44 protein-coding genes (2 of these 44 only partly in view) are annotated in these 57,671 nt (G+C 42.8%); 26 read left to right on the top strand and 18 right to left on the bottom strand.

Annotated elements, in window-relative coordinates; translation table 11 throughout:
* The 5 genes from ACEZ3G_RS08025 to ACEZ3G_RS08045 all read left to right on the top strand — a co-directional run.
* Nucleotides 1–95, top strand: the 3' end of a protein-coding gene (locus ACEZ3G_RS08025) for a response regulator transcription factor (RefSeq protein WP_432424920.1). Its footprint begins 592 nt before the window's first position; only the last 95 of its 687 coding nucleotides appear in the window; its start codon lies off the left edge, out of view; its stop codon occupies nucleotides 93–95.
* A gap of 253 nt (nucleotides 96–348) precedes the next feature.
* Nucleotides 349–1,305, top strand: a complete 957-nt coding sequence (locus ACEZ3G_RS08030) for a sensor histidine kinase (protein WP_432424921.1) — start codon at nucleotides 349–351, stop codon at nucleotides 1,303–1,305.
* Nucleotides 1,306–1,362: 57 nt separating this feature from the next.
* Nucleotides 1,363–2,034, top strand: coding sequence for a tRNA (guanosine(46)-N7)-methyltransferase TrmB (trmB, locus tag ACEZ3G_RS08035; protein WP_432424922.1), 672 nt, complete (start codon nucleotides 1,363–1,365; stop codon nucleotides 2,032–2,034).
* 3 nt (nucleotides 2,035–2,037) lie between these two features.
* Entirely contained in the window at nucleotides 2,038–2,667 is a 630-nt protein-coding gene (locus ACEZ3G_RS08040) for a LysE family transporter (protein WP_432424923.1), read from the top strand.
* The gene (locus ACEZ3G_RS08045) at nucleotides 2,664–3,002 is read left to right on the top strand and encodes an MGMT family protein (protein ID WP_432424924.1); all 339 of its coding nucleotides are present in this window, start codon (nucleotides 2,664–2,666) and stop codon (nucleotides 3,000–3,002) included. Before ACEZ3G_RS08040 ends, ACEZ3G_RS08045 begins: the two co-directional genes overlap by 4 nt.
* Nucleotides 3,003–3,038: 36 nt before the next feature.
* Here the strand turns inward: ACEZ3G_RS08045 and ACEZ3G_RS08050 are convergent, their stop codons facing one another.
* On the bottom strand, nucleotides 3,039–4,385 hold the full coding sequence (locus ACEZ3G_RS08050) for a sensor histidine kinase (RefSeq protein WP_432424925.1): 1,347 nt from the start codon (nucleotides 4,383–4,385) through the stop codon (nucleotides 3,039–3,041).
* A 90-nt stretch (nucleotides 4,386–4,475) separates the two neighbouring features.
* Complete coding sequence (locus tag ACEZ3G_RS08055; RefSeq protein ID WP_432424926.1) at nucleotides 4,476–5,840, bottom strand: sigma-54-dependent transcriptional regulator; 1,365 nt, start codon at nucleotides 5,838–5,840, stop codon at nucleotides 4,476–4,478.
* Between the two features lie 283 nt (nucleotides 5,841–6,123).
* Between ACEZ3G_RS08055 and ACEZ3G_RS08060 the strand changes: the two genes are divergently transcribed.
* From ACEZ3G_RS08060 to ACEZ3G_RS08135, 16 genes are all read left to right on the top strand, one after another.
* The gene (locus ACEZ3G_RS08060; RefSeq protein ID WP_432424927.1) at nucleotides 6,124–7,470 is read left to right on the top strand and encodes a TolC family protein; all 1,347 of its coding nucleotides are present in this window, start codon (nucleotides 6,124–6,126) and stop codon (nucleotides 7,468–7,470) included.
* A 52-nt stretch (nucleotides 7,471–7,522) separates the two neighbouring features.
* Nucleotides 7,523–8,773: an efflux RND transporter periplasmic adaptor subunit gene (locus ACEZ3G_RS08065; protein WP_432424928.1), complete on the top strand. Its 1,251-nt coding sequence runs from the start codon at nucleotides 7,523–7,525 to the stop codon at nucleotides 8,771–8,773.
* A gap of 66 nt (nucleotides 8,774–8,839) precedes the next feature.
* The gene (locus ACEZ3G_RS08070) at nucleotides 8,840–9,535 is read left to right on the top strand and encodes an ABC transporter ATP-binding protein (protein ID WP_432424929.1); all 696 of its coding nucleotides are present in this window, start codon (nucleotides 8,840–8,842) and stop codon (nucleotides 9,533–9,535) included.
* A gap of 48 nt (nucleotides 9,536–9,583) precedes the next feature.
* The gene (locus ACEZ3G_RS08075) at nucleotides 9,584–12,016 is read left to right on the top strand and encodes an ABC transporter permease (protein ID WP_432424930.1); all 2,433 of its coding nucleotides are present in this window, start codon (nucleotides 9,584–9,586) and stop codon (nucleotides 12,014–12,016) included.
* 68 nt (nucleotides 12,017–12,084) lie between these two features.
* Nucleotides 12,085–14,484, top strand: a complete 2,400-nt coding sequence (locus ACEZ3G_RS08080; RefSeq protein ID WP_432424931.1) for an ABC transporter permease — start codon at nucleotides 12,085–12,087, stop codon at nucleotides 14,482–14,484.
* Nucleotides 14,485–14,885: 401 nt separating this feature from the next.
* On the top strand, nucleotides 14,886–17,288 hold the full coding sequence (locus tag ACEZ3G_RS08085; RefSeq protein WP_432424932.1) for an ABC transporter permease: 2,403 nt from the start codon (nucleotides 14,886–14,888) through the stop codon (nucleotides 17,286–17,288).
* Between the two features lie 21 nt (nucleotides 17,289–17,309).
* The gene (locus tag ACEZ3G_RS08090; protein ID WP_432424933.1) at nucleotides 17,310–19,700 is read left to right on the top strand and encodes an ABC transporter permease; all 2,391 of its coding nucleotides are present in this window, start codon (nucleotides 17,310–17,312) and stop codon (nucleotides 19,698–19,700) included.
* Between the two features lie 265 nt (nucleotides 19,701–19,965).
* Entirely contained in the window at nucleotides 19,966–22,398 is a 2,433-nt protein-coding gene (locus ACEZ3G_RS08095) for an FtsX-like permease family protein (RefSeq protein WP_432424934.1), read from the top strand.
* A 179-nt stretch (nucleotides 22,399–22,577) separates the two neighbouring features.
* Entirely contained in the window at nucleotides 22,578–24,980 is a 2,403-nt protein-coding gene (locus ACEZ3G_RS08100) for an ABC transporter permease (protein ID WP_432424935.1), read from the top strand.
* Nucleotides 24,981–25,125: 145 nt separating this feature from the next.
* Nucleotides 25,126–27,534 carry an ABC transporter permease gene (locus ACEZ3G_RS08105; RefSeq protein ID WP_432424936.1) on the top strand — a complete coding sequence of 803 codons (2,409 nt, stop codon included), beginning with the start codon at nucleotides 25,126–25,128 and terminating at the stop codon, nucleotides 27,532–27,534.
* A 52-nt stretch (nucleotides 27,535–27,586) separates the two neighbouring features.
* A complete protein-coding gene (locus tag ACEZ3G_RS08110) occupies nucleotides 27,587–28,249 on the top strand; it encodes an ABC transporter ATP-binding protein (RefSeq protein ID WP_432424937.1) in 663 nt (220 codons plus the stop codon).
* 152 nt (nucleotides 28,250–28,401) lie between these two features.
* A complete protein-coding gene (locus ACEZ3G_RS08115) occupies nucleotides 28,402–29,541 on the top strand; it encodes an Mrp/NBP35 family ATP-binding protein (protein WP_432424938.1) in 1,140 nt (379 codons plus the stop codon).
* Between the two features lies 1 nt (nucleotide 29,542).
* Nucleotides 29,543–29,782: a NifU family protein gene (locus ACEZ3G_RS08120; protein ID WP_432424939.1), complete on the top strand. Its 240-nt coding sequence runs from the start codon at nucleotides 29,543–29,545 to the stop codon at nucleotides 29,780–29,782.
* A gap of 73 nt (nucleotides 29,783–29,855) precedes the next feature.
* A complete protein-coding gene (locus ACEZ3G_RS08125) occupies nucleotides 29,856–30,917 on the top strand; it encodes an NAD(P)/FAD-dependent oxidoreductase (RefSeq protein WP_432424940.1) in 1,062 nt (353 codons plus the stop codon).
* A 38-nt stretch (nucleotides 30,918–30,955) separates the two neighbouring features.
* Entirely contained in the window at nucleotides 30,956–31,303 is a 348-nt protein-coding gene (locus tag ACEZ3G_RS08130; RefSeq protein ID WP_432424941.1) for a four helix bundle protein, read from the top strand.
* Nucleotides 31,304–31,342: 39 nt separating this feature from the next.
* On the top strand, nucleotides 31,343–31,669 hold the full coding sequence (locus ACEZ3G_RS08135; RefSeq protein WP_432424942.1) for a 2Fe-2S iron-sulfur cluster-binding protein: 327 nt from the start codon (nucleotides 31,343–31,345) through the stop codon (nucleotides 31,667–31,669).
* A gap of 17 nt (nucleotides 31,670–31,686) precedes the next feature.
* Here ACEZ3G_RS08135 and ACEZ3G_RS08140 read toward each other — a convergent pair whose 3' ends face one another.
* From ACEZ3G_RS08140 to ACEZ3G_RS08155, 4 genes are read right to left on the bottom strand one after another with little or no spacing between them, the layout of a single operon-like run.
* Nucleotides 31,687–32,073: a hypothetical protein gene (locus tag ACEZ3G_RS08140; RefSeq protein WP_432424943.1), complete on the bottom strand. Its 387-nt coding sequence runs from the start codon at nucleotides 32,071–32,073 to the stop codon at nucleotides 31,687–31,689.
* Nucleotides 32,051–32,560: a hypothetical protein gene (locus ACEZ3G_RS08145; protein ID WP_432424944.1), complete on the bottom strand. Its 510-nt coding sequence runs from the start codon at nucleotides 32,558–32,560 to the stop codon at nucleotides 32,051–32,053. The genes ACEZ3G_RS08140 and ACEZ3G_RS08145 overlap by 23 nt, the downstream gene beginning before the upstream one ends.
* Complete coding sequence (locus ACEZ3G_RS08150) at nucleotides 32,544–32,948, bottom strand: hypothetical protein (RefSeq protein WP_432424945.1); 405 nt, start codon at nucleotides 32,946–32,948, stop codon at nucleotides 32,544–32,546. The genes ACEZ3G_RS08145 and ACEZ3G_RS08150 overlap by 17 nt, the downstream gene beginning before the upstream one ends.
* Nucleotides 32,949–32,966: 18 nt before the next feature.
* Nucleotides 32,967–34,706 carry an ABC transporter ATP-binding protein gene (locus ACEZ3G_RS08155; protein ID WP_432424946.1) on the bottom strand — a complete coding sequence of 580 codons (1,740 nt, stop codon included), beginning with the start codon at nucleotides 34,704–34,706 and terminating at the stop codon, nucleotides 32,967–32,969.
* Between the two features lie 118 nt (nucleotides 34,707–34,824).
* On the opposite strand from ACEZ3G_RS08155, the gene ACEZ3G_RS08160 reads away from it, so the two are divergent.
* Nucleotides 34,825–37,011: an acylase gene (locus ACEZ3G_RS08160; protein ID WP_432424947.1), complete on the top strand. Its 2,187-nt coding sequence runs from the start codon at nucleotides 34,825–34,827 to the stop codon at nucleotides 37,009–37,011.
* A 31-nt stretch (nucleotides 37,012–37,042) separates the two neighbouring features.
* Here ACEZ3G_RS08160 and ACEZ3G_RS08165 read toward each other — a convergent pair whose 3' ends face one another.
* From ACEZ3G_RS08165 to aqpZ, 7 genes are all read right to left on the bottom strand, one after another.
* Entirely contained in the window at nucleotides 37,043–37,696 is a 654-nt protein-coding gene (locus ACEZ3G_RS08165) for a hypothetical protein (RefSeq protein ID WP_432424948.1), read from the bottom strand.
* A 74-nt stretch (nucleotides 37,697–37,770) separates the two neighbouring features.
* Nucleotides 37,771–38,523, bottom strand: coding sequence for a GDSL-type esterase/lipase family protein (locus ACEZ3G_RS08170; RefSeq protein WP_432424949.1), 753 nt, complete (start codon nucleotides 38,521–38,523; stop codon nucleotides 37,771–37,773).
* Nucleotides 38,520–39,584 (bottom strand): dipeptidase, encoded by a 1,065-nt coding sequence (locus ACEZ3G_RS08175; RefSeq protein ID WP_432424950.1) that lies wholly within the window; start codon nucleotides 39,582–39,584, stop codon nucleotides 38,520–38,522. Before ACEZ3G_RS08175 ends, ACEZ3G_RS08170 begins: the two co-directional genes overlap by 4 nt.
* Entirely contained in the window at nucleotides 39,584–40,699 is a 1,116-nt protein-coding gene (locus tag ACEZ3G_RS08180; RefSeq protein WP_432424951.1) for a D-TA family PLP-dependent enzyme, read from the bottom strand. The genes ACEZ3G_RS08175 and ACEZ3G_RS08180 overlap by 1 nt, the downstream gene beginning before the upstream one ends.
* Before the next feature lie 10 nt (nucleotides 40,700–40,709).
* Nucleotides 40,710–41,177: a RidA family protein gene (locus ACEZ3G_RS08185; protein WP_432424952.1), complete on the bottom strand. Its 468-nt coding sequence runs from the start codon at nucleotides 41,175–41,177 to the stop codon at nucleotides 40,710–40,712.
* 10 nt (nucleotides 41,178–41,187) lie between these two features.
* Nucleotides 41,188–42,504 (bottom strand): gluconate:H+ symporter, encoded by a 1,317-nt coding sequence (locus ACEZ3G_RS08190; RefSeq protein WP_432424953.1) that lies wholly within the window; start codon nucleotides 42,502–42,504, stop codon nucleotides 41,188–41,190.
* Nucleotides 42,505–42,610: 106 nt separating this feature from the next.
* Complete coding sequence (aqpZ, locus tag ACEZ3G_RS08195; protein ID WP_432424954.1) at nucleotides 42,611–43,303, bottom strand: aquaporin Z; 693 nt, start codon at nucleotides 43,301–43,303, stop codon at nucleotides 42,611–42,613.
* Nucleotides 43,304–43,468: 165 nt separating this feature from the next.
* Here aqpZ and ACEZ3G_RS08200 point away from each other — a divergent pair, with 165 nt between their 5' ends.
* On the top strand, nucleotides 43,469–44,731 hold the full coding sequence (locus ACEZ3G_RS08200; protein WP_432424955.1) for an aminotransferase class V-fold PLP-dependent enzyme: 1,263 nt from the start codon (nucleotides 43,469–43,471) through the stop codon (nucleotides 44,729–44,731).
* Between the two features lie 59 nt (nucleotides 44,732–44,790).
* Here ACEZ3G_RS08200 and ACEZ3G_RS08205 read toward each other — a convergent pair whose 3' ends face one another.
* On the bottom strand, nucleotides 44,791–46,227 hold the full coding sequence (locus ACEZ3G_RS08205) for a PQQ-dependent sugar dehydrogenase (protein WP_432424956.1): 1,437 nt from the start codon (nucleotides 46,225–46,227) through the stop codon (nucleotides 44,791–44,793).
* 263 nt (nucleotides 46,228–46,490) lie between these two features.
* Between ACEZ3G_RS08205 and ACEZ3G_RS08210 the strand changes: the two genes are divergently transcribed.
* Nucleotides 46,491–47,213 carry an energy transducer TonB gene (locus tag ACEZ3G_RS08210; RefSeq protein ID WP_432424957.1) on the top strand — a complete coding sequence of 241 codons (723 nt, stop codon included), beginning with the start codon at nucleotides 46,491–46,493 and terminating at the stop codon, nucleotides 47,211–47,213.
* Between the two features lie 55 nt (nucleotides 47,214–47,268).
* Here ACEZ3G_RS08210 and ACEZ3G_RS08215 read toward each other — a convergent pair whose 3' ends face one another.
* Nucleotides 47,269–48,168: a metallophosphoesterase gene (locus ACEZ3G_RS08215; protein WP_432424958.1), complete on the bottom strand. Its 900-nt coding sequence runs from the start codon at nucleotides 48,166–48,168 to the stop codon at nucleotides 47,269–47,271.
* 197 nt (nucleotides 48,169–48,365) lie between these two features.
* Between ACEZ3G_RS08215 and ACEZ3G_RS08220 the strand changes: the two genes are divergently transcribed.
* Nucleotides 48,366–50,741 (top strand): GAF domain-containing protein, encoded by a 2,376-nt coding sequence (locus ACEZ3G_RS08220; RefSeq protein WP_432424959.1) that lies wholly within the window; start codon nucleotides 48,366–48,368, stop codon nucleotides 50,739–50,741.
* On the opposite strand, the gene ACEZ3G_RS08225 is transcribed toward ACEZ3G_RS08220, so the two are convergent.
* Complete coding sequence (locus tag ACEZ3G_RS08225; RefSeq protein ID WP_432424960.1) at nucleotides 50,738–51,940, bottom strand: Pycsar system effector family protein; 1,203 nt, start codon at nucleotides 51,938–51,940, stop codon at nucleotides 50,738–50,740. The genes ACEZ3G_RS08220 and ACEZ3G_RS08225 overlap by 4 nt on opposite strands.
* A 39-nt stretch (nucleotides 51,941–51,979) precedes the next feature.
* Between ACEZ3G_RS08225 and ACEZ3G_RS08230 the strand changes: the two genes are divergently transcribed.
* Entirely contained in the window at nucleotides 51,980–55,702 is a 3,723-nt protein-coding gene (locus ACEZ3G_RS08230) for a metallophosphoesterase (RefSeq protein WP_432424961.1), read from the top strand.
* A gap of 31 nt (nucleotides 55,703–55,733) precedes the next feature.
* On the opposite strand, the gene ACEZ3G_RS08235 is transcribed toward ACEZ3G_RS08230, so the two are convergent.
* A complete protein-coding gene (locus ACEZ3G_RS08235) occupies nucleotides 55,734–56,600 on the bottom strand; it encodes a hypothetical protein (RefSeq protein WP_432424962.1) in 867 nt (288 codons plus the stop codon).
* Between the two features lie 3 nt (nucleotides 56,601–56,603).
* A protein-coding gene (locus tag ACEZ3G_RS08240) for a vanadium-dependent haloperoxidase (protein WP_432424963.1) crosses the window boundary here: on the bottom strand, nucleotides 56,604–57,671 show its 3' portion. 288 nt of this gene lie beyond the right edge of the window; 1,068 of the gene's 1,356 nt are visible here — the last part of the coding sequence; its start codon lies off the right edge, out of view; its stop codon occupies nucleotides 56,604–56,606.

The following is a 57,671-nucleotide window of genomic DNA, read 5'->3' on the forward strand; positions in this document are numbered from 1 at the left end:
GAACCATAGATGTGCATATTCGAAAATTGCGTGAAAAGATCGGCGACGAGCACTTTAAGACTGTCAAGGGGGTGGGTTATAAATTTGTTTTATGATGCTTTCAATTTTTTGAATTGAACCCTAAATCATTACGCCTATGTCTGGATACCGTTTTTTAAGGGTGGCCATGAACCCTGTTCCCTTTCTTTAGTGGCCAAAAAATCAAAATGATTAACTTTCGCCAAAATGCGGTTAAGTTAAGATAAGCCAATGCCTTCGCGCCATAAAAAATCATATCGATTCGCTTTTCGCTCTGCGATTTTTATAACCCTGATTCTTTCGCTTTTAGTGTTTGCCGTAGCTTACCATATGGGCAATATCGATACGTATTGGATTGCGATAGTGCTGTTCGCCGTTGCAGTTTTCATAGTGTCCTTTATTGTTTTGCAGATTAGGGTAGAGAAGTTTATTTATAAAAGGATTAAAAAAATATATGATGACGTAACCCTTCTTGAATCCACTTCGCTGACATCGGGCCCGATTACTACCGATATGAAGACCCTTACCGAGGAAATAGAAAAATTTGCGAAAGACAAAAAGATAGAAATAGATACACTCAAGATCCGCGAAGAATATCGAAAAGATTTTCTTGGCAATGTTTCCCATGAACTGAAGACCCCGCTTTTTACCGTTCAAGGATATATAGAAACACTCTTGAACGGAGCAATGGAAGACAAGGCCATTCGAAAAAAATATTTGCAGAGGGCGGCCAAGGGGGTAGATCGGTTAATTTATATTATCAAGGATCTAGATTTGATAACAAAACTTGAAGTTGGCGACCTGAATCTCGAAAAAGAAAATTTCGATATCGTTGAATTGATAGAAAATGTCTTTGACCTATTAGAGATGAAGGCCTCGAAGAAGAAGATATCGCTCACTTTTGATATGGCCTATCCGAACCCTATATATGTCAGGGCAGATAAGGAAAAAATACAGCAAGTGTTGACTAACCTTATCGTAAACTCCATAAAATATGGGCATAAAAATGGTACAACCGAGGTAAGTGTCGAAAATTTGATACATAACAAAGTGATCGTCAGGGTTACCGACAATGGTGAGGGCATTCCTGAACAACATATTCCGCGACTTTTCGAACGGTTCTACAGGGTCGACAAAAGTGGTAGTAGAAGTGAGGGCGGGTCTGGTCTGGGCCTGGCCATTGTAAAGCACATTATTGAAAGACATAATGAAAAAATCTATGTTGAAAGTGAACTGGGCATAGGGTCTGAATTTTCTTTTACAATGGAGAAATCAAAAAACAGGTAGAACTGAACAAGGCCGCCCGCAAACAAGATTTCCTTAGCTTTGTACCAAAATTTTTTTGTGGGAAGCAAGAACAAGCTAAAACGGTTCAAAGAGAACGAATCTTTTCAAAATGTTATACAGCCCAGACGGTCAGATATCGAATCTGGTGCGTCGGGCCTGAAGGGAAATTGGGCAAAGTATTTTAAGAACGATAAGCCTATCGTTCTTGAATTGGGCTGTGGCAAAGGCGAATACACCATCGGATTGGCAAGATCAAACCCTTACAGAAATTATATTGGGGTCGATATTAAGGGGGCACGGCTATGGCGGGGCGCGAAAACTGCGCATGAAGAAAAACTTGCCAATGTTGCCTTTCTTCGAACGCAGATAGAACTGATCGACCAACTTTTCGATAAAAATGAGGTTTCTGAAATCTGGATAACCTTTCCCGACCCCCAGATCAAATACAAGAGAACCAAACATCGAATGACCAATGCCGGTTTTTTGGAAAAATACCGAAAAATCTTAAAACCCAACGGACTCATACATCTGAAGACCGATAGTGAATTCATGCACGGATATACTTTGGGATTACTCCATGGGCTTGGACTCGAAGTGGTCTATGCGAATCATGACGTCTACAAAAATGAAGGAAGCCCCAAAGAAGTGCTCGACATACAGACATTCTACGAAAAACAGTATCTTGAAAAGGGAAAACCCATTACATACATCCAATTCAGGATTAACTGATATATGGAACATTTATTGATCCTATTCTTTGCCACTTTTTCGGCGGCCTTTATGGCTACGGTCCCACCGGGGTTGTTGAACATGAACGCGGCCAAGATCAGTGTGGATAAAGGAAAACTGAACGGTGTCGTTTTCAGTCTTGGGGTTTCGTCGATGATCATGATCCAATCGACCATAGCGGTCTACATCTCAAAATTCTTGTACAAAAATCCGGAGGTAATCGATTGGCTGTTGAAGATTGCTCTGGGCGTGTTCGCTTTCTTTGCGATATACTTTTTTGTGGCCGCGAAAAAGAACAGGGTCAAATCGCCCAAAAAAGTAGCGGTAAGCAAAAGGAACAGTTTTTACAAAGGGTTTCTGTTGGCGGCGGTAAACTTATTGACAATTCCTTATTACAGTGGGTTGAACGCCATGTGGAACGCTTCCGGGTGGATTAAGTTCGAGGCCACCGATATTCTTACCTTTATTCTGGCGGCTGGCCTGGGAACCTTTTCGGTGCTTTATCTTTACGTGTTTTATTTCAATAAATTGGAAACCAAAACGAATCGTTTTTCAAAGAACAGTAATTATATTTTAAGTGCTTTGATGGTGCTGCTGCTTGTCATTACCATTATTCGAATATTTTACAAATGAAAAACACCGATAACAAAAACTTTTTTGAAAAAGTATACAATGTGGCAAAATTGATTCCCTATGGTCGGGTTACTTCGTACGGGGCCATCGCCAAATATTTGGGAACCGCCCGAAGCGCCAGAATGGTGGGTTGGGCAATGAACGGTGCCGGTAATATGGAAGAGATACCTGCCCATCGTGTTGTCAATAGAGTTGGCCTTTTGACGGGCAAACACCATTTTGACGGTTCTAATTTGATGCAACAATTATTGGAGAGTGAGGGTTTAAAGGTCGTTGACAATCAAATAGTCGATTTTGAAAAATACTTTTGGGATCCCTTTAAAGAGCTTGGCTAAAATCGATTTTAAACTTTTAAAACCTGCGGGGTTCTTTTATTCAAAACTAAGAGTGAAAACAGTATACTCATTTGAGCTTACCTGTATTGTGCCTCCGTGCAAATGCATGATCTGCTTTGAAAGACTTAGGCCGATTCCCGTGCCTGTGTCCTTGGTGGTAAAAAAAGGAACGAAGATTTCTTCGATTACATCCGCCGGTATTCCGGGGCCATTGTCGATAACTTGAATGTATTTTGTGCCGTTTGCAGTGCTTCCAGCTGCCATTTTGATCTTTCCATTTTCTTGACCCTGTAAAGATTGCAGCGCATTTTTGCAGAGGTTGATCAATATCTGTGAAACCTGTTTCTCGTCCAAATAGAGTTCAAGTTCCTCGGGATCCGATACTACTGAGAATTCAACATGTTGCTGGTCATTTTCTTGGCTCATCAGCACCTTCACCTTTTCTAATAACCGTTGGGCGTTGATAAGGCTTTTATCGGGTTTGGGCAAACTTAAGAAGCTCCTGTACGACTGTACGAAATCCATGAGATTTCCCCCTTGTTCTTTTATAACTTCTAGTCCTTTGACCGTATTTGAAATGTGATTTTCGTTAAAATCCTTTAATGGTACAAGCCCCTGATTGGTCTTGTAATATTTAAGTATGGATTCTGAAATCGAGGTTATCGGGGTAATCGTATTCATAATTTCATGGGTGAGAACACGGATCAGTTTTACCCATGAATCGGTTTCCTTTTCGTCAAGTTCTTTGTGTATATCTTGCACAACGACCAATAATAGTTCCCTTCCTTCTGAAGAGATCGAAGTCGATTTGAGCGCCAATTGTTTTTTTTCCCTTTCATTGATGAGCTGTACCAATTTTCGTTCGAATGGTTTTAGCTCTTCGAAAAGTTCATACAGTTTTTGGTCAACTTGAGAAAGTTGTTTGATATGGTTCAGAGGGGTATAGTCAAATAGTTTTTCAATGGTGGGGTTGGCAAAGAGAATATGGCCTTTCTCGTTTATCGTTAAAATACCGATATCGGCCTGTTTTATTATTTCTTGATAATATTGTTCTTGGGCTTGTTTTTTTAAATGGATTTCCTGTATCATCTCATTGAGCATATTGAGACTGTGATTGAGCTCTTCCAGAGATTTTACCGTGAGTTTTTCAGGAAATCGTAAGGTAAAATCCTCGTTTTTTATGGCATCGAAAAAATAGGCGATCTTTCGATTGGTCTGATTTACATAATGGATCAACAAAGAAGTCAAGAGGATCAATACGAACAAGGCCAGCCCGGCAAGTATATATTGTTCTCTAAAAAAGAAATAGCCTACGCCAAGTGCCGCCAGTGCAATGAATATGATGCGAAATACAAGTTGTAGATAAATATGTCTACTTACCATATTTTTAAAGTTCTACCTAAAAGAATGTTTTTATGAATTTTGGTTTTTGAAAGGGGGCCAAATAAAGAAAATACTTTTTTGAACATTCGACTATTTCCCCTTTTTTTTGATTTTATTGTATAAGGTCTGCCTTGAAATACCTAGCTGTTCCGCTGCGGCACTATAGTTTCCGTCATTTTGGTCAAGGGCGTTCGAGATCATCTGCGCTTCCATTTCTTCCAAGGTTATCATATTTTTTTCCGCCGATGGCATGTATTTAGTGTTCAACATAAAGTCGGTCGATTTCAGAACGTTCCCCTCAGAAAGAATTACCGCTCTTTCAATAGTATGTAGGAGCTCACGAACGTTTCCCGGCCACTGATAGGCCATTAGTTTTTCTTGTGCGGCCTGATTGATTTTTAGTCCTGGTTTACCGTATTTGTGGCTAAACTTGTTCAAATAGAAATCGGCCAAAACGAGAATATCGTTTTCTCTTTCCCGTAATGGGGGTACCTCTACCGAAATGGTATTGATACGGTACAAGAGATCTTCCCTAAAAAGTCCGTCAGTAACCATTTTATCCAAATTTTCGTTGGTAGCGCAGATCAAACGAATATCGACCGGAATCGACTTGTTCGAACCTACCCGTACTACGGCCTTGTTCTGTATGGCCGATAATAGCTTGGCCTGTGTTTGTAGTGATAGATTGCCAATTTCATCTAAAAACAAGGTGCCGCCGTTGGCCGCTTCGAATTTGCCGGCCCTATCTTCTTTGGCATCTGTAAATGCCCCTTTTAAATGACCGAACAATTCGCTCTCGAAAAGATTCTCAGAGATCGAGCCCATATCAACGGCAATAAACACTTCGTTCTTTCGAACTGAGAGCCCGTGCAATTCTCTTGCGATCAGTTCTTTTCCCGTTCCGTTTTCACCCGTGACCAATACGTTGACATCGGTTTTGGCCACTTTGCCTACCAATTTGAGCACGGCATCGAGTGCTTTTGAATTTCCTATGATATGGTTTTTGCCCTGATTGATTACCTGCTTTAGGTTATTTTCTTTTTGTTTAAGGGTGTTTATTTCTTTGCGCGATTTACGTAGTTCATAGGCCGATTTCACGGTCGCCAATAATTTGTCATTGTTCCATGGTTTCAGCACAAAATCGGCCGCCCCTTCTTTCAAGGCCTTTACGGCAAGATCTACCGCTCCATACGCGGTCATCATGACTACAGAGGTTTGAGGAGACTTTTTTTGGATTTCCCTCAGCCAAAAAAGGCCTTCGTTACCTGTATTGACACCTGCAGAAAAGTTCATGTCAAGCATTACGATATCGAAATCGACCAAATTGGGAAAAGAAGTGATTTGGTTCGGATTGAATATTGTCTTGACCGTTTTGTATTCGAATTGTAATAAGATTTCCAAAGCACTAAGTACACTCTTATTATCATCTATGACAAGAATTTTTGCATCTACCATACCAGCGTATTGTTGTCTATAGCTTCACCAAAAAACATTCCATTCGACTCCAGATTTTTTTGATTGAATGTCAATGGCCCAATTCGTGGGGTTTTAAAAGCTTTTAAAGCTACGATTTGAAAATGACAAAATTTTGAAAGTGTCAATATTTTTGACAGCGTGTGTATAACTATTTTACAGTATATTCTTTATTGTTTATTGCTTATTTATATAAAAAACTGATAATCAGATATATGCATTTATGGCACAAGACTGGTTATGTATGTGGCATACTATTTAGAATATGAACTTTAAATCTTCATTACGGCTTTTTTTATTTCTCTTGATAGGGGCAAGCACCTTTGCTCAAGAGAAGTGGACTTTAGATGAGTGCGTGGCCTACGCACTTGGGCATAATTTGCAACTAAATGATTTGAGATATAGTGCAGATTCGAGCAAAGAAACTTACAAACAGTCAATACGAAATCTACTGCCGGGTGTAGAGGCCTCATCAAGTTATACGATTAATTACGGAAGAAGTACAGACCCCTTTACCAATGATGTCGTTACGACCGACTTCTTTTCGAACAATTATTCATTGAACTCCTCTATCGATTTGTTCCAGGGTTTTCAAAAGATAAATTCGATAAAGGCCTCCAAATTTTTGTATAAAGCGGCCCAGAACGAGACCTTGCACGAAAAGTATCTTTTGGCGTTTCGTGTTATGCAGGCTTTTTATGATATCGAGTTTTATAAAGGATTGGTCGCCATTTCAAGGGAGCAGCTCAATGTCTCACAGACGAACTACGACTTGGTCGATAAGCAAATCGAACTAGGGCTCAAGGCCGGAGCCGATTTATTCGAAGCAGAATCATTGTTGTTGACCGATAAATTGAATGTTACGCAGAGCGAGAACCAGTTGATGGCGGCAAAATTACAGCTCATTCAAGAAATGAACCTGGAGAATACGAGCGATATCGATATTCAAACACGTATCGATTCGAAATTGACCGAAGAAGCTGCTCCAGAAATACATTCCGATTCGATCTATTCTACCGCAAGGGAGTTTATTCCACTGATAAAGGCCCATGAATTGCGCGCACGGGCCGCCAAGAAACAAGTAGCAATAGCCCGGGGAAGGCTTTATCCATCACTTTCACTTTTTGCGGGAATAGGAACGGGCTATTTTGAAACCACCCGTGACTCTTTGGCCAATACCCTGCCCTTTCGCGAGCAGTTCAGAGACAATACGTCACGTTATGTCGGGGTCAATTTGAACATACCCATAAGCTATGGTTGGTCTTTGCGAAGTCGTGTAAAACAGGCAAAAATAGAACGCTCAAGGGCCGAAAACAATTTGAAGATTCAAGAGCAAGAGCTTTTTCAGACAATCGAACAGTTGGTGCAAGCCTACAATGCACTTGGGGTTGAGTATAATCAGAGCACAAAAAAAATGGAATCGCAGCGTATGGCTTTTTCCATTGCCCAAAAACGATATGAAAAGGGAATGATCAATGCCATAGAATTGTTCACGGCAAAGAATCTTTTTGCAAGTGCCCAAAACGAGAATTTACAGGTAAGGTTAAGATTGGAGATCAACAAAAGCACCTTGGATTTTTACAGCGGCCTTCCGGTATTTAATATAAACTAGACAGAATAGAATGATTGCCGCTTTCGCGGAAATGACAACAAAAGAATTAAAAATGGACATACAATTAGAAAAGAAAAAAGGTTTAAGGCCCAAGCATTACGGTTACATTGCTCTCGGCCTATTGTTGCTGTTCTTGGCATATCAATTACTTTTCGTGACTTCGGTTTCCACTTTTCGAACAGAAAAGGATAAGCTATCCATAGCACAGGTCACACAGGGCAAGTTTGACGATTATATTACCATCAATGGCAATGTTGCGCCTATTGCAACGATATATATGGATGCCTACGAAGGCGGTAGGGTGAGCGAGAAATTGATCGAAGAGGGGGCCACCGTAAAAAAGGGAGATATTATTTTGAAGCTTGAAAACATGAATTTGTACGAGCAGATCTTGGCCAGCGAAAGTAATCTTGCCCTAAAGCAAAATGACCTCCGTTCGACAAAATTGACGTTCGATCAGCGTCAAGTAGAGGGTAGAAAGTCTTTGGCGACCGCTAGTACCGACTTGCAGCGTTTGAAACGAAATTTCGAACAGAATCAGGCGCTTTATGACGATGAACTTATTTCAAAAGAAGAATACCTGAAATCAAAAGAAGATTATGAGCTTTCCCAAAAGCAATATGATATCATAAAACTGCAAACGGAAAACGATGACGAGCTTCGCAAGACCTCGTTGACGGGCTTGGATGCCGACCTTGCCCGCATGCAGAAAACCTTGGGCATGGTTTACCAACGCCTCGATCATTTGAACGTTAGGGCGCCGGCTGATGGTCAATTGGGCTTCTTGGACGCCGAAATAGGCCAAAGTATTTCCCAGGGTGAACGCATAGGTCAGATCAATGTGCTCACCGACTATAAGATAGAAGCAAGTATCGACGAACATTATATCGATCGGGTACAGCGTGATCTAACGGCCGTACTTGAGCGTAACGGAAATGAATTTCCATTGCGCTTACGTAAGGTTTATCCTGAGGTAAGAAACGGAAAGTTCAAGGTCGATTTGGTCTTTACCGAAGAGAAACCAGAGACCATTCGTACAGGTCAGAGCTATAACATCAAATTACAACTGGGCGAATCGAGCGAAGCCCTTTTATTGCCAAAAGGTAGTTTCTTTCAGAGTACTGGCGGCCAATGGATTTTCGTAGTTGGTCCCGATGGGAGTGAGGCGTTAAGGAGAAATATCCGGATAGGAAAGCAGAACTCCAGATATTATGAGGTACTAGAGGGACTGCAAGCGGGCGAAAATGTGATAACCAGTAATTACGATAGCTTCGGCGAGTCAGAGAAAATAGTGTTAAAATAGAATATAACTGTCACCAAAACAGAATAGTGCAGTCTTTAATTATAACATGTTAAAAACAATCAAGAAATGATACATATCCAAAATTTGAAAAAAAGTTTTAGAACGGAGGAGGTCGAGACCTTGGCATTGAACAATGTCAACCTAAAGGTCGAGGACGGAGAATTTGCCGCCATTATGGGCCCTTCGGGTTGTGGTAAATCTACCCTTCTCAACATCATCGGTATGCTCGATAATCCGACCGAGGGCAGCTACAAGTTTGCGGGCCATGAGGTCGGAGGGCTAAAAGAACGCCAGCGCACAGAGTTGCGTAAGGGAAACTTAGGTTTCGTCTTTCAAAGTTTTAACCTCATCGATGAACTTACCGTTTTTGAAAATGTCGAGCTTCCGTTGATCTATCTCAAGGAAAGTAAAAGCAGCCGTCGTGAAAAAGTCATGAAGGTTTTGGAACGGATGAAGATTGCGCATCGCGAAAAACATTTTCCCCACCAACTTTCCGGAGGTCAGCAACAGCGTGTAGCGATTGCCAGGGCGGTGGTTACCAATCCGAAACTGATCCTTGCCGATGAGCCGACAGGTAATCTGGACTCGAAAAACGGAATCGAGGTCATGAACCTGTTGACCGAATTGAACCAAGAAGGTACCACCATAGTAATGGTAACGCACTCTGATCGTGATTCACACTATGCGCATAGGGTCATCAACCTGTTCGATGGTCAGATAGTAACGGAAAGCCAGAATAGGGCTGTTGGGGCAATGATGTAACAACATCGGGTTTATTCATCAATCATCAATCATCAAAAAGCGGGGACCATGTTTAAAAACTATATTAAAATCGCTTGGCGAAGTCTCAAAAAACAGCCTTTTTTTACCTCCCTAAATATCTTCGGCCTAGCCATTGGTATTGCCGGGGGTTTGCTTATTTCATTGTATATCTATGATGAGCTGAGTTATGACACCATGTTCGCCGATGCAGATAGAATATATAGAGTGAACGCCGATATCAAGTTCGGAGGTCCGGCCCGTGATTTTGCGGTTCAGTCCGCACCGATGGCCGCTACCTTAAAAAATGACTACCCCGAGGTAGAATTGGCGACCCGTTTCAGAACGACGGGCAGCATGTTGATCAAAGAAAGTGGTACCGAGACCAATGTAAAAGAAGAACAGACAACTTATGTAGATGCGACGTTTTTTGAAATGTTCGGAGTTTCCCTTTTAATAGGTGATACGGCGACGGCACTCAAAGAACCCAATACGCTGATCCTTACCAAGACCGCTGCCGAAAAACATTTTAACGTGAACGAGGCATTGGGCCAGCACTTGGTGTTGAATAATGGTGATACTTATACGGTTACCGGGGTAATCGAAGATTTGCCTCGAAACTCTTTTCTTAGGGATCATAGTGTCTTTATGGCGATGGAAGGTTATGAAGATTCGCGTAATACCGAATGGGGCAGCCATAATTACCAAACCTATGTCAAGCTGATACCCGGTGCCGATGCCAAAGGTTTTGAAACTTCCCTCAAAAACATATTGAAGGATTATGTAATGCCTTGGGCGCAGCAAATCTATCCTGGCGTTTCCCTTGAACAATTTGAGCAATCGGGCAATTATATCAGATATAGTATTATTGGTTTGACCGACATTCATTTGCATTCCGACCGTGTAGCTGAGATCAGCCCCAACAATAGAATCGAGAACATTTACATTTTATCGTTCATTGCCGTATTTCTCATCGTTTTGGCTAGTGTGAACTTTATGAACTTATCGACCGCGCATTCATTAAAACGGGCCAAAGAGGTCGGTATTCGTAAGACCTTAGGCTCTGGGAGAGCCGCCCTTGTTCGTCAATTTTTGATCGAATCGACGTTGATTGTACTTTTCTCGCTAATAATGGCACTGATACTCTCGGCTTTGGCTTTGCCCCTCTTTAACTCCCTGTCCGGTAAGGAAATTTCACTTCCTTTGTTAAATCCTGTTTTTTGGTTGGTTCTATTGGCTGCCACCGCGATATTGGCCCTTTTGTCAGGCAGTTACCCATCTTTGTTTATGTCGCGTTTCATTCCCGTGAAAGTACTCAAGGGAAGTGGCGAGAACAGTTTGGGGGGCAGTAAGATCCGCAATGCTCTGGTCATTTTTCAATTTGCCATATCCGTTTTTCTTATAGTGGCGACCCTTGTGGTCTACCAGCAATTGCGGTTCATACAGAACAAGGAACTTGGTTTTAATAAAGATCAAGTTTTGGTGGTGAACGATGTATTTGCGATCGGGCAACGCGCAAACTCCCTAAAGGATCAGGTCCAAGGTTTAGGATTTGTCGAAAGTGCCACGTTGAGCAGCTACCTTCCGACCCCATCGAGTCGAAGCGACAGCTCCTTTTTTAAGGAAGGATCCACCGAGCAGGAAAATGCCATTAATATGCAGGCTTGGGGCGTTGACCATGAGTATATGTCCACATTGGGACTCAAGATTGTCGCAGGTCGTAATTTTGACCGTCAGTTCGGCACGGACTCCTTGGGTATAATCGTCAATGAATCGGCTTTGAACATTTTGGGGTTGCAACCTGAGGAGGCCTTGGGATTAAGGCTTTCGCGAGACCTTGGTCAAGAGAATCCTGAGTTTTATAAAGTCATAGGTGTGGTCGAAAATTTTCACTTCGATTCGATGCGTAGTGATATTGGTGCACTCAGCCTTACTTTGGCCGACAATGGTGGAAGCATGGCCGTCAAGCTTAAGGCCGGCGATTTTTCGAATGTCGTGGCTCAGGTCGAAGCCGTCTGGAATAAAGTGGCCCCGGACCAACCTTTCAACTATTATTTTATGGATGAATCGTTCAATACCACCTACGAAGCCGAACAACGTTTAGGTCGAATCTTTATGATTTTTTCCATACTCTCGATCATCATTGCCTGTCTCGGTCTTTTCGGGTTGGCCGCCTTCAACGCCGAAAAACGTACCAAGGAAATCGGGGTACGCAAGGTGCTTGGCGCCAGTGTCGGGCAGGTCGCCTACCAGCTTACCGTCGACTTTTTAAAACTAGTTGGTATCGGAATACTTATTTCACTGCCGATTGGGTGGTTTGCCATGAACAAATGGCTCGAAGACTTTTCGTACCGTATTGAAATAGGTGCATGGGTATTTGTTTTGGCCGCTTTATTGGCCATCGCAGTTTCCATAATAACGGTAAGCTATCAGAGCATAAAGGCAGCGATCGTAAACCCTGTAAAAAGTTTACGTACCGAGTGAAACACTTTCTAAATTAATGAGTCTTTTTATATAACGAACCTAATACATCAATCATAAATCGAACGGTCATGTTTAAGAACTATTTGAAAATCGCTTGGCGAAACCTAATAAAGAGTAAGGGCTATTCGGCCATCAATATTGGCGGGCTGGCCCTTGGTATGGCCGTGACCCTTTTAATAGGCCTTTGGGTGGTCGACGAGCTTTCGTATAATAGCTATTTCAAGCACAAGGATAAAATAGCCCAGGTCTATCAATCGCAGACCTTTAATGGAAATACCGGCACAGGCCCGGCAATACCAAGACCTTTGGAGAAAGCCTTGCGTGATGGCTATGGTGACAACTTCAAACACCTTATCATGGCATCATGGACGAACGACCTGTATCTAAAATACAATGAGACCAATCTCTCTAGATCGGGTAATTATATGCAACGCGAGGGTCCCGAACTTTTGGAGCTGGAAATTATCAAGGGCGAAAAAGACGGCTTGCGCGAAGTGAATTCGATCATGCTTTCCAAATCGACTGCCGATGCCCTTTTTGGAGGTGATGACCCTATAGGCAAAACCGTTAGGGTGAGCAACGAACATGACCTGATGGTTACCGCGGTCTATGAAGACATTCCCGTGAACAATACGTTCAACGACACCGATTACATTATTCCTTGGGAACAGTATCTGGCCTCACGGGAATGGGTAAGAAATGCAGAGGATCAGTGGGGCAACAACTCGTTCCAGATATTCGTCAAACTGGCCGACAACGCGAATATGGAAACGGTCAGTCAGAAGATTCGCAATGTCAAAAAAGATTTGAACGAAGATACGGCCGAGTTCAATCCGCAGATATTTCTTTTTCCGATGAACGAGTGGTACCTGCACGGTAATTTTGAAAACGGCAAACAGGTCGGTGGAAGGATCAAATACGTATGGCTCTTCGGTATCATTGGGGCTTTCGTGCTCCTCTTGGCATGTATCAATTTCATGAATCTGAGTACGGCCAGATCTGAAAAGAGGGCCAAAGAAGTAGGTATTCGAAAATCCATAGGATCTCAAAGAAGACAATTGATCAATCAATTTTTGAGCGAATCGTTCTTGGTCGTGGTATTTGCCTTTATAATTGCCTCCTTAATCGTGCTGTTATCGTTGAACGGCTTCAACGAATTGTCGAGAAAGGAAATTTCATTTCCGTGGAATAGCGGTATCTTTTGGCTAAGTTCCTTGATTTTCATTCTTATTACCGCACTGGTGGCCGGTAGCTATCCGGCATTATACTTATCCTCGTTTCGACCTGTGGATGTTTTGAAAGGAACCTTCAAAGCGGGCAAATATGCGGGGCTTCCGAGAAAAATATTAGTGGTATTGCAGTTTACGGTTTCCGTGGCCTTTATCATCGGCACCGTCATCGTGATGCAACAGATAAACCATGCCAAGAACCGTCCGGTCGGATATGATAAGGAAGGCCTGATCCAAGTGCCGACATTCAGTCAAGATTTTACGGGCAAATACGATTTGATGCGCAGCGAGTTCTTGAATTCGAACGCGGTGGTCGAAATGTCTTCATCCAGTAGTCCGACCACCCGAATTTGGTCAAATCGGGGCGGATTTACCTGGGAGGGGAAACCGGAAGGCTTTCAGGAAGACCTGGCATGGACAGAGGTATCGGCGGAATATGCCAAATCATTGAATCTAAAAATTGTTGAGGGAAGGGATTTTTCAAGGGATTTCGCATCCGATTCCCTGGCCGTTCTTATCAACCAAACGGCCAAAAAGTATCTCGGCATGGAAAATCCGATCGGCAAACTTTTGAAAGACGACGACGAAGAAGACCCCAATCCTCCTTTAAAAATCATTGGCGTCGTAGAAGACATGATCACGCAGTCGCCCTACGAGCCTGTAAAACAGGGGGTCTATGTTTTCGACAGGTTCGACAACTCAAGTTATTATAACCTTAGGCTGAACCCCAACCAAAGTGCAAGTCAGAATATTGCGATAGTGGAAAGGGTTTTCAAAGAACACTTTCCTGATATTCCTTTCAACTATGATTTTGTCGATAGCGAGTATGGCGAAAAATTCGCCGCCGAAGAACGTATCGGGACCCTATCGGGGATTTTCACTGCCCTTGCCATTTTGATCAGCTGCCTCGGGTTATTCGGTCTTACGTCTTTCGTGGCCGAGCAACGCACTAAGGAAATCGGGGTCAGAAAAGTATTGGGAGCTACTACTTTCAACGTCTGGAACATGCTCTCCAAAGACTTTTTGAAGTTGGTCATTATCTCTTGTTTTATTGCCATTCCGATTTCCTACTACATCATGAACGGTTGGTTGCAAGACTATCCATATCGGGTGATTATGGAATGGTGGATTTTTGTTCTTGCCGTTGTCGGGGCATTGGCAATAACCATCTTGACGGTCAGTTTTCAAGCCATCAAGGCCGCGAACGCCAACCCTGTTAACAGTTTGCGAACGGAGTAGGCCCCCTCTGTCCTGTGGACATCTCCCCCGAAGGGGGAGAAAAAAAGGAATTAAAAAAGTGAAATATGAGATGTTAGAAGTGAGATATGGGATTAGAAATTGTCATTTCGAACTGAGCGAACTGAGCGTTAGAAATCTAAAACATGCCGAGATTCCCTTTCTACCTCAGGCAGGCTCGTCGTTGTGCTCCGACGGAATGACAAGGATAAATGTTTTGGATTTGCGCCAAAAACCACCAACCACCAAGCATTTACTACCGTGTCAATATATTGTACAGAAGGTGTAAAATAATTTTACGATCAAAGCCTTGTTTTTTAACATTATATTTTATAAACAATTGATTATTAAAAGTTTAAGAATGTGGCACGAATATCGTTCTAGTCATTCAAAACCTATCGGCAATGTTCAAGAACTACCTAATTATTGCTTGGAGAAATGTTCTAAAGAATAAGGGATTATTCTCTATCAATCTTGTCGGACTTGCTTTGGGCATTGCTTCTTGTCTGATTATGATGCTCTTCGTAGTCGATGAACTTAGCTACGATAGCTACAATAAGAAGGCCGATCAAATAGTCACGGTAGTCTTTAGGGCAAAGGTAAGCGGTGAGGAAATAAAGGAAAGCTCGATAATGGCACCCGTAGGTGAGACCTTGAAAAAAGAGTTTCCGGAAATATTGGATGCCACTCGGATAAGAAACTACCACACCCCAAAGATTATTGTTGACAATCAATCCTTTCGCAAGGACAAATTCGCGTTTGTCGATGCAAATTTTTTCGATGTTTTTACCCTTCCTATTATCGAAGGCGACGATCAAAATCCGCTAAAAGAACCCAACACGGCCGTAATTACAAAAGCAGAGGCCAAGAAGCTTTTTGGTGCTTCAAGCGCGATTGGCAAATCCTTCCGTCTAGACGGAAAAGAACAACCCTTTCGGGTAACAGGAATAATTGAGGAGGTACCGAGAAACTCGCATTTTCATTTTGACATTTTTGCCTCGATGGAAGGTCTTGAAGAGGCCAAGAGCAACTCTTGGTTCGAAGGAAGTTTCTATACCTACCTTCTGCTGAGAAAAGATACCGATTATAGGAATCTGGAAACTAAGTTTCCCCACATCATAGAGAAGTATATGGGTGCCAATATGCAGCATGTAATGGGCATGCCCTATGAAGAGTTCATGAAGGAAAATCAATTGGGTTTCAAAATATTTCCGCTTACCGATATTCACCTACGTGCCGACAATGCCGTTAATGACCAATTGGAGCAAGGGGGTGACATTAAATACGTCTATATTTTTAGCGCGATCGCTCTTTTCATGCTGTTGATTGCCTGTATCAATTTTATGAACCTATCAACGGCAACGGCCTCAAAAAGAGCCAAGGAAGTGGGTATACGAAAGGTCTTGGGATCTAATAAAAATCAATTGTTGTATCAATTTTTGTCTGAGTCCTTTATCGCCACATTGTTCGCGATGTTCTTGGCGGCCATTTTGGTGATAATATCGTTACCCTACTACAACGAACTTTCGGGCAAGGAACTTGAGGTCGATTACCTTGGCCGCCCCTTTGTCTTGATATCTCTTTTTCTCTTGACACTTTTGGTCAGCCTATTGGCGGGCAGTTATCCGGCCCTCTTTTTATCATCCTTTAAGCCAATGACCGCTCTTAAGAATAAATTCTTGACAGGTAATCAAAACAATGGTGTACGAAGTGGTTTGGTCGTATTTCAGTTTGTCATTTCTGCCGGATTGATTTTGGCGACCCTCGTCGTAAACCAACAAATGCAATACATTCAAGATAAGGACATAGGCTATGAAAGAGATCAGCTGCTTGTTATTCGCGAAGCACATCTCTTGGGTAAGGATCAAGAGGTTTTCAAGAACGAGATGCTGAAAAACCCTAAGGTGGCATCTATTTCTCAATCGGCCTTTGCACCGGCAGGCGATTCAGACGATAGCCAGACCATGATCTCCAATGATGGCCAATTTGTCAGAAGAATGCCCGTGTACAATATTGATGAGCATTATATATCGACAATGGGCATGGAGCTTGTGGCAGGGAGAAATTTTTCGAGGGAATTCGGGGCCGATTCGACCAATGTGATCATTAACGAAACCGCTGCGAAAATCTTGGGCCTTGGTAACGAACCATTGGGTAAAAGAATAACAGAAGGCAATAATACTGACCGGACCGTAATCGGAGTGGTCAAAGACTTTCACTTTAAGTCATTGCACCAGCCCATTGATCCCTTATTCATGTTGTACGCACCTTATGGCGGGCTTATAATCAAGGCCAAATCTGCCGATATTTCTGAGTTGATTAAAGACGCCAATGCATTGTGGAACAGTTTCGGTACCGATGAGGTCTTTGGATACTCGTTGATGGACGAGTCTTATAAACAGACCTATGTTGTAGAGCGAAAAATGGGTATAGTTTTGAACATCTTTGCCATGCTGACCATTCTGGTCGCTTGTTTAGGGTTGTTCGGACTGGTCACCTACACTTCAGAGCAACGATTTAAAGAAATCGGTATCAGAAAAGTTTTGGGCTCATCGGTATTTGAGATTGTGGCCATGCTTTCGAGAGATTTTATAAAGCTGGTTATGATTTCCTTCTTCATTGCCTTTCCCCTGGGATATTATTTAATGGACAAATGGCTCGAAGGTTTTGCCTACCGCATAGAGATAAGAGGATGGATTTTTGCCTTAACGGCATTGGCGACATTATTGGTTGCTTTTGGAACCATCGGATGGAAAAGCTTTCGTGCGGCGACCATGAACCCGGTCGAGGCGCTGAAAGAAGAATAAACGAAAAAACGGATGATAATCATGATAAAAAATCACTTAAAAATTGCCTGGAGAAGCTTAAAGGCGAACAGGCTGTTGTCACTCATCAATATTTTTGGGCTTTCAATTGGATTGACAATCGCCATTGTACTTTTTCTTTTCATCACTTATGAACGCAGTTATGACAAAATGTATGCGAGTGCCGAAAGCATATACAGGGTTTTGGTCAATACCGATGAAAGTTATGACAATCAAGTGCTGACAACCGCTCCTGCTGCATTGTCCCCAGCGCTAAAGAGCGATGTGCCTGACATTGAATATGCGGCCAGAATGCTCAAACATGGTTTTGGCGAGACAGCTTTTATAAAGGTGGATGAAGATAATTTCTTGGAAAAAGAACTTTACTGGTGCGATCCTGAATTGTTCGAGATTTTCGATATCCAATTTGTAAAGGGGAATCCGGCCGATGCGATTCGAAGACCGAATACCGTGGTGCTCTCCGAAAGTACTGCCGAAAAATATTTTGGAGCGGCCGATCCGATGGGCAAGACCATAACCGTTGATAATGACCAACAGTTGGAAGTTACGGGTATTTATGAGGATTTTCCAGCGAACAGCACCATGCATTGTAATGCCATTGCGTCGTTCAGCTCGACTTTTGCCGCGAAAAACCCGAGTTGGGGCAACTCCAGTTTTGAGACTTACATAAAGCTAAAGGAAAATGTCTCGCAAGAAACAACCGAAATACAGTTGCAATCGGTACTCGATAAAAATGTGGACGCCGAAGGGCAATGGTTCACTTTTTCATTGCAACCCTTAAAGAAAATCCATCTCTATTCGGCTGATTTTGTCAATAGCTATTCTTCGCGCATCGGTGATATCGAAGAAATCAAAAATCTTTCTTTTTTGGCGCTGTTGATACTATTGATCGCCTGTGTCAATTATATGAACCTGATGACGGCTAAGTCTGAAAAACGTTCCAAAGATGTCGGTATCAATAAGACCCTTGGTGCGTCGTCGAAGAATTTGACGTTTCGATTTTATGCCGAGACCGGATTGATAACATTTATTTCACTGGCGATAGGTATCGTGTTATCGATGGTGGCCATCCCATTTTTTAACAAGGTGACAGGGCAAAACCTAAATTCATCATTACTGTTCAGTGCTGAACTTCTGATTCCGCTTGCCGTCTTTTGGATCTTTACGACTTTGGTAGCGGGTTCTTACCCAGCCTTTTACCTTTCAAGGTTTTCGCCGAAAGCAGCCTTGGCTTCTTCGTTAAAAACAGGCGGTAAGGTGATTAATATCAGAAAAGGACTGGTCGTTTTACAATTTGCGGCTTCTGTAATATTGATCGTGGCCGTTGTGGTCATTTACCAACAGCTGCAGTTCATTCAAAACCAAAAATTGGGATACGACCCTGAGAATACGGTCGCTATTTCAACCATGGGAATTAGCGGAAATGAAAAGAAAGATGCCTTGGTGCAAGAACTAAAATCGTTGGTCAACGTATCTGAAGTGGCCATGGCACAGGGTTTTCCAGGGATTTCCGTAAGCGGTAGAATGGTTTTTAAGAACGAAAATGATGAAGGGGGTATGCAGATACGTACCAATCGTGCCGATGCTGAAGTACTCGATTTACTTCAGTTGAACTTACTTGCCGGAAAGACGCTTCCAAAAGTAAAACAAGAAGGCGACACTTTGGTCAATGTGGTACTCAATAAAAAGGCGATAGATTATTTGGGCTACAGTCCCGAGGAGGCTATCGGAAAAAAGGCTTTGATAGGTGGTTTTGGTAACAATGCCTACATAGCGGGTGTTGTCGACGACTTTAATTTTGAGTCGTTGCACAGGCCCATAGGCGGTTATGCCTTTCACAATGCGAAAACCGAATCAAAATCGTTTGCTTTGGTCCGTTTCAATAACGCTTCATTACCCGATATGATGCAACGACTCGAAACCGTCTTTACGAATGTCGTGCCCGATAGTGCCTTTGAATATGTCTTTTTAGATAAGAACTTAGAACAATTGTATGCCCAAGAACGCAAAACCGCCCTTATAGGGGTGATCTTCTGTGGGCTGGCCATTTTGGTCGCCTGTTTGGGTCTTTTTGGCCTTGCCGCATTTACCGCCGAACGGCGAAAAAAGGAAATCGGGGTGCGCAAGGTTCTCGGGGCAACGGTGCTGGGTATTACGCAGATGCTTTCCAAAGACTTTGTCAAACTCGTGCTATTGGCGTTGGTAATTGCTTTCCCGATCGCATTTTGGTTGATGAACGATTGGTTGCAAGATTTTGCCTACCGAATTGAAATCGGTTGGGAGGTTTTCATCTTGGCAGGAATAGCGGCTTTGGCCATTGCTCTATTGACAGTTAGCTTTCAGGCCGTTAAGGCTGCATTGGCCAACCCTGTAAAAAGTTTGAGAACGGAGTAGGCCCCCTCTGTCCTGTGGACATCTCCCCCGAAGGGGGAGAAAAGAAAGGAATTAGAAAAATTGAATGTGGGGTTTGAGAAATAAAAAGTTAAATATAAAGGGGAAATAAATAAAAGAATGGTGAGCCCCGACAGGTTTAAAAAACCTGTCGGGGCTGAAGAAAAAACAAGAAAAATAAAACAACCACGCCGTTCGCTCCCCTCCGCCTGTGCTGAGCGCAGTCGAAGTATTGGAGGGGCTGGGGGAGGCCGACAAACAAAAAACAATGTTCAAAAACTACGTAAAAATCGCATGGAGAAGTCTAAAAAAGCAACTCTTTTTTACGTTTCTCAACACTTTCGGACTTGCCGTCGGTATGGCAGGAGGTTTGTTGATTTCATTATATATCCATGACGAACTGAGCTTTGACAAAATGTTCGCCGATGCAAATCGCATTTATCGAATTGATACGGATGTCAGGTTTGGTGGTACCGAAGGTCGATCGGCTGAGTCGGCTGCGCCTATGGCTGCTACAATGTTGCGCGATTTTTCCCAGATTGAGACAACGGTCAGGTTTCGAAATCAAGGAAGCATGCTTATACGCAAAAATGGTACCGAGACCAATACAAAAGAATCGAATGTCACTTTTGTTGACTCTACTTTTTTTAGCATGTTCGGTATCGATTTGCTGGTCGGCGACACAAAAACGGCCTTGACCCAACCGAATACCTTGGTCATGACGAAAAGTGCGGCAGAAAAACATTTTGGGATAAAAAATGCCGTTGGTCAAAGACTGCTTTTGAACAATACAGATCTTTATGAGGTTACCGGGGTTGTCGAAGACCTGCCCCAAAATTCTTTTCTCAGGGAACATTCTGTTTTTATGGCTATGGCCGGTTATGCAGATTCGCGAGAGAACAATTGGGGTAGCACCAATTACTTCACTTTCATTAAATTGATACCAAGTGCGAATATTGCCGATTTGAAAAGTCCCCTGCAGGCAATGTTTGGTAGATATTTGATACCATGGGTGCAAAACATTTATCCGGGCATGACTGAAGAATCCTTCAAGGCGGCAGGCAACTATATTCGATACCATACCATGCCCTTGACAGATATTCATCTCTATTCCAACAAAGACACCGAGCTAAGTGCGAATAGCAGTATTCAAAATGTATACATTCTTTCTTTTATAGGGTTGTTCCTGATTGTCTTGGCCAGCGTGAATTTTATGAACCTTTCGACCGCCCACTCCCTGAAAAGGGCCAAAGAGGTTGGGGTACGTAAAACTTTGGGTTCCAATAAGCGGGATTTGGTACGGCAATTTTTGACCGAATCTGGCGTGATTTCCTTCATATCGCTTCTCTTGGCACTGATCGTTACCGTTGTTGCCCTTCCTTTTTTCAATGAACTTTCGGGCAAATCGGTTTCCTTCCCTTATGCAAGTCCGGTTTTTTGGTTGATTTTGATCGGAGCTACTCTTCTGTTAGGGCTATTTTCGGGAAGTTACCCTGCTTTTTTCATGTCACGTTTCATGCCCGTTACGGTACTCAAAGGAGCGGGGCAAAGTAAAACGGGCGGGGGCAAGATTCGCAATTCCCTAGTGGTCTTCCAATTTGCGATTTCCGTTTTTTTAATCGTAAGTACGTTGGTCGTTTTTCAGCAATTGAAATATATTCAGGGCAAAGACCTTGGCTTTGCCAAAGATCAGGTACTCATGATAAACGATGCCTATGCCGCTGGAAACCAAGTACAAGCCCTCAAGGAAGAAATCGGTCAATTGGGGCAAGTACAAAGCATTACTTTGAGTGGATATTTACCTACCCCTTCGGGGCGGGGAAACTCTTCATTTTTTAGGGAAGGAGCCACCGACCAGGAAAATGCGATTTTGATGCAAAATTGGGTAGTTGATCACGATTATTTGCCTACCCTAAATATGCGGCTTGTCGCTGGACGAGATTTTGATGGTAAAATTACCACAGATTCGACGGCGGTAATAATAAATGAAGCCACCGTTGAAATAATGGGCATGGAACCTGAAGAAGCACTTGGTGTTCGTATTTCAGAAGACCTAGGTGAGGAAAATCCGCAGTTTTATGAAATAATAGGGGTGGTCAAAAACTTCCACTTTGAATCGATGCGAGAAAATATCGGGGCCTTGGGTCTTTTTATTGGAAATTCGACAAGTACCATGTCAGTTAGGTTAAGCGCGGGCAATTTCTCAAATGTCATTGCCCGTATCGAAACCATATGGAACAATATAGCCCCGGGCCAACCTTTCAGCTATCGCTTTATGGACGAAGCGTTCAATTCAACCTATGAGGCCGAACAAAAGCTGGGCAGGATTTTTATGGTCTTTACGGCGCTTTCCATTTTGATAGCATGTTTGGGACTCTTTGGTTTGGCAGCCTTCAATGCCCAAAAACGCACCAAGGAAATCGGTATTCGAAAGGTTTTAGGGGCCAGTGTCGGGCAAATAACCTTTCGTCTGACCACCGACTTTCTAAAAATGGTCGGATTGGCCATTTGTATTTCCTTGCCCTTGGGGTGGTTCGCTATGAACAAATGGCTCGAAGATTTCTCGTACCGAATCGACATCCCTTGGTGGGTTTTCGTGCTGGCTGCCGTACTGGCAATCGGTGTTGCCATATTGACGGTGAGCTATCAAAGTATCAAAGCGGCCGTGGTTAACCCGGTAAAAAGTTTACGAACAGAGTAAAGGTCGGATGAGAGATTTATGAAGCTGAATATGCGTTAAAATTGTCATTTCGACCTTAGGGAGAAATCTATCATATCAGATGTGGGGGTAAAATAGTAAACAGTGGATGTAGTCTGAAGGTAAAGAAACGATTAACGTAAGACCGACGACTATAAACTAATAACGATAAATGACAGAACATGTTTAAAAATTATTTGAAAATCGCTTGGAGAAATATAAAGCGGAACAAGCTACATTCTTTTATTCACATTTCAGGGTTGGCAGTCGCCTTTTCAATCTGTATCCTTTTATTTTTGGTTGCCTATTTCCATTTGAACTTTGACTCCTTTCATGAGAATGAGAGCCTATTGTTCAGAACCTCGCGCTTTGAGAAAAATGAACAAGGCCCCCAAATTAGTTCTCAAATGCCATTGCCTTTGGCGGGGGCTTTAGAGGCAGAGATTCCCGATATCGAAACTGCCATAATAATCAACAATGGTAAGCCGGAAAATATTTCGTACGGTAATAAGAATTTGGAGCGATTAGTGGCCAGGACCAATCCTGATTTTTTTGAGGTATTTAGTTTTCCGATTATAAAAGGAAACAAAGAGACCGCACTTTCCGACATTCACAATATCGTCTTGAGCGAGAGTATGGCCCACAACATCTTTGGAAATACAGACCCGATTGGAAAAGAATTGAAAATAGGGAAATCGGGGGAAGAACAAATCTATTCGGTATCCGCGGTAGTGAAAGATGCCCCAAAAAATAGCAGTATTCGTTTCGATGCCGTAGCCCGAATCGAATCGCTCAGCGGTTACCAAGGTTATAAAAATAACTGGGCGTCGAATGCATCGAACATATTTGTAAAGATCGCCAAGAACAGCAACCCCGCGACTGTTGAAAATAAATTGGTCCCGTTTGTGGAAAAATATTATGCTGAGCAACTGCAACAACTGAAATCGCACAATTCTGGGGTGGTGGATACCCGTGAGCTGCTGAGTATTAACCTAACCAATATCGAAGACATGCACTTCTCGGGTGAAAAGAGTGCTCCAAAAAAGCTGGTATACGCTATCATGGCCTTAGGGGCTTTTATCCTATTGATCGCCTGCTTCAATTTTGTAAATCTGAACATGGCACAATCTTTTCAGAGAAGCCGTGAGTTGGGAGTAAGAAAAACAATGGGTGCCTTTAAGGGGCAACTATTTCTCCAATTATGGGGCGAAGCTTTCATGATGTACTTTTTTGGGTTTATACTCGGCTTGGGTATTGCGTATCAACTTTTGCCGACTTTTAGCACCCAGTTTGGAGGCGGACTTGATATTGCCATTTTGTTTGAGCCTGTTTTTCTGGCCATATTATTTGGGGTTTTTGTAATCGTCACATTGCTAGCAGGGGGGTATCCTGCGATAAAAATGGCCAATTTCAGGTTGGTCCAGATTTTGAAGGGAAATGTATCCACTAAAAAACCAGGAGCGTTAAGAAATTCATTGTTGATCGGTCAATTCGCGATTTCAAGTCTTCTGATTTGCATAAGCTGGATAGCTGGCCAACAACTTGATTTTTTACGTCAAATACCTATTGGGTTTGAAAAGGAACAGGTACTAAGTATTCCAGTAGGATATCAGGAAGATGGGCGAAAGGTATTGGCACGGATGCGTAACGAACTTGCCAGTGAACCGAACGTTGTATCGGTTACGGGTGCCGGAGGTAATATGGGTCGGGGAAGAGACAGAATGACTTCAACATCAATTGTTGGAATTGACTATAATCAACGGCAGATTTCGGCTTATAGTCTCTTGGCTGATTTCGATTATCTAAAAACATTAGAAATTCCCATTATACAGGGCAGGGATTTTGACCCGAGTTTTACAACCGATGCCGAAAGCGCCGTGGTGGTTACTGAAAGCTTTGTAAAGGCAATGGGAGAGTCTGATCCAATAGGCAAGTATCTCGACGGTGAGGAAGGTAGTCAGATTATTGGCGTTGTGCCTGACTTTAATGCCTACGCCCCTTCAGAGAAATCATTGCCCATAATCATTCATTTGTCCAACGATGAAGCAATCAATTACATCTTTTTAAAAGTCGGTTCAGATAATCCGCAAAGAACTATGGAACGGCTTAAATCGACTTGGGAAAAAGTTGCTCCAAAATCAATGTTCAACGCTTCTTTTTTAGATGAGAACATTCAAGCTTGGTATGAAATTGAAAGTACGATGACGACAATTTTTGGAATTGCCTCAGGAATTGCCATCTTTCTTTCTTGTCTTGGACTTTTCGCCATTTCAATGCTGGTCATTGAATTGCGTACAAAGGAAATCGGTATTCGAAAAGTAGTGGGCGCATCGATAAACGAAATCGTATCGATGATATCGTACCACTTTTTGAAATTAATAGCTATCAGTCTTTTTATAGCAATGCCATTGGCATGGTTTGCAATGGAGAATTGGATGCAGAACTATGAGCATCGAATAGAGATTGGTATTTTCACCTTTATTGGAATTGGTTTGCTCGTAATTATGATTGCCCTGGTTACGGTAAGCTTCCATTCGATCAAAGCCGCCCTTGCCAACCCGGTAAAAAGTTTACGAACAGAGTAAAGATTTGATTAGAGATTTATGAAGCTGGATATGAGTTAAAATTGTCATTTCGACCTTAGGGAGAAATCAATCAAATCAGCTGTAAGGGCCAAAATAGTAAACAGTGGATGTAGTCTTTAGGTAAAGAAACGATAAACAAAAGAATATGCTAAAAAACTATCTAAAAATCGGTTGGCGTAATTTAATGAAGGACAAAACCTTTACGCTATTGAACGTAATTGGTCTTTCCATCGCATTTGGTGCGGCTATTTTATTGGCGATGTCCGCCTTTTTTGATATGTCGTACGATAAGTTTCACGCTAATGGCGACCAAATTTATCAGGTATATGACGTTGCGCAGACGCCAAGAGGACAGGAAGCCGGTACCAGTCAACCCGAACCTTTCGCCGAAGCCCTTAGAACCGAAGTGCCCGGTGTCGAGAAAATTACCCGGTACCTTCAAGACGGTGGTTTGGTCATTTATGGCGAAAAAGAGATCGATCTCAACACGGTTTGGGTCGATGCCGATTTTTTTTCCATGTTTACTTTTCCGGTATTAAAGGGGAACGAGCACGATCCGTTGCAAGATCAGGCATCGGTCGTGATTACCGAAAGTGCGGCCAACAAGTTGTTCGGTAACGAAGAGGCGATAGGGCAGACCATCAATATAATGATCAACGGAAAGGAAGAACCTTTTACCGTAGGGTCGGTCGTCGGTAACGTTCCGCCACAAAGTTCATTGGAATTCGAAGTGGCCGTTCGTTTTGAAAAAAATGCAGAATATGCGGATACGAAAGGAGTATGGGATTCACAATACCACGGGGTTTACGTTCAATTGCCTTCAGGGGTTTCTGCCGAACGCTTCGAAAAGAACGCCCGTTCCTTTACCGAACTGCATTACAAAGAATCCATGGAGGCAGCCAAACGCGATGGCGCAATGCCTGATGCTGATGGGCTTTATCGACAGTTGAAACTATTGCCGCTTAAAGACCTACATTTTACAGGTTACAGAAAAGGCTATGCAGAAGTGAGCCGATCGGTGCCCTATCTTATTTTGGGCGTAGCTTTTCTTATTTTGTTCATTGCCTGTGTCAACTTCGTCAACATGAGTATTGCGAAAAGTGCACAGCGCTTGCGTGAGATAGGTATGCGAAAAACATTGGGCGCCCAAAAAGGACAACTGTTCTTCCAATTTTGGAGCGAAAGCCTATTTGTTTTCCTGTCCTCTATGGGTATTGGGGTTTTGTTGAGTATTCTCTTGATCGATGATTTTAAAAGTATGTTCCGAACAAGAATTTCTTTGGACATGCTTGCCGAACCATGGGCCGTGTTCATGCTTTTGGCCACGATTTTGACGATTACTTTGACGGCAGGGGGGTATCCTGCACTATTGTTCAGCCGCTTGGGCACCATTCAATCGTTAAAGGGAAAGTTGGAAGCATCGGGCAATAATCTTGTTCGAAACGCGCTTATGGTCGTTCAATTTGGTATTGCCATTTTGTTGATAAGCGGTACCTTGGTGTTGTGGGGTCAGGTGCAGTTTATGCGGAACAAGGATTTGGGTTACAATAAAGAGCAGGTGATTTCCTTCCCGTTGAACGGAAAAAAGAATGGGCACGAGGTCTTAAGGCTGTTAAAGGATGAGTTGAACGGTAATCCGGATATTTTGGAGGTATCGGCGTCCGACAACAATCTTGGCAGAGGAAAAGACGGAAGTCAATGGTCGAGTGCGATCGGCTTTGAGCATAAGGGAAGAAACATAAGGACCAATGCTCTTACCGTTGATTATAATTATATAAGCACTCTGGGGCTGCAAATGGCACAAGGACGGGATTTTAAATCTGAGGCCGACAGTCTCGGTGTGTTGATCAACGAGGCTATGGCGCGTCAGTTGGAAGAAAAAGACCCTCTGTCGGCTCGGCTCGAAGTTGGCAGTGAAACGGGCCTCGCCATATTGGGAGTGGTCAAGGACTATAATTTTCAAGGTCTTGATCGCGCCATTGAACCGATTACTTTTTTTATGGGCGAAGATATGGAGTTAAGGTATGCTTACGTAAAAGTTGCGCCGGAAAATATGGCCAGTTCTTTTGATGCAATAGAACAAACCTGGAAAAAATTGGAACCCAATGCCGAGTTTTTAGGATCGTTTTTGGACGAAAATGTGGATCGGACTTTTCAAAGGGAAAAAACCATGGCCACTATGATTACAAGCGGATCGATTATTGCCATTGCATTGAGCTGTATCGGGCTGTTCGCCATGTCGTTGTTGATCGTTGCGCAGCGCACCAAAGAGATAGGTGTCAGAAAAGTATTGGGCGCAAGCGTTGCTTCGATTACGGTATTGCTCACCAAGGATTTTTTGAAATTGGTGCTGATCGCATTTTTGATCGCTTCGCCAATCGCTTGGTGGTTCTCTGATCAATGGTTACAGAACTATACCTATAAAATAGACCTAGGGGTATGGTTCTTTGTTGCGGCAGGTCTGTTGGCAATGGTCATAGCCCTATTGACCGTCGGTACCAGAACGGTTAGCGCGGCTGCCCAAAATCCCGTAAAAAGCCTTAGGACAGAATAACTTTTTACAGACTATACATCTTACGTCTAATATCTAAAAACTAAATAAAGCCATGCTATTACAATTGAACAATATTTTTAAATGGGTACAACAGGGCGGACAGCGCGTCTTTCTTTTAAAAGACATCAATCTTGAGGTCGAAGAAGGTGAGTTCATTTCTGTGATGGGTCCTTCAGGTTCTGGAAAATCGACATTGCTGAACGTTATCGGAATGCTCGACACCTTTGATGAGGGAGAATACAATTTTCTGGACGAACCGGTACATCAGCTCAAGGAAAAACACCGTTCAAACTTGTATAAACAATACATCGGTTTTGTGTTCCAGGCCTATCATCTGATCGATGAGCTTACCGTATATGAGAATCTAGAGATGCCCTTGCTCTATAAAAAGATTTCAGGTTCCGAACGAAAGGCAATGGTGGCCGATATGCTCGATCGCTTCAATATTGTGGGCAAGAAAGATTTGTTCCCGACACAATTGAGTGGCGGTCAACAGCAATTGGTCGGTGTAGCTCGCGCACTTATCACCAAACCTAAGCTTATTCTTGCCGATGAACCGACAGGAAATCTTAACTCTAAGCAAGGCGAAGATATCATGGAACTGTTTAAGCAGCTAAATGATGAAGGGGTGACGATTATTCAAGTAACCCATTCAGAAAAGAATGCCGAGTACGGTAAGCGCATTATCAATTTGCTGGATGGGCGGATGGTTTAAAGTATTACGGTCTGTGGTAGACAAGCCCCATATTGTACAATATGGGGCTTTTTTTATAGATCCCTTTTATATGGGTAGGTTACTTTTCAATGTCTACCCTTTACCTTCTCGACGTTATACGCTATCTTTGTTGTTTAGAATGATTTTATATAATGAAGTTAGATAAGAATGATGTTTTAAGGGCTCTGGAAAACATCACCGTTCCCGGTGAGGGCAAAAATATGGTAGAGAGTGGGGCGGTAAAGAACGTGCAGATTTTTGGTGATGAGGTAGAGGTAGATATCACGATCAAAAACCCTAGCCTTCAGGCCCGTAAAAAGACCGAGGTAGAAATTTTGAAGGTCATCCACAGAGAGGTTTACGAAAAGGCAAAAATCAAAGTCAACATCAAGGTCGATGTTCCCGAAAGGCCCAAAACGAACGAAATAAAAGGGAAACCGATTCCCGGTATTCAGAATATCATTGCGGTGGCCTCGGGAAAAGGAGGTGTGGGCAAATCTACCGTTACGGCAAACTTGGCCGTTACCTTGGCCAAAATGGGGTTTAAAGTCGGACTTTTGGATGCCGACATCTACGGGCCATCCATGCCCATTATGTTCGACGTGGCCCATGAAAAACCTTTGGCCGTCAATATCGATGGCAAATCTAAAATGAAGCCTGTCGAAAGCTATGGTGTGAAGTTATTGTCCATCGGATTTTTCACCCAGCCCAATCAGGCCGTTATTTGGCGTGGCCCAATGGCCTCAAAGGCGTTGAACCAAATGATCTTTGATGCCCATTGGGGCGAAATCGACTTTATGCTATTGGATCTTCCCCCGGGAACAGGTGACATCCATCTGAGTATTATGCAGGCCATGCCCGTCACCGGTGCCGTTATTGTCAGCACGCCACAAGAAGTGGCACTCGCCGATGCGAGAAAAGGCGTGGCAATGTTCAAACAAGATTCCATCAACGTGCCGGTTTTGGGCATTGTGGAGAATATGGCCTATTTTACCCCTGAAGAACTTCCCAACAACAAATATTATATCTTTGGAAAAGAAGGTGCCAAAAACTTGGCCGAAGATTTGAAAGTGCCGTTTTTAGGCGAAATTCCCTTGGTGCAGAGCATTCGCGAAGCCGGTGATGTAGGTAGACCGGCGGCTTTGCAAACTGCGACGACCATAGAGGAGGCCTTCGAGGCATTGACCAAGAACGTGGTGCAAGAGGTCGTCGATAGAAATGAAAACCTCCCTCCCACGGAAGCGATAAAAATAACAACAATGGCGGGTTGTTCCGCAGTCAAGAAAAAGTAATATGACACCTGAGGAATTAAAGTTGAATGTTGAAAAGGCCTTGGAAGAGATCAGGCCGTTTTTACAAAGCGATGGAGGTGACATTTCGCTGGTGTCCATCGATAACGAAAATTCGGTAAAAGTAAAGTTGGAAGGTGCTTGTGTGGGTTGTACCGTGAACCAGATGACCCTCAAAAGTGGTGTCGAGATGACTATAAAAAAGTATGCACCACAAATCGAGGAGGTTATAAACATTGCCTAATACCCTGACAAATATCATTTATTTTGACTTTTGTACGAGATAGCTTTGCCATGACCTTAAACGAGATTTTTTAATGATCAAGACAGATATATTGATAATTGGAGCTGGCCCAACGGGCCTTTTTGCAGTTTTTGAGGCGGGTCTTTTACAATTGAAATGCCATTTGATCGATGCGCTTCCCCAGGCTGGCGGACAATGCTCCGAAATTTACCCGAAGAAACCCATTTATGATATTCCCGGTTTCCCGGAGGTATTGGCAGGCGAACTTGTAGATAATCTGATGGAACAGATCAGACCTTTTCAACCCGGGTTCACCTTGGGCGAACGGGCCGAGACCATCGAAAAACTTGATGATGGCACCTTTATCGTTACAACCAACAAGGGTACGAAACATAGTGCCCCGATTGTGGCCATCGCAGGTGGATTGGGGAGTTTTGAACCGCGCAAACCATTATTGGAGAATCTATCGAAATATGAGGATAACGGTATTGCATATATTATTAAAGATCCCGAAATCTATCGAAATAAAAGAGTTGTGATTGCCGGCGGCGGTGATTCAGCCTTGGACTGGAGTATCTTTTTGACCGATGTAGCCTCGGAGGTTACTTTAGTACACCGCCGAAATGAATTTCGAGGTGCCTTGGATTCCGTTGAAAAAGTACAGCACTTAAAGAATGAAGGTAAAATCAATTTGATTACTCCTGCCGAAATCGTCGGTTTAAAAGGAGATGAAAAATTGGAAGCGGTAACGATTCGAAAATCGACAGACCCGCAACAGGATTTTGACTTGAACGTCGATAACTTTATCCCTTTGTTCGGACTTTCACCAAAACTCGGACCTATTGCCGACTGGGGGCTGGAAATCGAAAAGAACGCGATTAAGGTCGATAATACGCTTGACTACCAGACCAATATTCCAGGGGTTTATGCCATTGGCGATGTCAATACCTATCCTGGGAAATTGAAATTGATTTTGTGCGGATTTCATGAGGCCACACTAATGTGCCAAAGTGCCTATCAGCGAATTTTCCCCGATAAGAAATATGTAATGAAGTATACTACCGTAGGAGGTGTTACCGGGTTCGACGGCTCTAAAAAAGAAGCACCCAAAGCGGTAGTAAAAGCAATTGATTAAAAGGGTTAGGAGCTAGGAGATAGGGCTTGGCAAAGTTTATGGCTGTAAAAAGATTTGAAGATTTAATTGTTTGGCAAAATTCTCAGGACTTTGCGGTATCTATTTATAAAGATTTTTCAACCTTAAAGGACTATTTTTTTAAAGACCAAATTACGCGTGCGTCGGTTTCAATTTCAAATAATATAGCCGAAGGTTTTGATAGAAGAACAAATCCGGATTTTATAAGATTCTTGTATATAGCTATTGCTTCGAATAGTGAGGTGAGATCAATGTTATATTTGTCAGAAAGATTAGAATACTTGCCAAAGGATAGAACAGAGGAACTAATGGATAAGTCAAATGAAATTTCCAAAATGCTTTATGGCCTAATTCAGTCAATGAATTGATACCGGTTTACTAATAACTAACTCCTAATTCCTATTTTAATGGATATTAAAATAAATATAACCGACCGTGATGGCGTAACCCATGAAGTTGATGCACCGACCGATATGAACATGAACCTGATGGAGGTGGTACGCTCTTACGAACTGGCCCCCGAAGGTACGATCGGGGTTTGCGGGGGCATGGCCATGTGCGCCTCCTGCCAGTGCTACGTTAAATCAGATCATGAACTTCCTGAAAAATCGGACGATGAAGAGGCCATGTTGGCCGAAGCCTTTTATGTTGAGGACAATTCGAGATTGGGTTGTCAGATTCGAATTACCGAAGATCTCGACGGCTTGGAAGTCGAATTGGCACCGGAATCTTAACTAATCTTGCCTTGTCATTAAGTTTTGTGAATTATTTCAACCTGTTTTGAAATCTTTTTTGCTTTACTAGGTCTCAGTTGAATTCGATTTTCTTCATCATGTATTTCAGAATGATACGGATTATCTTCAACTGGAAGATATTTTACTTTTGTAGGAACACTTCGCACATTCAAAGTTTGAATTTTGGCAACTGTAAAAAAGTCCTTTTTAACGAAAATTGAATTGGCAACATCGTTATGATTTCTGAAATTGCATCGGTCGACGGAGCAACCTTGAGAGTCTTTAAATGCGGAGGAGGAAATACGATTTTCCCTATTATTCCAATTTATTTTTAAAACGCCTCGGAAAAGAAATTCCTCATCAGATATTATTTCGTTTAGTTCAGAAACTTCTGAAGAAGGCATTTATTTCGGAATTTATACTATTAATCGGAATGTTTTTTTCAATTTCATATCCCTCAATTTCTCCATAATATTCTGCGTGGTCATGGAAGATTTCTACTTCCAAAAAATTCTCTCCCTTTGAAAATTCAAATTGAATGGAGTTTCGTCCTGTTGGGAATATTTCAGGTTGATATGATGTGTCTTTTATTATTTCTTTTATTGAATCTAAAAAATTCTCTTCAAAACCAAGTCCCCCATATCCATTCCAATTATCTGGTAAATTTTTGAAATTTTCAAGCTTTTTCAAATTTTCAACTAACTTGTTAATTGAATATCCTTTTGAATCTGCCGGAGCAATTACACTGGAATCGCTGCCTTCGACTTTATGTATTGTGATTAGTGGCCTTTCCCATTTATCAATAATTTCTGTGGTAGATGTTTCGTTGAAAGAAATTAAGGAAACAGCTGTAAAGAAACCAAGGCTTGTAGAATTAGGGTTTAGCATCATCTTTAACATTGTTTAGTATACCTTCTTCAATTTTATCAATGTGATTTCCTAGCCATTGATATATAGATTTGGCAGTTGAGTAATCAACAATAATTCCAGTTTTGATGTATCGAATAAAACTAGTATTCAAATCTTTGGGTTCTGCTTCATCTTTGATTTCCCTTGTTAAAAGCCCATCCTCGTCTACCTCATAAGTTTGGGAATATGGTATCGCATGTCTTTCCATAAAAAAATTAATTGCGATTTCCCCTTTAGGAGTTACGCCACCATGCGCTCCATTAACATATTCAGGATTATATTCTTCTGCAAATTTGTATTTGCATTTAATTTTTGGCCTAGACATCTTTTTTGTTTGTGCCAAAGTTAAAACATAAAAGAATAAAACCATTTTATATGTTAATTATTATTAAATCCTTGCCTGGTAGGTAAACAGGTTATAATATCGCCCTTCTTTGGTAATCAATTCATCGTGCGTACCTTGTTCGGCGATGCGTCCGTTTTCAATGACCAATATTTGATCGGCCTTGCGGATCGTGCTCAGTCTATGGGCGATGACGAAAGTGGTTCTACCCTTGGTCAGTTCGGCCAGACTTTTTTGGATCAAGGCCTCACTTTCGGTGTCGAGGTTTGAGGTAGCTTCGTCAAGGATCAATATTCTCGGATCGGCCAAAACGGCCCTCGCAATTGCTATACGTTGGCGTTGACCACCTGATAATTTAACGCCCCTTTCTCCGATTACCGTGTCAAGGCCTTCATCGAACCGGTCTGTAAATTCATCTACATAGGCCGCACGTACCGCTTCGTACAACTCTTGTTCAGAGGCGTCGGGTCTGGGGAAAAGTATATTTTCGCGAATTGTACCTTCAAAAAGAAAATCGTCCTGTAAGACAACTCCCAAAAATTGGCGAAAACTGGTCAAATCTATTTTAGACAAATCTTTGCCATCGATGGTGATTTTTCCCGAATCCGGATTTAAAAAACTGGCGGCCAAACCCGCAATGGTCGATTTTCCCGAACCAGAACTGCCAACAAGTGCTATAACATCGCCCGATTTCGCTTCGAAACTGATATTGTGCAATACTTCCTTATCTTCTTCATAGGCGAACGACACATTGACGAACTTCATGTTGCCTTGGATCTCAGAAAGTTGAACGGTGCGTTCTTTTTCGTCGGCTTCACTGATTTTGTTCATCAACTCCTCGGTACGGTCCAGACCGGCCAAAGCTTCTGTCAACTGGCTGCCTATGTTGCTCATCTGCACGATGGGGGCCACCATCAGGGCCAACAAGAAGGTAAATTTGAAATATTCACCTTCCGAAATCGTTCCTTCGATCATTAGGTGTCCGCCATAGCCCATCATTATTACCGTTGTGGCCAATCCTAAAAGAAACGTTGACGAACTGGTCATCACCGCCGTAGCAGTTAGGCTTTTCTTCACATTCTTGTAAAGTCTTTCCACCCCTTCCTCAAAAACTTTGGCTTCCTGTTCTTCGGCATTAAAACCCTTGATGACCCGAATACCCCCAAGGGTTTCCGTCAAGCGCCCCTTGACCTCGGCATTTATCTTTCCCCTTTCCCTAAAAACGGGCCGAATTATTTTAAATGCTTTCAGGGCTATTACCGCGAAAAGTATAAGGGGTATAAACGTTAATAAGGTTAGGCCAATATTTACTTGTAACAAAAGTATTAGGGACACAACCGCCGTAATTGTTCCTCCGACCAATTGAACCAATCCTGTTCCAATAAGGTTGCGCACCCCTTCCACATCGCTCATAATTCTTGATACCAAGGCCCCTGATTTTGTATTGTCAAAGAAGCGGATAGGGAGCGCCAACACCTTTTTTTGTACTTGTGCCCTTAACTCAGATATCATGAACTGCGCCTGTATACTTAGTACTTTGGTCAGTAAAAAGGACATTGTTGCCTGAACGAGAAAAGCAAAAGCAACCCCAATAACGAGAATTTTCAAATTATTGTAGTCTTTGTTTGGAACAATATCATCTAAAAAATACTCGAGAGAAATCGGGGCCACAAAACTTGCCGCCTTGCTGATCACAATTAACAACAATCCTAAAAAGACCAGTTTTCTTCGGGGCCATATAATGGTCTTGAATGCCGTAATGATGCTGACTTTATTTTCTGCCATAGCTATTCTTAAGTAGAACTGGCAATTTAGTTTAAATCTATAGAAACGTGAAAGTGGGATTCTTTTAAATCGATAAAAGCTGATGCAATTTGTGTAATTTTAAAAATAAAACAGCACCATGATCAAAATTTTGTTTCATGCGGCCATTTTCTTTTTGCTTGTATCCTGCGGTACCGAGGTAAAAAAGGAACTGGAAATTGATAAATGGCAGGCCCAAGCGGCCAATGTTGAAATTATAAGGGACGATTTCGGTGTGCCCCATATTTATGGGAAAACCGATGCTGATGCTGTTTTCGGGCTACTGTATGCCCAATGTGAAGACGACTTCAACCGGGTGGAGCAAAATTATATATGGGCGACAGGCCGTTTGGCCGAAGTGGAAGGGGAAGAGGCTATTTACAGCGATTTAAGGGCAAAACTTTTTATGACCGAAGAAGAAGCGAAGGCCAATTATGAAAAAAGCCCGGAGTGGTTAAAGAAGCTTTGTGATGCCTTTGCCGATGGCATCAATTATTATTTGCATACCCATCCGGACGTGAAACCGAAACTATTGACCCATTTCGAGCCATGGATGCCGTTGTATTTTAGCGAAGGTTCTATCGGGGGCGATATCGAACGGATTTCCACGGAAAAAATAAAAGTTTTTTATGAGATCGGCATGGAAATTCCCGAAGCTGAGGAACTCCAAATCCAAAAACAGGAAGAAATGGCCGAACCGCAAGGCTCGAACGGAATCGCCATTTCGGGAAAATTGACCGAATCGGGCAATCCGTTGTTGTTGATCAATCCGCATACTTCATTTTATTTCAGGGGAGAGGTGCATGTCGTATCCGAAGAAGGTTTGAATGCCTATGGCGCGGTAACTTGGGGGCAGTTTTTTGTCTACCAAGGGTTTAACGAAAAAACAGGTTGGATGCACACCTCTACCTATACCGATGTCATGGACGAATTCAAGGAGAACATTCTGAACATCGACGATAAATTACTGTATCAATATGGTGAGGAAATGCGGCCTGTCAAGACTTCTGAAATCAGCTTAAAATACAAAGAAGGTAATGTTTTGAGGGAAAAATCGTTTCCCGCTTATCGCACCCATCACGGCCCGATTACACATCAAGTCGATGGTCGATGGACGGCCTCTGCCATGATGTGGGAGCCGGTAAAGGCTTTGGAGCAATCCTTTGTACGCACCAAGCAAGATGGTTATAGAGGTTTCCGTGAGATGATGGATATCCGCACGAATTCTTCGAACAATACCGTCTATGCCGATGCCGAAGGAAATATTGCCTATTTCCATGGCAATTTTATCCCAAAGCGCGATACTATCTTTGATTATTCGAAACCTGTCGATGGAAGTAATCCGAAAACCGATTGGCAAGGCCTCCATACGGTCGATGAGAATATTCTGCTATTGAATCCTGAAAACGGTTGGTTACAAAACTGTAATTCTACGCCGTTTACGGCGGCCTTGGAGTTTAGTCCTAAGAAAGAGAATTATCCGAATTATATGTCATTGGACCGTGAAAACTTCAGGGGTATTCACGCCATTGATTTGTTAAAGGATAAAGTCGGATTTACCATCGATGGACTTATCGAATTGGCCCACGACCCTTATCTGCCAGCCTTCGATGCGTTGATTCCAGGTTTGGTCCGAGCATATCATTGGAGGCACAACAAAAACCCCAAGTTGAGCGAAGCAATCGATATTTTGGCCGAATGGGATTTTAAAACATCAAAAGAATCAGTGGCCATGACCTTGGCCCATTTCTATGGAACGAAGTACTACCAAGAGGGCAAATATAAAGAGGAAATGACGCCTATGGAGCGTGTCAAATTTTGGGGAAGCACCTCGCCCAATGATGAAAAATTAAGAATCTTTGAAGCGGTCATCGATCAATTGACGAAAGATTTTGGCACTTGGAAAATGCCCTGGGGCGAAGTCAATCGTTACCAACGTTTGAACGGTGATATACGTCAAGCCTTCGATGACACAAAACCAAGTATTCCTATAGGTTTTGCTTCGGGTCACTGGGGCGCTTTGGCCGCTTATGGCGCCCGATACGATAATGGCACGAAAAAAATATATGGCACGCGGGGCAATAGTTTTGCGGCTGTGGTCGAGTTCGGCGATAAGGTCAAAGCGAAAAGTATCTTGGCCGGTGGACAAAGCGGCGACCCGAATTCACCTCATTTTGAAGACCAGATACAGCGTTATGCCGATGTGGAATGGAAAGAAGTGGGTTATTATAAGGAAGATGTTTTGAAAAGGGCAACGAAAAAATATCGGCCCGGGGAGGGTAATTAATCAATTCGCAAATTTGACGGTTGCAAAGCGGTTATTCTTTGGTAATGATCAAAGTCGCCTTGAAACCTTCCGACAACAACCATTTGTTCGAATAGATAACCTGCCCCTGATCATCGTAAACATCGACTTGGGCCGTATTGGGTGAAGAAGACCCTTCATTGAGTGCCACGAAATCCAGCTTGTTGAACCCCGGTTTTAAATCGACGTTAATGCCTTTAAAGGCTCCCGTCAAAAGAAGATTGGGTTCTACCATAACATCGTTGACATAAATCTTTACGCGATCGCCATCGACATATTCGTGGTCGCGACATACGATGCCCACAAATTTGCCATTGCTCTTGACATCGCCCATATACATATCGCCAAAGCGTTCCTTACTACCGCCCTCCTTTTCGGGACCTCTTACTTTGGGATCAATCTTCATTCCGGTTCCGGCTTGAACGAGTTCCCTGTCGGGAAGCATTTTAATGGGCTTTTTCGGATTCAAATCCAAATTGACCTCGGGTTTCTTGTCAAGAACCGATGGGATCTTTAAGGCAGTACCCTTGTCGGCTTTTCCATCTTCGTCCAACTTATTGGCCGCTTCGATCTTCAATGGCCTTTGGGTAGGCAAATCGGTTTGCCCAAATCCATTTATTGAAAGCAGCATGAAGATAAGTACCGATAACAGATAATTTCTAGACATGGCATCCGAAAAATTATGGAATAAAGATAGCAATTACCTTGCCACAGGGACTTAAAGACCTGTTAAATTCGATGTTATGTCCGTTGAACGGAAATACTTTCGCGAACGGTTTTTGCTATCAATCGATGGCCTTCGGTATTTGGATGTATCGGATCTTCATCATAGCAGTTTGCCCTCTTTTCATATAAAGGGGTGCGGATATCTATTTTTGCCATACAGGATGGATGGTCGATATTCATTACGATACGCTTGAATTCTTGCAAAACCTCCTTGTCATACTCAGGATATGGATTTAAATAACCATATGGCTGGGAATCGTTTTCAGGACTTGCTTTTTGAACAATGTCAAGGGCCAAGGGAGGAGGGGTCAAAAGAATCGCTTTGATCTGGCGTTGTTTTATCTTTTCAAGAAACGTATAGACCCCGATTTTAAAACTGTCAAAAAGCTCTTGCGAGGGTTTGCCATAGATACCGCAGTTGATACCGTAGCAAAAAGTGGCGAAATCGATAGGTTCTTTGTCCAGTTCGGCATCGAGTCTTTCAAAAAGGTAAGGTCTTGGGCCGGGATGGATTTCTTCGGTCAGGCCGGTAACCGTTTCACTGCTTTTGCCATAGTTCAGGAAGCGCAGCTTTAAGTCGGGATATAGACTGTCATACTCGGTCTGGAGCATTTGCACGTACCCATTGCCCATTGCCGTAATACTGTCACCAAAGCATCCGATGACCTGATTTTTTTGAAGTTTTACTTTTTGTTCTCGAATACAGCCCGAGGCCATAATGCCAAGTGTAGCCATTGCCGACCGCGCTATGAATCTCCGTCTGTTCATTTCCAAACCTTTTGTAGAAAGCGAATAAAATTCATGTGCATGATATTCGCGATATCTTTGTTCGAGTATCCACGTTTCGACAAAAGAACTGGGATTTTTTGTAAGTCCGCAATGGTTTCCAAATCCGTCGGGCATTGTTCCTTACCGAACCCTCCATCAAGATCTGTTCCTATCCCCACATGGTTTGCGTTACCTGCCAATTGGCAAATATGGTCGATATTATCGAGCATCTGAGATAAGGAAACGTTCATGCCGTCGGGGGTCGATTGCCCCCTTACCCAATTCGGAACCATCATCCAGGCGTCCAAGGCCACCCCGATGACGGCGCCCCTACTGATCAGTTCCTTAATCTGTTCATCTGAGAATTGCCGATTGTGATCGACCAAGGCCCTACAATTGTTATGGCTTGCCCAAACCGGACCCTGATAACAATCCATGGTTTGCCAAAAACTTTCATCACATAGATGTGTTGCATCCAAAATAAGGTTCAGGCGTTCGATTTCCTTTAGCAACGCTTTGCCCTTTATACCGATACCACCCGACGAATCGGTACCGAAAGCGTATGTTCCCGGACCGTAATGGGCCGGTCCGATGGCCCGAAGACCTTGCCCGTATGATGTCTGTAAATGATCTATGGTAACAATGGAATCGGCCCCTTCGAGGCTTAAGATGTACCCTATCGGTTTTTTTTCGACATTTTTTTTCCAAAGTTCCAAATGGGCTTCAAGGTCATTTTTGTTTTTGATCTGTACCATTTCACCGATGGCTTCCATCGATCGGTACCAGGCCAATTGCCCTTGTGTCTGTGCCCAGGCCTGTTGGGGCGAATTCCATCCCGGTAGGGGATTGTCCCTATGCACGTAACGTGCAATCTGGGTAGCGATACAAAGGCCGATATTGCCCTTGCGCATGGCATCAAGCGAGACGGTATTTTTACCGCGATCAGGCTTGTCGGCCATGCCGGCTTCGCTTTTGCGTATCTCATCGACCGTCCATGTAAGGTCTCGGTTCCATTCCATGGCGTTCATCGCCAGATCGAGATGTGCATCGAATATGAACATCAGATGGTTATGCTTTGGTTACGGGCGGCCACTTTCCAAACGGTAGTGATCCGTCCTTTTTCGACTACCTGCAAGTTTTCGTATTTGGCCACTGTAGGGCAAATATGTACCGGGATGGCGTAAACAACATCGCCGATAGTATATGAATCATTGTTTTTACATTCGAGCACAAAATGCTCCTCGCTTTGCCCGACCTGTTTGCAATCGTCACCAAGATTTAGAAATCGAACCCTTGGAAAAGGCATTTCAGAGGCCATCGATTTGTGCCCAAGGTCAAGACAGATGGTTTTGTTATCAGGTTTGCTGATGACCCTTGTCATAAGCACTGCAGCAGGAATGAAATCCATTTCAGGGAACAGTTGGGCGTATCCCCCATCCCATAGCACAGTTGTCCCGGGACTTGCATCAACTCCCTCGCGTTCAGCGTGAAAGGGGAAGGATGGCGAGCCGCCGGCAACGACATCTTTGACCATGATACCATTGGCTTCGATTTTATTCTTTAGGCCCAATACAATCTTGAATGCCGAATCACAGGCTCGTTTTCTTTCCTTCGGATCCGCATTGCGGAGGTGCCCGTCGTAGACATGTAATCCTTCAGGTTCGATTTCAGGAATTTTGCTCATGATACTGTATAACCGAACTGCTTCTTCTCCTGGAAGAATGCCCGTTCTGTTCATACCATTATTGATGTCCATCCAAAGCGAAACTTGCATTTCTTTTTCTTTTGCCATTTGGGCAAACCTGTCGATAATCGTTTCATTGTCGACCAATGCGGAAAATTTAGACTCGGGAAAGGTCTTCATCAGTTTGAAAAAACGTTCCATATTGGCCCCTACGGGCTGCATGGCCAATAAAATGTCCGGGGCTTTGCACAGGGCCAATAGTTCGGCTTCGGCGATTGTGGCACACTTGAACTTTTCGATACCGGCATCAAGTTGCATTTTTATGATCTCGGCATTTTTATGCGTCTTGATATGCGGGCGTAATCGTGAAGTTCCGCCGGCCATTGAAATCATTGTATTAATGTTTTTGGCTATTCTATCAGGATATACCAATAAAGAAGGCGTGATTACCTCAGAAGTATCATCTAAATTGTACCAATCGCTGTTTTTCACTATCCTTTTTTTAATACAGTTCGAACATGGCCTCGATTTCCACGGCGATTCCTCCTGGTAACATCATACCTACGGCACTTCGCACCCCGACCCCATTATCGGATCCAAAAACATCGGCCATCAATTCGCTAAACCCATTGATGACCAGCGGGTGGTCGCCAAATTCGGGAGTACAATTGACCATGCCCAAAGTCTTAACGATGCGCTTTATCCGATCAACGTCACCGAAATGAGTGGTTATAGTCGACAGCATGGTGAGCCCTACCTGACGGGCGGCACGTTTTCCACCATCGAGATCGAGTGTGTCTCCGACCCGACCTTTGAATAAAGTACCATCGGTGTTCACAGGCCCTTGACCCGAAACGTACAAAAAATTATCGATGACCAAAACGGGTTTGTAAAGCCCTGCCGGGGGCGGTGCAGGGGGCAAAGTAAGCCCTAAGGCCTTGATTCTTTCAGAAGGTTTGTTGTCGCTCATAAGAAAAAAATTAAATGAATATATCTAAGACCAGTACACCGATAAGACCCATTACACCCACGGTTGTCTCCATCACCGTCCAGGTTTTCAGTGTATCTTTTATCGAGAGGTTGAAATACTCTTTGTACAACCAGAAGCCGCCATCGTTTACATGGGAGAACATCAAACTACCGGACCCAATGGCCAAGACCATCAACTCGGCGTTTATTCCGGTATTGGCCACCAAGGGAAGGGCGATTCCCGCTGCGGTCAAACCGGCCACGGTGGCAGATCCTACGCAGACCCTGATTACCGTTGCGATCAACCATGCCAAAACCAAAGGTGAAATTGTGGAACCTTTGAGCATCTCACCAATGTAATCGCTAACGCCGCTGTCGATCAAGATTTGTTTCAATGCCCCGGCCCCGGCAATGATCAACAATACCATCGTGATACCTGAAACGGCATTGGCGACCGTATCCATTACCTCGACCATCGTTCTACCCCTGCGAAGTCCTAAAGTGTATATTGCGACCAGCACCGATAACAGCATGGCCATTACCGGATCGCCCAAAATAGCCGTCGTTTTTCTGAGAATATTCCCTTCGGGAAGAATCAATGCCATTATCGATGCGAGCCCGATCAGTATGACCGGCAACAAAGCGGTCAGAATACTTGTTGCCGTACCGGGCATTTCTTCATCGGTCAAAACCTTTGGATTCAAAAAAGCCTTTAACGGAGTGGCCTTAATATTTTTAATGGTCCGCGAAAACAATGGTCCGGCGACAACGATGGCCGGAATGGCGATAACAATTCCGTAAAGCAAGGTTTTACCGATATCGGCCCCGAACATTACGGCTATTCCCGTTGGGGCAGGGTGTGGTGGCAAGTAACCATGTGTCACCGACAAAGAGGCCAGCATGGGTAGTCCAACATAGATCAAGGGAAGCCCTGTAGTCGCTGCTATTGTAAAGACCAAAGGAACAAGGATGACGAATCCTACGGTATAGAACATGGGAATGCCAACGATAAATCCGGTAAGAACGACCGCCCATTGCACGTTTTTCTTTCCGAATTTGTTCACTAGCTGCATGGTGATACGTTGGGCAGCACCACTATCGGCCACTAATTTTCCGAGCATGGCACCCAATCCGAGTATAAGAATCAGATACCCCAAAGTGCTTCCAATACCCGTTTGAATGGCCTGGATAGTCGCCAGAAAATCCATTCCTTCGGCAATACCCACTAAAATTGATACAATAATAAAAGATAAAAAGGCATTTAACTTGAATCGAACTATAAGAATGAAAAGAAGTACGATTCCGGCAATTACGATGGCCAAGGGCATAGCGAATACTTTAAATCAAGTAATCAAATATACCATTTTGCCCATATAACGGAATCTATTCCATAAAAAAAGGAGGAGTTCAAAAGCTCCTCCTTTTTTCAGGACTTTAATCGTTTGTTTCGGGGGACAGAAATTTGTAGAGCAGTCCGGCGAGTATTGCGCCTATAATCGGTGCCACAATAAACAGCCATAATTGCCCCAAAGCCCAATCACCTACAAAAAGGGCTTGACTGATGCTTCGTGCCGGGTTGACCGAGGTGTTCGTAACGGGAATACTTATCAGATGAATAAGTGTCAAACACAACCCTATTGCCAATCCTGCAAAACCAGCGGGAGCCTTGGTGTAGGTGGATCCCAAAATCACAAAAAGGAATATTAAAGTCATGACAATTTCGGTTACCAAAGCCGAGGTCATTCCATAACCTCCAGGGGAATGCTCCCCATATCCATTTGCGGCAAAACTGCCGATGCCTTCGTACCCCATCTGTCCCGTAACGATTATGTACAATATTGCCGCCCCGACAATGGCCCCGGTAATCTGGGCAATGATATAGGGTATCAGGTCTTTTCCATCGAAACGGCCACCGATCCAAAGACCGATCGAAACCGCAGGGTTCAAATGACAACCAGAAATATGGCCAATGGCATAGACCATCGTCACCACGGTAAGGCCAAAGGCAAGCGCGACGCCAACAAAACCGATTCCCACATCTGGAAATCCTGCCGCAAGGACTGCACTGCCACATCCTCCAAGAACCAACCAAAGGGTTCCGATAAATTCAGCGATTAGTTTTTTCATCGTAAAAAAGTTTTAGTTAATGTTTCAAATTTTAGTGTCGTTCAATTTAGTTAAAAAAATCTTAATTATACGGATAAAGTTCTTTCGCACATAGAATTAATAAATTGATAATTAGAGAAATGTGACTTTTTCTTTTTTTATCTTGTTAGTTAAAATAAGACGGAAATGAAAAAAAGGGATTTTCTTAAACGTTTGGGACAAGCGGCTGTCGTTTCTCCTTTTCTGCCGATGGACCTTCATGCTCAAAATAGTGTGAATACCAAACCCTATCCGATAGGCAATGACGAAGCATTTTGGCAAAGGATACGCGAAGATTACATACTGAAGCCCGATTATATCAACTTGGAGAACGGTTATTATAATTTTGTGCCCCAGCCCACTTTGAACAGATTTATCGAATATGTGAAAATGGTAAATTATGAGGCTTCATACTATATGCGTACGGTACAGTGGGACAATAAAAGAAGTGTGGCCGATCGTTTGGCACAACTTGTCAATTGCAATCCCGAAGAATTGGTAATTACGCGAAATACCACTGAGTCATTGGACTTGATTTCAGGAGGTTTTCCATGGAAAAAGGGCGATGAGGCCATTTTTGCGGAGCAGGATTATGGTGCCATGCAAGATCATTTCAAGTTGATGGCCGAGAAGTATGGGATCGTGAACAAGATTATTTCGGTTCCCAACCATCCGAAATCGGATGAGGAGATCGTTGCACTATATAAAGAACAGATAACTTCGAAGACCAAGCTTATCATGGTCTGTCACATGATCAATATTACCGGACATATTCTTCCCATCCGGAAAATCTGCGATATGGCACACGGTTATGGAGTAGAAGTGATGGTCGATGGCGCCCATTGTGTAGGGCATTTCGATGTTGATATAAAGGCACTTGATTGCGACTACTATGGTTCAAGTTTGCATAAATGGCTGAGTACACCTTTGGGTGCAGGGCTTTTATTTGTAAAAAAGGAAAAGATTTCAAAATTATGGCCGCTGTTGGCCGAGCATGGCCGTAAACCCGATGATATTAGTCGGTTGAACCATACCGGCACCCATCCGGTGCATACGGATCTGGCCATCAATGATGCCATTGATTATCTTGAACTGATAGGAATGGAACGAAAGGAAAAACGGCTTCGCTTCATTCAGCGCTACTGGAGCGATCAACTTCGTGATGTAGAGCATATAGTTATCAATACGCCGATCGATGAACACCGAAGTTGCGGTATCGCCAATGTCGGTATTTCACACCTGAAACCAGCGGATTTGGCCAAAACATTGATGGAAGAATTCAAGATTTTTACCGTTGCCATAGATGGGGCCAATGTGCACGGTTGCCGAATAACGCCCAATGTCTATACCAGTACCAAAGAATTGGATGCCTTCGTAGCGGCAATGAAGGCGTTGGCTGCAAGGACTTAGAAACAGCAATTGCCGGTCGTCTTAAGAACTGTTCAACTCGAAGTGATTATTGAACCATATTACCTCAGGGATAGGTCATCGGCAATCTCATCGGGCGTTTTAAGATGCGGTCTTGTCTTTCTTTTTTCCATCGATGCCAACCGACTTTCATCAAACTTGGCCTTATCTTCGGTGTAGCGTACCCGCCAGATCTTTCCCTGCTTTGATTCGGAGATATATAAAGAGCCGTCAGGTCCTTCAGCTAGCCCCATGGGCCTATATTTGGCATCCTGCATTATGTTCAAGGTATCCTTACCCGTAAAACCATCGGCAAAAACTTCCCATTCGCCAGTTGGTTTTCCGTCATTAAATGGTACAAAAGCGACAATATACCCCGCTTGCGGATAAGGAGCACGGTTCGTGGATCCATGGAAGGCGATAAAGGCACCTTTTTTATATCGTTCGGGAAATTGGTCACCCTTATAAAACAACAAATCGTTGGGGGCCCAGTGCGCGGGTAGACCCATGAGCGGGTCTTTATATTCCTTTGCCTCTTTCTTTCCGTCACCGCCATATTCGGGGGCGAGCATTTTTTTCTTTTTGAAATGATCGTAATAGGTATAGGGCCACCCAAAGTCATCGCCTTTTTCGATTTTCATAAACTCTTCGGCGGGCAAAACGGCCTGTTCCCATTTGCTATAAAAATGCGGTGCATGGTTGTGCAGATAGTCGCGCCCATGTTGTACGGCATACAAACTATTGTCTTCATCGTTCCACGAAATACCGACAACACTGCGTATACCTGTAGCGAACATTTCTCCATCCGCTTGAAACTGCCCTAGTTTGTTCTCATCGAATTTCCAAATACTTCCTAGTTCGCTGCGAAGCGGACATGGATGCATGCCTTTCACATTACCGGGTTGTGAATTTTGGTCTTCACAGGCATTCGTCGGGGCACTGAAGGTAACGTACATGTTGCCCTTATTATCGAAGGCCAGACATTTGGCGTTATGCCATCTTTTTGGAAATTGATCTGTAACGATAATTTCAGGAATTCCTTTGGGTACGAGCTGGCCCGGGGTAAGCTCTTGCCGATATACGACCTGCTCGGAACTAAAATAAAGATAGCCGTTATGAATACGCATTTCGGTGCCGAAATTGCCGTCGTTCGGATAATCGCCCCAACGTTCAAAAATATCGGCACGCCCGTCTCCTGTAGTATCTCGAAGTGCCATATTGCCATTTCTGCCCGTTTCGGTACGTAGCTTGACATAAATATCGCCATTGTCCCTAATGGCCAAATGTCGCGCCGCGCCGATACTATCGGCGACCACTATGGCTTCAAACCCATCTGGAAAGTAAAGCCCCCCATTGACTTCTTCGGCATTGCTAGCCGTATTCTTTTTATTGTCGATTTCATTTTTCGCTGGTAAATCGGTTTGGGCATTCTTTTCCTGATTTTTACAGTTGATCAAAAAAAAGCCTATAAAACCGATTAAAAATATTCTTGATCGCATGAATTCAATTTTGATATCCCTTAAATCAGTCGTAAATATAAACTTCTAGCGGCATTACCTATCCGTTTGGCTAAAGAATATCCGTTCATTTCAATTTCCATGGCCGTCTGAACGCGATTCCGCTTTTGGATCATTACAATGATTTGCCGTTTTGATTTTTGCAGGTTTTCATTCGTAGGGAACAAAAAAGATGTTGGCTACCTGATAAATATCATAGGACGGATTTTTAAAACAGCTTATTTTCAATGTTTTAACCTTACGTCATGGAAATCAAAAAAAACCCGAAAGCCGATTTGAACAAGGATAGCGGCCTGTTTTTTGTCATAGGCCTGACCTTGGTTTTATTCATAACCTGGATGGCCTTGGAGCATAAGACCTACCCAAAGGAAAATTTGGCCGTGGCCGCGATGAACGTATCCGATGAATTGAAAGAGGAAGTTCCAATAACCGAAACGATAAAGACCCCGCCACCGCCACCGCCCCCTTCCGCCCCTGAAGTGATTGAAATCGTGGAAGATGCCGCCGAAATAGAGGAGACTATCATCGAGAGTACCGAAATTAGCCAAGAAACCGTGATAAAGGATGTTGTTGAAGTCGATGATGTTGCCGTCGAAGAAGTTGAAGAAGAAATTTCGGTACCTTTTGCGGTAATAGAGAACGTACCCATTTATCCGGGTTGCGAGGGTGCGAAAAATAATGATGAACGAAAAGCATGTTTTCAGCAAAAAATGCAGCAACATATCGTAAAAGAGTTCCATTATCCCGACTTGGCCGTTGAACTGAACATACAAGGCAAGGTCTATGTGCAGTTCGCCATAGACTCCAAAGGAAAAATAACGGATATCAGAACACGGGGCCCCGATAAGAATTTGGAGCGAGAGGCCGCCCGTATCATAGCCCTTTTGCCGCAAATGACGCCGGGTACTCAGAGAGGTATGGCGGTAAAGGTGCCTTACAGTATACCCGTCAGTTTTAAATTGGAGTAGCTAAGCTAGATTTGTTGTCGAGTTTTGCAACTAGGATAGAAAAAGAGTAGATGGCTCATTGCGCATTCCTATAATCATCAAGCTTTTGAGGCCCTTCCAATAAAATACGGACTACCCGAAGAATGCCATCATCGGTAGTGGCGATCTGCCACTTGATCAGCGAAATTTTTCCGTTTTCTATTTCGATGCCCGTAATACTTCTTGGGTGTACACAACTTCCGTCGTTAAAAAAGGGAATATCGCCGGGTTCGGGAAATCGCGGTCGGTGCGTATGGCCGACTATGGTTATCAGAAGGTTGTTGCGCAGGATCCATTTCTTGATGCGTTTTTCCAATTTTATAAGCTCCTTGTAATTTTTCGCCGGGCTGGTTGGATCGGCAATGCCCCATACTTGAAGCGGTTTCCATAGCACACGCACTAAAAATCGGCTCCATCGCCAAAAAGTGTAGTTCCACCAATCCGCTTGGTGGCCATGGGCCATAAAAATTTCTTGTTGTGTTTCGGTATGCCGTAATATTAAAGCTTCACTATAAGTTATCCCTTTGAAAAGTTCTTTGTCCTTGTCCTCGATCGGTTCATAATAGCTTGAAAGATGTTTTTTTACATAATCGGGGTCTTTGTAGACCATGTCGTGATTGCCCCACACCATATGTAATCTATCTCGGTGATGAAATAGCCTTAGAAGTTCGTAAACGTTTTTATGAGCCTCAAAAATGGATTCGAAGTTCAGATTCTCCCAAAGCTCATCACCATCACCAAGTTCGCAATAGTTGAATCCTTCATTGAAATAATACTTTAGCGCATGATAATAAATGTTGCGATTGTTCGCAAAATCATCCGCGAAGCTGTTATCGCCACGATGGCAGTCACTAAAGAGTATGAATTTTGAAGTATCATCAAAGGGTACAATTTTGGCATTTTGATACGCTCGGGTCAGTCTAAAGTTCGATGACATTGTATTAATTTAATGAAAGCAGGTAACGATTATGTAGCATTATTTCAAAAACACATTGTACAACTTCAATATTCATTGGCCATTTCATTTAATGAATAGTGCACTGCTGAACCATTGAATGGCGCAAGTTGACAGTGTTTAACATAAAGATATCCATTCTTTTGTAAATTTATCGTTGTTTTCAAGACTAAAGAGGTATGGGGTTCAATAACATTGGGGAGTCGCCGTTGACGCAGTATATCAGTTTCAACAAATTGTTGGAACAATATGATGCCATGGCCGAAGGCGATGACGAATTCTTGGCCAAAAAAGCCAAGGCCATTTTAAAGGCCCAAGAACCTTATCCAGAATTAAGAAGTGGTTTTCAAGACGTTTCGTTATTGAAAGAACACGAAGACCTCATACGTTTGATCCTTCAGGATACGTTTCCCGAGGTATTGACCAACAACGAAATAAAAACGGCTTCCCTTCCGTTTAACAATGTTGTTTTTAACGCTACGAAACGTTTTCAAAAAATAGTTAAGGACGCCGGCAATAATTTCGTGCCCCGCATGCGTGAATTGCCCGAGCATGAAATGTACATTGCCGTATGTACCGTTATCCTGAATTTTCATTATGGGTTCAACCTCGATTTTAAGAGACCTTTTTTTTACGACATACCTGATTCAAAGGGTATAATCAGGCATTATCGCATTCTATACAATGCCGATTTTATGGAAATAATACCAACGGATAAAGCCAAGAAATTATCTCAGGATGACATCGACGAGTTATTGGACAATTACGGCAATATCGAACTTTGGAAAGAAAAAATACCGCCCCAAAGCTTTATTTCAAAAGGGTTCATTATTTCAAGCATGTTCGATGTCACGGTCGAACATTCCATTTCAGAGATCAAATCAAGTCTTATAGCCAGTAACAAACGACAGAGTGCCGGCTTTATGGAGCATTTAGGAGAGACTTTTAGGTCATTCTTCAACATTCAAGACATAAATGCCGGTTTCGTTGTCTACCATGCGGCCAACAATCAATTCGAAAGGGTGCATGGCCATGGTATCAAAAGTGTTCTCTTAGGAAAAGAAGATCAGGTTTCTTGTGGTAAGATTCTCTGCCGCTCCTCATATAAGGCCCTTCTTAAAGATAACAAGTACTTCGCGATTTCAGACGTCGAAAAGTATTATAGAGCCTCAAAGGGCGGACAGCCTTATAAAAACTTAAAAGAAGAAGGCGTCAAAAGCGCGATATTCGCCCCGATAGCTACCGAGGGCGACTTATTGGGTGTTCTTGAGCTGACATCTCCGAACAAGAATGAGCTTAATAGCGTGAATGCCCAGAAGCTGGACCATATCATGCCCTTTATCGTTACTGCAGTTTTGCGTTCCAAGACTGAAGAAGAAAATCTAATCGATGCGGTAATCCAAAATGAATGTACTTCGGTACATTCTTCCGTTTATTGGCGTTTTCAAGAAGAGGCCAAACATTTTATCCGTAATAATTTGGAAGGTAGACATTCTACATTCAGAGAAGTTGTTTTCAAGAATGTCACCCCCCTATATGGCCAAATAGACATTAAAAACTCTTCAGATGCCAGAAATAAGGCTATTCAGCGTGATTTGATGATTCAACTTTCAATGATCAAAAGTGTTTTGTTGAAAGCATTTCAGACCAAAAGTTTGCCTGTTTATGAAGAATTGATATTTAGGATCAACGATCACATAAATGATATAAAAGAAGCTTTACATACCAATAGTGAACAATCTATTTTTCAATTTATCAAAGATGAAATCACTCCAATTTTTGAGCATCTAAAAAAATCCGATGAAGAATTGAAAAGTGCCATAGTCGACTATGAATCTCAAATCGATATGACCACTGATTCCTATTATGACCATCGTCGCAATTATGACGAAAGTGTTATGGAGATAAACGAGAAACTTACTTCGTTGATCGACAAAAGACAAGAGGAGGCCCAAGATATGTTTCCCCATTATTTTGAACGTTATAAAACCGATGGGGTCGAGCATAATATGTACATAGGCGCTTCGATCGTCAGTGATGACAGTTTCGATCCAATTTATATCAATAACCTTAGACTTTGGCAATTACAGATCATGTGTGAGATGGAGAACGTTCATTATGGCCTTAAACAAGAATTGCCTGTACCGTTAAATGTTTCTTCGTTGATTTTGGTTTATAACACTTCGTTGGCCATACGTTTTCGTATGGACGAAAAGAGGTTTGATGTTGATGGCACCTATAACGCCAGATATGAAATCATCAAGAAAAGAATCGATAAATCTTTTATAAAAGGTACTACCGAAAGGCTTACGCAACCAGGAAAAATGGTCGTGGTCTACTCTCAAAAAAGCGATGAACTTGAGTATTTGAGATATATCAAGTTTTTGAAATCCAAAGGTTGTTTTTCGGGAAAAGTCGAAATAGTGGAGCTGGATGGTCTGCAGGGTGTTTCAGGTCTAAAGGCCATTCGTGCGGATATTTTGTATACCACAAGAAATACAGCAAAGGAAAAGACTTTTACATATGACGACCTCATGGAAGAACTTAAGGCTTAAGTCGGTAGATCTATGATTCTATCCGGGCCATAATATTTAAGGGCTACGAAAAAAGCGATGGTCGATAGTATGATGCCTATCATGAAAATGGTATACGTCCAACGCAGCAACTTATATTTTTTGTCCAATACCACGCCCAAAAAATAAAGGTCTTTTGTCAAGCTATTGTAAACGTAGGCTTGATCTTTGATCAATTCTTGTATGGCCCATTCATAGTCGGGCAATTTCATTTTGTGGAAATTACCGAAGAAAAGTAGATTCACTTTTTTATCCTTGACGTCGGCCTTGGTAAATTCTCCACTGGTAACATTGGGTCTTGTGGCCAATACCGACATTACCATTGAAACTATACTGAAGAGCACAAAAATACCCGTAGGATAGATAAGGTAATCGTTTGTAGGATTATCTAATTTCGGAATCAAGTTGGTCAACAACAAAGAAATGATAATGGCATTTACCGAAAGTAAAATATTGGCCTTTGTGTCGGCAATATCACTTAATTTCAAATGGTTGCGCATAGTGACCCGGAACATGGTCTGGATACCGCGCTCCGGACTTTGATTTTTGAGCTTGACCTTCAGTTCTTCCTTGCTTCTTGTCTTTCTTTGCTTTTTAAGGTTTTTGACAAGCTTTTTAAGATTTTTGTCCTTTCCCTTTTGCCAGTTTTTGATTGCATAATCGGTATAGAAACGATGTTGTGTTTGAAACATCTTGATGTTGGCCTTTCGCCATTCCTTTGATGAATAGTTTGCAATACCCAAGAGGGTTAGCTCTTGGCGCAACATTTCCGAAGTATCCGCATAACTGGTTTGGGCAAAATGCGAAGAGTCCGCATCGCGCAGAATCTCTTCCATGATATTCTGAGGCTTATGGTCTTGTCTGGTGGCCATAATAAGATCACAAACGCCTTGTATCGATTTTTCTTCGAATTTCTCGTTTTCCAGAAACTTTCTTGCTATGGCACAGCTTGAGATCTCATGGTCTTCGCTGCCTTGGGTATACCCCGTATCATGAAACCATGCGGCCAAAGTGATTAGATCATTTTCTTTGGGTTTTAGGTTATGTTCGTCAAGTAATTCTTTAGTACTTTTAACGACTCTTTGGGTATGCCTTAAATTATGGTAGAGATAGTTATTGCCTAGATCATTGGAGAGCATTTTGGTGACAAAATCTTCGGTCTTTAAAACGAGGTCTGACATTAGTATTTTATTACAATCCCAAATTACAAAATTTTAATTTTGAAAATTATCGGTATTCCTAAACATTTTGCATTTATCGCCTTATCGCTCTTTCTCACGGGTTGCGCAACGTATCATTCTAAATACGCAGATGATTCGGGCCGTAAAGATATTCTCGTCAACAAGAAAGTTTCGCATACCTTTTATTTGATCGGCGATGCCGGGCTTTCGCCAATGGGAGATATGAATAACGCACTCAAATTGTTCAAGAATAGACTCGATAGGGCCGATAAGAACAGTACGGCGATTTTTCTTGGTGATAACATTTATCCTGCAGGACTACCAGACCCAAAAGATTCTACAATAGCTTATATAGAGGCCAAGAACCATCTTGATGCGCAAATAAACACTTTGAATGATTTCAAAGGGCATCCCTTTTTTATACCTGGCAATCATGATTGGTATACCGAGGGTCTTGTAGGTCTGGAGCGTGAACAAAAATACATTCAAAAGGCCTTGAACAATAAAAAAGCCTTTTTTCCTGAGAACGGTTGCCCGATCGAGACGATTGATGTCAATGACAAGGTAGCTATCATAGTACTCGACACCGAATGGTATCTGACCAACTGGAATAAAAGGCCCGACATCAATGACAAATGTGAAATTAAAAGTAGAGAGAAATTCTTTGAGGAAATTGAAAGTGAGATTAAAAAGAATGCCGATAAAACTACAATTTTGGCAATGCACCATCCTATGTTCTCTTACGGGCCGCATGGGGGGCAATACTCCCTCAAGCGGCATTTATATCCAAAAGGGAAATTTGGGCCACTTCCAGTTCTGGGCACTTTTATCAATGTGTTGCGCCGTACCGCCGGAGCCTCGATAGCAGATGAACAGAACAAAAGATATAGAGAACTTAAAAAACGGCTCGTTACACTGGCACAATATTCCGATAAGGTTATTATGGTTTCAGGGCATGAGCATACCTTGCAATACATTGTTGAAAAAAGTACCTACCAAATCGTTAGCGGTTCTGGGGCAAAAAAAGGTACTGCCCGACTTTTGAACGGCAGTAAGTTCGTTACTGGAAGAATGGGTTATGCCGTTCTTCATGTTTATGAAGACGGGTCTTCTACAGTGCGTTTCTATGGGGTGGGAGATAATGGCGAAGAAGAATTTTTATATGCGTCCAATGTGTTGGCTCCTACAAGGGTAATAAACGAGAACAGGTATGCCGAAGATTTTCCAATGGAAGCGACCGCAGCCGTTTATACTCCCGAAGAAATAGATAAAAACAAATTTTTTAAAAGCTTATGGGGTGAACGCTATCGAAAATATTATGGTACCCCGGTAACTGTGCCAACAGTGAATCTCGACACGCTTTTTGGTGGGCTGGCACCTGTTAGAAAAGGTGGTGGACATCAGTCAAAATCACTTCGATTAAGGCACAAAGATGGCAAGGAATATGTAATGCGGGCCATTCGAAAAGTTTCTGAATTATACTTACAGTCGATGGTTTTTCCCGACCAGTATTTGATGGACGAACTTCAAGACAGTTATCTGCAAACGTTCTTGCTTGATTTTTATACGGGGGCGCATCCATATGCTCCTTTTGCCATGGGCAGACTTTCTGATGCCGCGGGTATCTATCACACCAACCCTGTTTTATACTACGTACCTAAACAACCGGCGTTAGAAGATTTTAATAACGACTTTGGTGACGAGCTCTATATGATAGAGGAGCATACAGGCGACGGTCACGGTAATCTGGCCAGTTTTGGTTACAGCGATAAATTGATAAGTACCGATGATATGCTCGATAGACTTAGAGATGATGAAAAGTATGAGGTAGATTCGAAAATGTACCTTCGTGCGCGTTTATTCGATATGGTCGTTGGTGATTGGGATCGTCACGTAGACCAATGGCGATGGGCCGAATTCAAGAAAAAGAATTCCAATAAGAGAATCTATCGGCCTGTTCCTAGAGATCGCGACCAAGCATTTTCGAACATGGGCGATGGGTTTGTTATGGCCTTGGCGACCCGCATGATACCGGGGTTGCGTTTGATGGAAGGTTTTAATGATAACATCCGAAGTGTGGAAGGCTTCAATTCCTCGCCGAAGACCTATGTTCTCGATGTGGCCTTGTTGAATGCAACGAAACGGGAGGATTGGTCGAAAGAAGCAAAATTCCTTCGAGAAAGTTTGACCCGTGATGTTATCGATGAGGCCTTTGAGAGTTTTCCCAAAGAAGTTCGCGACAAAACGGTCGATGAAATAAAAAGAGTACTATTATCCAGATTGGCAAGTATCGAAAGTACGGCACTTGAATATTACGGCATAATCAAAAAATATGCGGTAGTTTCAGGAACCGATAAAGACGACTGGTTCGAAATTGAAAACAAAGATGGTGCAGTTGAGGTAAGTGGCTACCGTATTATTGATGGTGAGCGAAAAAAAAGGTTCTTCAATGGAGAATTCAGAGAAGATGAAACCAAGGAGATCTGGGTATATGGGTTAGATGACGATGACCGTTTTGTGGTATCGGGCAAAAAGGATAATCGCATAAAGGTTCGACTAATTGGCGGACAGAACAATGATATTTATGAGGTAAGTGGAAGGGGTAACACTTTTGTCTATGATTATAAATCGAAAAAGAATACCTTAAAGAATGTTGTGGGTGCAAAGGTCAGGCTTACAGATAATTACGACGTAAATACATATCGGCCTACACGATTTAGAAGCAGTGCCAATCAAATTCTTCCGAAGATTGGCTTTAATCCTGATGACGGATTTAACTTCGGCGTTGCAAATACTTATACTTTTAATGGGTTTCGACAAAATCCGTTCACGCAGCGGCATAGCCTCGATGCATCTTATTATTTTGCCACCAGTGGATTTGATTTGCAATATTCCGGGGAGTTCGCCAACATTACTGATAAAGCTAATTTTCAACTTGAAGCGAAGTTTACAAGTCCGAATTATGCCATCAACTTCTTCGGTTTGGGGAATGATTCCGAGAACCCTGAAGATGAGCTCGAAATGGATTATAATAGGGTACGATTTCAGACGATCAGATTTTCTCCATCTTTGGTATGGAGGGGTCAATTGGAAAGCAAGGTTAGGGCAGGCATTTCTTATGAGGCGATTACCGTAGAGGAGACCGCAAACCGGTTCATAAATACGTTCTATGTGGCCAACAATGAAGATAGTAGCAAAAGTTTTTTAGGGATAGATGGGCAATATTCCTATTCAAATACCGATAATACTGCCTTTCCGACAATGGGCATGGCCACTTCGTTACATATCGGGTATAAGACGGCGATAGGTAACGGTGGAAGTTTTGGATATATCATACCTAGCCTGTCTTTTGAATACAAGTTGGTACCCAATGGCAAACTTGTATTGGCAACAAAATGGAAGGCCCATTTCAATATCGGCAATGGGTACGAATTTTATCAGGCTGCAAGTATTGGGGGGGTAGACGGACTTCGCGGATTTCGAAATCAACGATTTACAGGTAAAAAATCGTACTATCAGAATACCGATATTAGGTGGAGCATGGGTAAGGGAAGAACAGGTATTTTGCCAATATCATATGGTCTCTATGGAGGATTCGATTATGGCCGCGTTTGGTTGGCAGATGACTTTTCAAAAGTCTGGCATACCTCATATGGTGGCGGTTTTTTCTTGAATACTGCTGATATAATCACGGCTAGAATAGCACTTTTCAACAGTATTGACGGAATTAGGTTTTCTTTCGGTCTAGGCTTTGGGTTTTAGCAAAACCCAAAACAAGTTGGTCATGGCCGAATTACCTCTTGAAGTTGTACGAATATAGATTTCTCCCAAGCTTATGTTGCTCCTCATCTGAAAGAAATAAAGAGGTATTGTCCTTAAAGCAAACTGATTCAAGCTGCGTACGCACGTCCAGATCGATTTCCCTCGATTTGACCTTTGTAAAATCATCAGTGGCAAGATCAAAGTTCGAAAGTGACCATAGTTTGCCATACCCTAGCAAGACGATATCTTTGCCATTTGGCGAAATGTCGGCCGAAGTAACTTGACAGGTATCCCAATCGCCGCATGTTTTTATCCTTCCCAACAACTTTGCCTTATAATCGCCAGGTCTATCAGGTACCTTGTATATCATTGCCTCACCCGTAAACGGATTGGCACGATTTTTTGTTATGATATATAAATGCGAACCGTGATGAAAGAACGCTTCCGCATCAAAGAGTTTTCTGTGCCGTCCGGGGGGGAAACCTTCTTGCTCGGGATAATTGAATTTTATTTGTTGGGCCCTTATTTTTTTTCCGCTTTTCGAATTAGGGTTCGGTAGTTTATAAATGACCAGATTTTTTCTGTCATTATCGTTGTTGCCGAAGTCGCCGATATATAGATTGCCCTTTTTGTCGGTGGTCAAATCTTCCCAGTCATGGTTCTTGGCGTTCTTGACTTCAAGTTCTTTCATTATGTTTCCCTTGAAATCGACGTTGTAAATAATATCCTTGTTGCCGTTGTCTTCGACCAACCATAACGACCCCGATTCTGGATAATAGGCGATGCCGGAGTTTTCTTTCAGCGCATTGGGTAGTCTGGCAATGAAATCTAACTTACCGAAATTACCGCAACCCGAGGCTATATAAAAAAGAAGGAAAAACCATGAAGTTTTGAACATAGGTTATGGGTTGGAGGCCATATGCGAATCTCTGGTCATCTTCAAGTTGTCGATAACAAATTTGCCGAGATCTCTACCTTGTTTTACCCCTACCTCAATGGCCATTCGGTAGTGTATGCCACCATACATTCTACTGATGGCCGCCTCGTCTGCTGCTTCCCTAAAAGAATTGAAGCTGCGTACTGGTAAGCCATAAGCTACCTCGGTATCGTCGTCGAAATAAAAATTATCGCCGAAAATATCGGTCAATGCGGTTGCGGCGGCACCCGAAACAACAGAGTGGCCGCTCGTGTACTCGGGAAATGGAGGAGTTTGAAGTACAGGTTGCCAATTCTCGTCGATATGTTGATTGATCAACGTTTCGGGCCGGATCAAATTGCTTCGGTATTTTTCGTCCCAACAGCTAATGAAGGCATCGGCAATGGCGATTGACGTTTTTGTATAGGCATATACGGTTTTGGCGAAATCGCTATTGGTCTTTCTGCTAGCGATTTTTGCGATACCGATCCAATGTGCACCGGGGCTGATTTTTTTTGTGGCGAACATCAGATGCCCCCGGGTTACCGAAACATATGGATTGCAGTCCCAGAACTGCGCTATTTGTATTTCTTCAGAGTCGTCACCTTCTTTCTCGATCTTTTTGCCGACATCGTACACTTCTTTTAGTTCTTTATAGAACGCCGATTCTTTTTCGAGGGAAAATGGGTAGGGGGGAGCTGGCTTGAACTGGTTTGCCGAGTCGATAACGAATGGCCGTATCTTGTTCCAATGGGGTTCAATGGCCTCGATATAGGCAGGTGGTGTAGGTTGCCACCTAGTAGGGTCGTCGGTATCGACCGTGAACTTGGGCATGGTACGGGTCTGGGGGTAATTGTCCTTGTTCATCCATGCTCCGACAAAATCGGCGACCTGCAATCCATAGTCTTTTGAATCGTTGAAGAGTTCAGGGTTTTTTCCTTGCCATATTCCATAAAGACTGTCCCTAAAAGTTTCCAAGCGTTTTTCTGAGAAAATCAGTCTCTTGCTAAGTTCTAAATGCGCGACCATTGCGGCAACATCATAATTGACGGT

Source organism: Meishania litoralis (genome assembly GCF_042611095.1).
Classification (GTDB): Bacteria; Bacteroidota; Bacteroidia; order Flavobacteriales; family Flavobacteriaceae; genus Meishania; species Meishania litoralis.

What these genes read in the sequence shown, in the direction of transcription:
- ACEZ3G_RS08030 (WP_432424921.1), top strand. Translation starts at nt 349, where the DNA reads ATGGGCAATATCGATACGTATTGGATTGCGATAGTGCTGTTCGCCGTT.
- ACEZ3G_RS08040 (WP_432424923.1), top strand. Translation starts at nt 2,038, where the DNA reads ATGGAACATTTATTGATCCTATTCTTTGCCACTTTTTCGGCGGCCTTT.
- ACEZ3G_RS08045 (WP_432424924.1), top strand. Translation starts at nt 2,664, where the DNA reads ATGAAAAACACCGATAACAAAAACTTTTTTGAAAAAGTATACAATGTG.
- ACEZ3G_RS08050 (WP_432424925.1), bottom strand. Translation starts at nt 4,385, where the DNA reads ATGGTAAGTAGACATATTTATCTACAACTTGTATTTCGCATCATATTC.
- ACEZ3G_RS08055 (WP_432424926.1), bottom strand. Translation starts at nt 5,840, where the DNA reads ATGGTAGATGCAAAAATTCTTGTCATAGATGATAATAAGAGTGTACTT.
- ACEZ3G_RS08060 (WP_432424927.1), top strand. Translation starts at nt 6,124, where the DNA reads ATGAACTTTAAATCTTCATTACGGCTTTTTTTATTTCTCTTGATAGGG.
- ACEZ3G_RS08065 (WP_432424928.1), top strand. Translation starts at nt 7,523, where the DNA reads ATGGACATACAATTAGAAAAGAAAAAAGGTTTAAGGCCCAAGCATTAC.
- ACEZ3G_RS08070 (WP_432424929.1), top strand. Translation starts at nt 8,840, where the DNA reads ATGATACATATCCAAAATTTGAAAAAAAGTTTTAGAACGGAGGAGGTC.
- ACEZ3G_RS08075 (WP_432424930.1), top strand. Translation starts at nt 9,584, where the DNA reads ATGTTTAAAAACTATATTAAAATCGCTTGGCGAAGTCTCAAAAAACAG.
- ACEZ3G_RS08080 (WP_432424931.1), top strand. Translation starts at nt 12,085, where the DNA reads ATGTTTAAGAACTATTTGAAAATCGCTTGGCGAAACCTAATAAAGAGT.
- ACEZ3G_RS08085 (WP_432424932.1), top strand. Translation starts at nt 14,886, where the DNA reads ATGTTCAAGAACTACCTAATTATTGCTTGGAGAAATGTTCTAAAGAAT.
- ACEZ3G_RS08090 (WP_432424933.1), top strand. Translation starts at nt 17,310, where the DNA reads ATGATAAAAAATCACTTAAAAATTGCCTGGAGAAGCTTAAAGGCGAAC.
- ACEZ3G_RS08095 (WP_432424934.1), top strand. Translation starts at nt 19,966, where the DNA reads ATGTTCAAAAACTACGTAAAAATCGCATGGAGAAGTCTAAAAAAGCAA.
- ACEZ3G_RS08100 (WP_432424935.1), top strand. Translation starts at nt 22,578, where the DNA reads ATGTTTAAAAATTATTTGAAAATCGCTTGGAGAAATATAAAGCGGAAC.
- ACEZ3G_RS08105 (WP_432424936.1), top strand. Translation starts at nt 25,126, where the DNA reads ATGCTAAAAAACTATCTAAAAATCGGTTGGCGTAATTTAATGAAGGAC.
- ACEZ3G_RS08110 (WP_432424937.1), top strand. Translation starts at nt 27,587, where the DNA reads ATGCTATTACAATTGAACAATATTTTTAAATGGGTACAACAGGGCGGA.
- ACEZ3G_RS08115 (WP_432424938.1), top strand. Translation starts at nt 28,402, where the DNA reads ATGAAGTTAGATAAGAATGATGTTTTAAGGGCTCTGGAAAACATCACC.
- ACEZ3G_RS08120 (WP_432424939.1), top strand. Translation starts at nt 29,543, where the DNA reads ATGACACCTGAGGAATTAAAGTTGAATGTTGAAAAGGCCTTGGAAGAG.
- ACEZ3G_RS08125 (WP_432424940.1), top strand. Translation starts at nt 29,856, where the DNA reads ATGATCAAGACAGATATATTGATAATTGGAGCTGGCCCAACGGGCCTT.
- ACEZ3G_RS08130 (WP_432424941.1), top strand. Translation starts at nt 30,956, where the DNA reads ATGGCTGTAAAAAGATTTGAAGATTTAATTGTTTGGCAAAATTCTCAG.
- ACEZ3G_RS08135 (WP_432424942.1), top strand. Translation starts at nt 31,343, where the DNA reads ATGGATATTAAAATAAATATAACCGACCGTGATGGCGTAACCCATGAA.
- ACEZ3G_RS08140 (WP_432424943.1), bottom strand. Translation starts at nt 32,073, where the DNA reads ATGCCTTCTTCAGAAGTTTCTGAACTAAACGAAATAATATCTGATGAG.
- ACEZ3G_RS08145 (WP_432424944.1), bottom strand. Translation starts at nt 32,560, where the DNA reads ATGATGCTAAACCCTAATTCTACAAGCCTTGGTTTCTTTACAGCTGTT.
- ACEZ3G_RS08150 (WP_432424945.1), bottom strand. Translation starts at nt 32,948, where the DNA reads ATGGTTTTATTCTTTTATGTTTTAACTTTGGCACAAACAAAAAAGATG.
- ACEZ3G_RS08155 (WP_432424946.1), bottom strand. Translation starts at nt 34,706, where the DNA reads ATGGCAGAAAATAAAGTCAGCATCATTACGGCATTCAAGACCATTATA.
- ACEZ3G_RS08160 (WP_432424947.1), top strand. Translation starts at nt 34,825, where the DNA reads ATGATCAAAATTTTGTTTCATGCGGCCATTTTCTTTTTGCTTGTATCC.
- ACEZ3G_RS08165 (WP_432424948.1), bottom strand. Translation starts at nt 37,696, where the DNA reads ATGTCTAGAAATTATCTGTTATCGGTACTTATCTTCATGCTGCTTTCA.
- ACEZ3G_RS08170 (WP_432424949.1), bottom strand. Translation starts at nt 38,523, where the DNA reads ATGAACAGACGGAGATTCATAGCGCGGTCGGCAATGGCTACACTTGGC.
- ACEZ3G_RS08175 (WP_432424950.1), bottom strand. Translation starts at nt 39,584, where the DNA reads ATGTTCATATTCGATGCACATCTCGATCTGGCGATGAACGCCATGGAA.
- ACEZ3G_RS08185 (WP_432424952.1), bottom strand. Translation starts at nt 41,177, where the DNA reads ATGAGCGACAACAAACCTTCTGAAAGAATCAAGGCCTTAGGGCTTACT.
- ACEZ3G_RS08190 (WP_432424953.1), bottom strand. Translation starts at nt 42,504, where the DNA reads ATGCCCTTGGCCATCGTAATTGCCGGAATCGTACTTCTTTTCATTCTT.
- aqpZ (WP_432424954.1), bottom strand. Translation starts at nt 43,303, where the DNA reads ATGAAAAAACTAATCGCTGAATTTATCGGAACCCTTTGGTTGGTTCTT.
- ACEZ3G_RS08200 (WP_432424955.1), top strand. Translation starts at nt 43,469, where the DNA reads ATGAAAAAAAGGGATTTTCTTAAACGTTTGGGACAAGCGGCTGTCGTT.
- ACEZ3G_RS08205 (WP_432424956.1), bottom strand. Translation starts at nt 46,227, where the DNA reads ATGCGATCAAGAATATTTTTAATCGGTTTTATAGGCTTTTTTTTGATC.
- ACEZ3G_RS08210 (WP_432424957.1), top strand. Translation starts at nt 46,491, where the DNA reads ATGGAAATCAAAAAAAACCCGAAAGCCGATTTGAACAAGGATAGCGGC.
- ACEZ3G_RS08215 (WP_432424958.1), bottom strand. Translation starts at nt 48,168, where the DNA reads ATGTCATCGAACTTTAGACTGACCCGAGCGTATCAAAATGCCAAAATT.
- ACEZ3G_RS08220 (WP_432424959.1), top strand. Translation starts at nt 48,366, where the DNA reads ATGGGGTTCAATAACATTGGGGAGTCGCCGTTGACGCAGTATATCAGT.
- ACEZ3G_RS08225 (WP_432424960.1), bottom strand. Translation starts at nt 51,940, where the DNA reads ATGTCAGACCTCGTTTTAAAGACCGAAGATTTTGTCACCAAAATGCTC.
- ACEZ3G_RS08235 (WP_432424962.1), bottom strand. Translation starts at nt 56,600, where the DNA reads ATGTTCAAAACTTCATGGTTTTTCCTTCTTTTTTATATAGCCTCGGGT.